This is a genomic window from Virgibacillus sp. JSM 102003 (genome assembly GCF_041949995.1).
Taxonomy (GTDB): domain Bacteria; phylum Bacillota; class Bacilli; order Bacillales; family Amphibacillaceae; genus Lentibacillus.
Genome location: NZ_JBHFQH010000003.1, coordinates 57,672 through 115,342, shown reverse-complemented (window position 1 = coordinate 115,342; position 57,671 = coordinate 57,672). Strand labels below are relative to the sequence as shown.

Genomic DNA, 57,671 nt, shown 5'->3' with positions numbered 1-57,671 from the left:
CTCACCACGAGCCTCCTCGATCGCAAAGAACGCTCACTGCGGGGTCTCTTAGGCTCGCTGTCCCACAGGAGTCTCGCATATTCCATCTGCTGGTTTAAATGGCTTAAAACAAATAAGCACAATCCAGCGTAGGAAATACACGGAGACTCCAGCGGGAGGAAAGGCATCGGCGAGACCCCGCAGTGCGTAGCACGAGGAGGCTCACCAGCCGCCCGCGGAAAGCGCAGTGTATTTCCGAAGCGGTAGTCTATGACGCAATTAGTAGGTTTTTTTCAACAACAAACTCACAAAAACAGCCAACACATTTAAATGGTAAATTCAGAGGAACAGTTTAGTTAAATAGTGCAAAGAATTTCCAGATAATCCAGTTCACCAGGTTACCACCTTGGTCGATACTTGAGATTTTGGCAGATCCTTCTGGCATTTCAAATTGAGCATTGTGAGCCATTTCCGTAAATACTGGTGCAATATCTGTGGCCATATAAAGTGATAATGCAATCATAATTGTACCAACAATAACCGAGTGCACAATATTACCTCTGGCTGCACCAACGATGAATGCGACAACAAATGGAATTGTAGCCAAGTCACCGAATGGTAATAGTGCGTTACCAGGAAGGATAACTGCAAGCAATACTGTGATTGGAACAAGAATTAATGCTGTTGCAATAACAGATGGGTGTCCAAGTAATACCGCTGCGTCAAGTCCAATAAGGATTTCTTTATCACCAAAGTGTTTATTCAACCACTCACGTGCAGATTCTGATACAGGCATTAACCCTTCCATCAGGATCTTAACCATCTTAGGCATTAACACCATAACGGCTGCCATTGACATACCAATATCAATAATGTCACCGACACTATACCCTGCTAACGCACCAATTGCTGCCCCTAGGAATAGTCCGATAAAGATAGACTCACCAAAGATACCAAATCGTTTTTGGATTGTATCCGGATCAGCATTCATTTTATTCACACCAGGAATTTTTTGAAGCAGTTTTACTAACCAGATACCTGGTGCGTAGGAGATTGTACTTCCTGTAGCAATCGATACACCTGGAAGTTCATAGAAATCACTAACCATAGGTGCTGTCCAGTCAGCAACTTTCAGAGCTACGATTTGGAAAATCACCGCAGCGATTAGTCCTTGGATGATACTGCCTGAAATTGTGTAAACAACTGCTGCCATAAACGTGTAATGCCAGAAGTTCCAGATATCCACGTTCATCGTTTTTGTTGTTTTCGTCAGCAGCATGGCAACGTTTACAACCAAGCCAAGTGGAATGATAAATGCTGCTACTGTGGATGCCCATGCGATGGATGATGTAGCAGGCCACCCAACATCAATGACGTTTAGTTCAACGCCGAGCCGATCAACCATTCCTTGTGCAGCTGGTCCAAGATTATTAACCAGCAAATCAACAACTAGGAAAATACCAACAAACGCTACCCCGATTGTTAGACCGGAACGAAATGCTTTACCTGGCTTCTGCCCGAATAATAGACCTAGTAAGAATATAACGACAGGTAAAATTACGGTTGCTCCAAGATCTAAAAAGGCTTGAATAAAATCAACAAAACCTTGCATTTTTCTTCCCCCTCATACTGTGATGTAAATCCCGATTTCTTTTGATAAAAGAAACCGAGATTGTTAGTTTATTTTTGCAGTTCTTCTAGGATTTGTTTTTTCGTTTCATCTGTCCCAATGCCTGTCAGGAATGAGCGAGCATTAATGACTGGGAATGGGTATTCTTTTTTCGTCATTGCTGTTGTTACGAGTAAGTCAGCTGTATCCACATAGCTACTTACTTCGGCAATTTTGATTTGTCTGATGTCTAAATTTAGACCATGTTCTTTTTCCATATCCTCGATTGCGCCATTAACAACTGTTGATGTTGCAATACCGGCACCACATGCTACTAATACTTGTTTCTTTTTCATTTCGACTCACCTCCTTTAAGGGCTGCCAAGTCTAACTTAGCCTCCAGCATTTGTTTTATTTCAGTTTTATCTGTTGCATTTACCAGCTGCTGCAATGTATCCTGATCCTGGAAAACTTGCATTAACTTCTGCAGTAATGATAGCTGTGAATGGGCCTCATCCATTGCCAGCATGAAGACAACCTTGACTGGTGTTGTTTCACTGTCATCGCCGCCCATCACACCGAAATTAACCGGATCTTTTAAAATACCGACACTGATTGTTTTTTGATTAACATGTTCCACATCTGTATGCGGAATGGCGACTGACACCTCACCAGTTGGCAGGCCTGTGGCAAATTCACCTTCTCTGGCAATGATTGCATCTATGAAACTTGCTTTTACGAGTTTTTTATCTGCCAGATTTTGACCCATTTTTGCTAATATAGCTTCTTTTGAAACGCCTTCTACATTTAATAGAATGACAGATTCATCAAAATATAATTCGCCCAATTTCGACACTCCTTTTCTCTGCTGTACGGACAACTTTGCTCAATCAGTTGAATACGATTGTATAACGGAATGAATAGCTTCTTTCGTTTGTGCATTAATCAGCTGATTGCGGTCCTGTTGTGATCCAGAAAGTTCCATTAACTGCATAAGTGCATGCAAGTGCTGTTGTTTATCAACTGCGGCAATAACAATTATTAAATGAATGCGGTAATCTGATGAAAATTCAACGCCTTCTTCTAGTCTCAATAAGCTCATTCCAACCTGGTTAACACCTTCTTCAGGTGAAGCATGCGGAATCGCTATATTCGGTCCGATCACAATATACGGATCCTCATCTGAATAGCGAAGCATCGCCTCCACATAGTCCGGTGTGATTGCACCACTTTCAACCAGTGGCTGTGCACTCAGGCGGACTGCTTCTTCCCAGGAATCAGCGCTTTTTTTCAATGTAATGGTGTCAGGCTTAATCAGTTCGTCTAAATTCAATGTCTTACTGACAGTATTCTGCGAAACTGATGAATCATCATCCCTTTTTACATAACGCTGCAAGTCCTCAGCTAATGCATGTTCATTTTCAATCGATGCATGATTGCGGATAATCGCCAGCAGTTCCTCGACATTCAAGTCATGCGGCAGATAGCCATGCAGCTCAAGCATTACCTGCTTCCTGAGGCGTTTCTTTTCCTCGCGTCCAAGGAATGCTTTTGCAATAAATAGTTTTTTATCCGTTTCCAAAAATGTCGGTGCAAACACGATGTCATAATCCAATTTATAGTTCAGAAACTCACGAACAGACAGTGAATCGAGAAAGACAAACTCAGGAAAAAGTTCACTTAACTCATTAAACATAAGCCTTGATACCGATACACCTTGCGGACAAACGACAATTGCTTTTGTCTTTTTCTCAATGCTTGCGCCCTGCCGCTTCATCCAGCCGCCGATCAGCATCGTGATATAGGAAACTTCACTGTCCGGAATACGGCTGCCAACCAAATCTGCCAATGGACCTGTTGACCGTTTAACCAGATGATGCAGCTCTTTGAATTCTTTGCTCAATGTACCCTGAAGCGAAATCGTTTCCGACAGTTGATACTTAATTCGGTAATAGGCTGGCTTGATATGCTGCAACAATTTATCCAGCAAAAGATCACGATCCTGCAAATAAATACAGGCACTTTTTTCAAACAGGCGCAGCATATTATCAATCACCGGAATCAGATTTGGAATGACATCTTCATCTGTAGGGAAGTCTGTCCTGTAAACATTGGTTGTCAGTAAATGCAATGTGATGAACAAACGCTCTTCCATTGGAATCTTATCAGCTTCCTGGAAAATTTCTTCTGTCGCCTGATACTCTTTCGTATTGGAGAGTTCTTCATATTCAATGGAAAAAATATTGATAGCTTGCCCCTGCTCAATTCTTCTCAAGATCAAAATAAGTACATAAGGCATCGTCCCAAGCTTCTCATCTGTGAACCTTAGATCGAGCTTATTTTCAACGTTTTCAATACGCTTGAGGTATTCAGTTACTTCCTGTTCATCAATCGAAGCCAATTTCTTCAACCGTCGCTCTCCATCAGACATGGACAGCATTTGGTACGTTGAATAGATGAGTAAATTGCGAATCTTGAACTCCTTGCCCTCAATCAAATACCCGAATTTTCGCGAATAACGGAGAGTCAAATCATAATTATCCAGGAAACCCTGTGCATCCTTTAAATCACTAAGAACCGTATTCTTGCTCACATCCAATTCAATGGAAAAGTGATTAAGCGACAATTCCTCTTCCGTGCTCAACAGCATCATAATTATAATTTGAACCCGCTGTTCCCCAGTCAAAATCGCTGTATCCATTGGAACGCTTTCATTTTCGACACTATACATGGTAAAAACGGATTGATCGATAACAAAATATCCTTGTCTTGTTCTTTCAATACTCGGAAGGTCCTTACGCATTAGCCAATCATTAATTTTATTAATGCTGTAACCAAGCTGTCGACGCGTCAAATTATATTTCTTCTCAATCGCCAAACTCGTAACACCAGGATTACTAATTAGCTCATTCAGGACTTTATTATCCCGCTCACTAAGTGGCACAATGTCTCGCCTCCCTCCGTTAACTAAATTATATCACCGCACCAACGCATAAAGAATACGTTTTCAGCACAAGTAATTGAACAGTTAATGTACAACATTGTGATTTACATTTTCAAAACCAAGGTATTACATAGTTTGGGTTGTGGTGGTGGGAATTATGTATGGAGGATGTGGCGGTCGCTCGAGTTTGGAGGCTGTTCGCTCGAGTTTGAGGGCTGCTCGCTCGAGTTTAGGGCGCGCTCGCTCGAGTTTGAGGCGGCTCGCTCGAGTTTGAGGGCTGCTCGCTCGAGTTTGAGGCGCGCTCGCTCGAGTTTGAGGCGCGCTCGCTCGAGTTTGAGGCGTGCTCGCTCGAGTTTGGAGGCTGTTCGCTCGAGTTTGCAGGGCGCTCGCTCGAGTTTGGAGGCTGCTCGCTCGAGTTTACGGCACGCTCGCTCGAGTTAGAACAATTTAATCAATTAATTAAAGAGACATCCAGCCTCAGCTGGATGTTTACATTATTATCATTGAAGGAAGATTTTCGGCTCGCGCCGAAAATCAACAATATTGAAGAGGTTGCTCTTATCTTTAATGCTTTACCCAATACCTACCTTTCTCGACGTAAATAAGTCCACTTTTAGACAGTATCCTTGTAGCAGCATTCCGTGAGCTTAATTTTAGAAAACGCATGCATTCTCTGTTTGTTATGTATGGCTTTACTAATAACAAGTAATCAGAAATGGCATTTAGGTGAGCGTTCTTTGAGAACATTTTACATTTCCTGCACTTCCACCCGCCATATACCCTCTCCATTCCCAGCAATCCACATTCTGGACAGATAACCCCAGGTGACAGATCCATTTTCTTGATGGAGAATTTCTTGTTTATATCCATATCAAATACATTGCAGACGTTCAAAATTATTTTTCCAATTTTTCTATCTTGAATTTTATAAGCACTTTGCCCGGTGAGTTGCTGTTCTTTTTCCATGATCATGGAGGGAATTCGTGCTGCATGAGCGACTATTTTTCCAACTGCTTCTGTGTCACCATTCACTTTAATTATGGTAGATGGCTCACTGATTGCAACAAAATAATAGATTGGAATGCTAGGGAAATTATGTTGGGAGAGCCAGTTCTGAAGATGAAATTGTTGATTTTGGACTTGGGTGATAGGATATTCGAATCCTTTCTCTACCTTTCCATCGCTCCGGGTCATTTGTTTGAGGGTTGTATCGAAGGTTATCGTATCATTATAGTTTTTCGAATCAACAATATAGATCGCCTGCTGTGAAAGAACCAGTGAATCAATTTGCACATTTTTGCCGTTCACCCGCAAATAAACATCTTGAAGAATGGTATAGTTTGTTGCTAAATAATCCAGGTAGTAATCAACCTTCAATTCCCCACTAAACCCCTTCTGCTGGATTGCTGCATCTTCCTTCATCGCTGGCAACTGTTGAAAATGTGGTGACAGTCGGGGAATCGCTGCATCAAGCTTTTGGAGTGGTCGTGGTTTAGTCCTTAGTTTCATATTCATTTCCATTGCTCCTTAATTCGTTTTTAGCAATAATATAACGTTTTGCTTCATAAGGGAAATTAGCAACAATCACTGAAGTTGCAATAAAAAAGAAATTTAATTCTACTAAAAATAAGGGAATTGAATTTTCCTTTACCCAAGTCAAAATTTCACCTATTTTAGTGATAGGAAAATATAATTTTATTAAATCCAGAAGAAATTGTCGGTATCCGACAATTTCTACCAAAATATTTCCCCGGAAATAATTTTGTCAGTATTTGTTTGATAGATACTAATACACTTAAGGACCAGCGCACCCCCGCACTGGTCCTCATTATTATACTAATTCAACTTCCTGCACATTGCGTTCAACTACGCGTGCGCTTTTGATAGTTACTAGATTTCCGCCCGATGATGTGAAAGCATCTTGTGCGATGACCTCGTCCATTGCAGCCTTAACTGCAACTGGGTCAACTGGCTCAATTGGTTTTTCTAGTGAATAGGTTACTGTTTTGCCTTCAGCGTTTAAAAATTTAAGTTCAAGTTTCTTCATTGTATTCCCTCCCTTCCCTATTTTTTAGAATGTGATCGATTATGCTCCTCTTAGTTCGGAACTGTCTTTTCGCTCGATGCTTAAAAGCGGGCGTTGTTGTAAAACTACGACTGCGTTAGCGATTGAATATAACTGATCAGCTGTTGCAGTGATCTTTACGTTGTTGAAGCTCTTCGTTTTGAAAAGCTGCTTACCTGATAATTCGTCAATGCCGTCATCCAAAACAAGGCTCATTCGTGACTTCATCATTTGTGCTACTGCCATGTCGAACACCTCCTTTCACACATACTATCGAAGCTCACGTCTAAAAAGTGGCATCATAAATAAAAAAAGTTATTTTCATTGAAAATGCCACTTTCTTGGTTTGAGAAACGATAGTACTTAAAAGAAAGGGATTTTCTGCTTTAGCAGAAAATGACCTATTGAATAGTTCTCTAAAAAGTAGAAGATTTTTGGCGGATGCCGAAAATCAACATAATTGGAGTAGGTGGTGGCGCGAGTTGCGTACGTTATTGCATGAGTTAGTCGTGCTGCCTGCTCGACTTTAAGTGCTGCTCGCTCGAGTTTAAGCGCTACTCGCTCGAGTTTGAGGGTCGCTCGCTCGAGTTTGAGGGTCGCTCGCTCGAGTTTGAGGGCTACTCGCTCGAGTTTGGGGATTGCTCGCTCGAGTTTGAGGGCTGCTCGCTCGAGTTAAAGGGCCGCTCGCTCGAGTTGAATAAATTACCGCATGAGCTCTCCGCACACAACAAAAAAACAGACCCGCCTAAACGAGCCTGCCTTGATCAAACGTTTGATCAACTTTTAATTAATCCTACCATCTTAAGTCCATGCAGGATGCCATCATCTTGTACATCCTTTGTTACGAATTTAGCTGATTCTTTTACTTCATCTGATGCGTTGCCCATTGCGACGCTATTTTGGACTGATTGCAGCATCTTAATATCATTCAGCCCATCACCAAATGCATACACATCATCTGCGGAAAATCTCAAGTGGTTGATCAATTTCTCGATGCCTGCTGCCTTTGAGCCGCCGTGGGGTAGGACATCCATGGAGTGCTCATGCCAACGGATGAATTCAAGCTGCTGCCTGAAAGCTTCCCAATAGTCAGGTTCACTCTCCTCTGGGGTGAACAACAGGGCTTGGTATACTTCTCCACTTTGGTGAAATTCGGGATTATAGGTTAGCTCCTGGTCAACTTTTAATGAGTTGATTGCAGCAATAACCTGTGGATGATCCTCCGTATTGGAATACCAATCTTCATGATTCACATAGATAATCGGATGATTTTTGGCTGCTGCAAATTTATTTAATTCTCCCAGAACATCTGCCGATAAGGGATTTTTGTATATTGCTTCATTTTCAAAAACAACGTATTGCCCATTCATACTGACATGTGTATCGATATCCAATTCTTCCAATATGGGTTGGAATGTAAACGGAGCACGACCTGTCGCAGCTGCTACAACATGTCCATCTCGCTTCAACTCAGCTATTGCTTTTTTGGCTGAAGTTTGTAATTGCTTATCGTGATCAAGAAGAGTTCCGTCAATATCAAAGAAGATTAATTTCTTATTCATTATTTTCTCCATTTCATAGAAAATTGGTCACCATTTAAAATGATGACCACTATTAGATTAATTAAAATGTATTCCTTTTTCAAGCCATGCGCTTCCAGCTTCAAACAACGATTCAGATATCGTTGGATGCGGGAATACCATGCTTTCGATCTCATCTACGGTTCCTTCCAGGTGCATGTAAGACGTTGCTTGGCTGATCATTTCCGTGACATGAGCGCCAACCATGACAACACCTAGAATTTCGCCGTATTTTTCCTCGGCAATGATTTTCATTAAGCCGCTTGTTTCACCTGCTGCAATCGCTTTTCCGTTTGCAGCGATGTCGACTTTTTTCGCCTTCACGCGGTAACCTGCTTCTTTTGCCTGAGCTTCCGTTAATCCGACACTGGCAATCTCAGGAAAAGTATAGACACATCGCGGTATAATCGATTCCTTTTTAGCAGATTTACCTAAAATATGATTAACCGCTTTAATCCCTTCATCAGTCGCCGCATGGGCAAGCTGGAATCCGCCAATTAGGTCGCCGACAGCATAAATGCCGTCAATGGAGGTTTTCATATTTCGGTCAGCTTTGACAAATTTACCGTCAAAATCAACAGACAAGTCCTCTATTCCAGTAAGATTCGGTGATCTTCCTACCGAAACAAGTACACTGTCCGTTTGAAGAGATTTGGTCTCGCCATTCTTCTCCATTGTAACGGTTGTTTTGCCATCATCAGATGCAAAACTGGTAATCTTGGATCCTGTATGAATAGTAATCCCGTTATTAGCGACTTCTTTCGCTAAATAACCAGCGGCATCTGGGTCCTCGTTCGGCAAAATACGATCAGCCATTTCGACGATTTCTACCTTCGTATCGAGGCTGTTAAAAATACAGGCAATTTCCAGACCGATAACGCCACCCCCGACAATTACCATATGGGATGGAACTTCACTTATATCGAAAATGGTATCACTAGTAAAATAGTCAACAGTATCTAGGCCAGGCAGCGGTGGGACAAATGGCTTCGAACCATTTGCTAAAATAACATTCTCAGCCTGAAGTTTCTCGCTGTCATCACCAGTCTTAACAGTAACCGTTTTGCTGTCATCGACATACCCATATCCTTCAAATACTGTGATTTTATTTTGCTTCATCAATCCTTTGATTCCATTTTTCAGCTGGTTAACGACTTTATTTTTCCGGTTGATCATTTCTTCTATTGAATAGGAAAAATCATTGACCGTGATTCCATATGTCCTGGAATCTTTTATCTCTTCAATTACTTCAGCATGTTTTAGTAATGTTTTGGACGGAATGCAGCCGCGATTCAAGCATGTGCCACCAAGGTCACGTCCTTCAACGAGCGCAACAGACAGACCTTCTTTTGCAGCGCGGATTGCTGCTACATAGCCACCGGGGCCACCGCCAATTATTGCTAGATCAAATGTCTTCATGGATTCCACCTCCTATACTAACAGACCATATGGATTTTCTAAGCGATCTTTTAATTCTGTTAGGAATGCAGCTGCTGGTGCGCCGTCGATTGCCCGATGATCAAATGACAGGCTGAGCACCATCATTGGTCGAACTTCAACCGATCCATCGACAACAACTGGTTTTTCAACGATTCGTCCGACGCCAAGGATTGCTGTTTCAGGTGGATTAATAATAGGTGTAAATCCATCGACAGCATACATGCCTAAGTTACTGATACTGAACGTGCTGCCGGACATTTCAGCTGGTGATAATTTGCCATCACGTGCCTTCAAGCCTAAGGTTTTACTTGCTTCAGTTAATGCAGCCAGACCTTTTTTGTCAGCGTCAGGGACCGTTGGAACGATCAACCCGTTCTCGACCGCTACAGCCAATCCGATATTGACATCTTTATTCATTACGATTTCATCACCAACAAGTGAAGCATTCACTTTCGGATGATTTCCTAATACGTGTGCTGTCGCTTTGATAATAATTTCAGTATAGGAAAGTCGATAGCCTGTCTGTTTTTCGATTACTGGCAGTAATGATTTACGAACGTCAATTACCTGTGACATGTCAATTTCACTTGTTAGTGTGACATGCGGAATACTCTGCGTGCTTTCCAGCATCTTGTCTGCAACAGCTTTACGCAATCCTTTTAGCTTAACCCGCTCAGGCTCTTCAGCTGGTTCCGTTTGAGCAGCAGTAAATCCAGTGACATCTGCTTTTTCTACCTTTCCGCGAGCTCCAGATCCTTGTACCTGACTAAGATCCATGCCTTTATCAGCAGCAATTTTTTCAGCAAGCGGGGTTGCACGGTTCGTATCGACAGCTTCAACAACATCTTGTTCGTGTATACGGCTTTTAGGACCTGAACCCGATACACTGGACAATTCTATATTATTTTCCCGGGCAACGCGCCTTGCTGCTGGTGTAGCACGAACTTTATCAGTTGCAGATTCTTCAGGTTGTTCAGCTGCTAGCTGCTCAGCTTCCTTAGCAGATTCACCAGCATCAGAAGACTCTTCACCATCCGCTAATTTTGGCGGTTCGTCTGGTACCTCTTCGTTTTCCTCGCCAACATAGCCAATAACCGCATTTACAGGTATCTCATCATCCACTTGATAATATTTTTTTAAAAAGACGCCTTCCTCATATGACTCAACTTCAATATTGATTTTATCAGTCATGATCTCAAATAAAGGCTCGCCGATTTCAACGGGATCGCCTTCTTCTTTCAACCATTGAAGTAACGTACCAACTTCCATTGTACTGCTTAGCTTTGGCATGAAAACTTCTTTAGCCATTACGATCCCCCCTTACGCCTTATTTAACGTTTTCTTAACGGATTTAACAATGTCAGGAACCTGTGGAACCGATGCTTTTTCCAGATCCGGGTTATATGGAACTGGAACAGGCAGTGCTCCCAGGCGCTGAATTGGTGCATCAAGGTAATCGAATGCATCACTTTCCGCAATCATACTGGCAATCTCGCCACCGACTCCACCGCGTTTAACTGCCTCATGGGCAACGACAACGCGTCCTGTTTTTGAAACGGATTTTACAATTGTTTCTTCATCTAATGGCACGATTGTTCGCGGATCAACCACTTCTACACTTATTCCTTCTTTTTCAAGTTCTTCAGCTGCCTCCAAAGCACGATGCACCATAACCGCTGTCGCAACAATTGTTACATCCGTACCTTCACGTTTTATATCTGCTTTACCGAGTGGAATGCTGTATTGATCCTCAGGAACATCAGATTTTGTTTTGTACAATACTTTATGCTCGTAAAATACAACCGGGTTATCGTCATCCATCGCCGCTTTTAACAAGCCTTTTGCATCATAAGCTGTTGATGGCTGTACAACCTTAAGACCCGGAACGTGCGCTACCCAAGCTTCCAAACTTTGTGAGTGCTGTGCGGCTGCACCAGTTCCAGAACCACTCGGCGTACGCAATACCATTGGCACTGTAGCTTTACCACCATACATATAGCGTAGTTTTGCGGCCTGATTAACCATCTGATCCATTGCGATGGTAATAAAATCTGAGAACTGTAATTCCACAATCGGGCGCATTCCGGTTAATGCTGAACCAACAGCAGCTCCGGAGATACCTGACTCACTGATTGGTGTGTTTCTGACACGCTCAGGACCGAATTCCTCAATCATGCCGCGTGTGACACCAAAGGCACCGCCATATACGCCAATGTCTTCACCAAGTATAAATACATCATCATTCTTTCTCATTTCCTGTTCCATTGCTTCACGAACTGCTTCTGAATAGGTTATCTCTCTCATGATTATTCCCTCCTATGCGTAAACGTCATTTAATAGGTCTTCGTGTGCTGGCATTGGCCCTTCTTTTGCGAAATCGACTGAATCCTCAACAGCCTGCTTTGCTTCACTTCGTAGCGATTTTGATTCTTCTTCGGTGAAAATTCCTGCTTCAATCAACACACCGGCAAAGCGTTTGATTGGATCTTTATCTTTCCATTCTTTTTCTTCTTCACGTGTACGATATTTCTTTGCATCACTCTTAGAATGACCTTTCCAGCGGTATGTCTTCGCTTCGATCAACGTTGGGCCATTTCCGCTTCTGGCATTTTCAACCGCTTCGTGTGTTGTATTCATCATTTCAACGATATCGTTCCCGTCTACCGTCACACCAGGGAAACCGTAAGACTGTGCACGCTCAGAAATATCCTTCACATTGACCATATCCTTAACGGGACCTGACATGCCGTATTGGTTATTTTCACAAATAAATACAATAGGTAAGTTCCAAATCGAAGCAAGGTTCAACGCTTCATGGAAGCTTCCTTCGTTTGTCGCACCGTCACCAAAGAAACAAAGTGTCACATAATCTTGTTTTTTCATATGTGCAGTTAGTGCGGAACCAACTGCCAATGGGATGCCACCACCGACAATTCCGTTTGCACCTAAATTTCCTTGTTCAACATCAGCGATATGCATTGATCCGCCTTTTCCTTTACAGTAACCGTTTTCACGACCAAACAGTTCTGCCATCATTTTGTTCACATCGGCACCTTTTGCAATACAATGCCCATGGCCACGGTGGGTACTTGTAATTTTATCCTGGTCCTGAAGAACCGCACATGCGCCGGATGCACTAGCTTCTTGCCCTACGCATAGATGTGTCGTTCCATGAATTTCACCTTTCGCGAAAAATTCATCAACCTTTTCTTCAAAAAACCGTATTGTCCACATCTGTTTATATAAATCTACCAATTTATCCTTGCCAACATCAGGTACTAATTTCAAGTTATTTAATTCCATTTATTTCACTCCTTTTACATTTGTTCATTATAATTACGTTTGTAACAATAATAAAATTTTCTGGCTCTTTCGTCAAGTGATTTTGTTCGAAAACCTGGCTTTTATTAAGCTTTTAAGTGAAAGAATTAGTTGCACGTATGCAGGTATTTATACTTGCTTAATTGTTTTAAAAAAACCTCCCCACATGAAGAGTGAAGAGGTATTTATTTAGTTAGGCTGTTTTATAACCGACTCGTAGTATCTCTCTGACCACGCTGGAATACACTCGCTTTCACAGCCGGGAGTCTCGCATTTTCCAACTGCTGGTCTAGGTACAAAATCTTGTTTTATCATATCTACAGAAGTGAACAATATCCAGCGTAGGAAATACACGGAGACTCCTGCGGGAGAACAGGCCTAGGCGAGACCCCGCAGTGCGCAGCACGAGGAGGCTCGCCAGCCGCCCGCGGAAAGCGCAGTGTATTTCCGGAGCGGTATCATAGCACTATTTATCTACATTATGTCGCAGTTTACATCACCTAAGAACAACCTTTGTTATCCCTTATCCTGCATTGAGCGCAGTTTCCAAATAGTAGATTCATTCGTTTGTTCAATGTCGTCGTACGTAATGATATCGCCCTTTTTAATCGCACTCTTCAGCTTCACGTTTTTATCAACCAATCCAATTGGCAGAGCACCTTGTTCTTTTGCCTCATCCGCTTTCAGAAGTGTCCCGTAAACGGTAAATCCGCCAATACTATCGAGGAACTCACCTGCACCCAAGTCTTTTTTAGCTACTGCAACCGTTTCTCCTTGCACTCCGAAATATGGAGTGATCGTAGGCTCATTGTCAAAATAAGCTTTAGCAATCGATAATGGTGTCTCAAGACTTGTTAAGTGGTATGGACGATACAAGACATAGTTTGGCCCGTCTCCCATTTTCAAGTATTTCATTTCCGCATTTACCTCTTCTTTATCAGAAGTAATAATTGCAAATACTCCTGGGGCAACACCGTTAACAAAGTCTACTATTCTACTTCCATTAAGCTTTCCGCCTTGTGATTTTTCTTTAAAAATATTCGGAAGCTCTGCTACTGAGCCTTCAAATCCATGCATGCCTGGCTGATCCGGTGCAAAGCCAATTGCATTAGCAACAGCATTCATTTCGACCATCGTTTTTGTTCCATCCTGGAATGAGGCAAGCATTTTTGGACTTGATCCTTTTGCTTTTGCTTCGTCTGCTGCTGTGTCAGGGTTTGCTTCGAGATTTAGTGGGTTGTTCTTTCCTTTTCCGACTGCAACAATTTCAAAGCCCATTGCATCTGCAAAATCATATAACTCCATAATTGCACCTGGTTCGTCACCAGCTGTACCTGTATAAACAACACCAGCAGAATCCGCCATCTTCTTCAGCAGTGGGCCAACAGTAACGTCCGCTTCCACGTTAAGCATAACAATGTGTTTGTTATTCAGAATGGTATCCCAGGCAATTTCAGCTCCAAGATTTGGAATGCCTGTAGCATCAACCACTACATCAACATCAGGTAATGATGTAACAAGTTTTACATTTGTGGTAGCAACAACCTGATTCTGATTCACCGCTGATTCAGCTTTTGATAAATCATCCGTTACAGCAATAGTAGAAGCGCTGATTCCAGCATTTGTATAAGCATTTTTCACATTTTCTATTGCAAGGTCTGCTGTTGCGACCACTCGCATTCCTTTCATACCTTCAATCTGAGAGATCATACCTCTTCCCATTTGTCCTGCACCTACAAGACCTACCTTGATATAAGAACCATTATTTTCTAATTTCTGCAGTTTTCGATTAATATTTAGCATTTGCTTCACTCCATTTCTGCGTTGTAATTATCTTCTGAATGATATAATCATTTTTTCATTTACATCAGGTATTTGTTTCTGTTCCAAGCAGACAGTCCCTGGTAATTCTGAATGTGAATCGCCATTAAAATTAAATGTAGCGTGACCAAGCTCTTTCATTGTTTCGTTAGCCTTTTCACCGACAAACAAAATTTTAAAAGGTTCATCGTTAATAACCATTTCGTCCCCTGCTTTTATATCTTCAGTCAACTTGTCGCCATCATGAATAACTGAAATACTTTTTAAGTCTGCTGGAACTGTATCATTAAAAAGAATCATCATTTTTTCTTCAAACATTAGTGGAGCATCTTCTCCAATTTCAACAACATTTACTTCATAAAAAGAATTAGCCATGTCAATACATCTCCTCACCTGTGTTAAGATTATTTCTAAGATGAATGTTACACGAAACAAATATGATATTCAATAACTTTTTTACAATAGTAACATTGTATTACATTTGTAAATACATAATCATTTTTATACCCTCCTTCATTTCTAAAAGAGGGTATAAATTTGTTTTCTTAGCTGTAGAGGCCAAAGCTTGCAAAGTATGCAATTACAACTGCAGCTGGTCCTGTGATTAATCTGGAGAAGAGCACGGCTGGGACACCGACTTCGATCGTTTCAGGCTCAGCCTCACCAAGTGTTAACCCAACAGGAACAAAGTCTGTTCCTACTTGTGGATTAATAGCGAATAATGCCGGTAATGTCATTTGTGGCGGGATATTTCCCTTTCCAACTTCAACCCCGATTAGAACACCTACAACCTGGGCTATTACAGCACCTGGTGCAAGTAATGGGGAAATGACTGGTATCGAACAAATAAGGGAAAGGATTAACATACCCAGTAGTGACGTTGCTAATGGTGTTACGGTATTAGCGATAAAATCACCAATTCCTGTATAGTTGATAATCCCCATTAACACACTGACAAAGGCCATGAACGGCAGAATGTTCTTAATAACTGTATCAATTGTATCTCTACCAGCTTGGAAGAATGTGCTGACAACGTTCCCAACCTTATCACCGAGTACTTCAATAACCCGATTAATTAAATTCTTCTTCTTGCCTTTACTTTCCTCTTGTGCCGCAACTTTTCCTTTTGCTTCCTCTTTCTTTTGTTTCGCAACATTTTTATCCAATAATGATTCATCATTTTCTGATTGCTGGTTTTCATTTCCTTCTTGGTGACTACCTTCAGTTGAACCGTCAGCCTGGTCAATATTTTCTGTGGTAACACCTGACACGAAATTTTCTTCGTTGATGAATTTGGCTAGCGGCCCTGAAGGGGAATTACTGAATACATTTATTGTCTTTATTCCCATCTTCGGGTACACACCACTTCTGGCTGTCCCTCCACAGTTGATAACGGCACAGACCATTTCTTCTTTAGCAACTGACTTTTGGAAGCCGTCAATCGCAATACCGCCTGTCCGGTCCGCTATTTCCTGTGCAACTGGGTGAATCCCGCCACCAGTTACAGATATAATATACTTTTTATCATCAGTCGGATGGATAACAAGTGGACCTCCCCATCCGGAAGAACCTTTCGAAACTTTTACAGCTTTATATTCACTCATAGATTATCCTCCTCACCATTATTGCTATGCGGCAATATTTTCAGATTCCTGTTGTCTGTTTTTAATCATTCGATTCGTAATAAGCTCGGTAACAAAGCCTCTCAATAGCATTACTACAATTCCAACTAGTAAAAACCGAAGTGCTAGTGGACCGGTAGATAGCCCTAGTTCTGTGATACCAGCTGCTACCCCTGTATAAACAAACAATTCTGCCGGATTCGCATGTGGAAATAGTCCGGTAATTGGATGAACAAATGAAACCGCAGAGTCATAAAATGCTGGCTTTTGTTTTTCAGGCAAGAAACGACCGAACGTATAGCACATTGGATTTGTCAGGAAAAATACTGCTAAAAACGGAAAGATCGTATACCGTAAAATAAAATATTTCGTACAATATTGAGCGAAATTAAATACCCTTTCTTCTCCGATAAATTTAATTAAAGCGTTTACAGCTGTAATCAAAACAATTAACAATGGAATAATGTCCGTTACCAGGCCCATAAATGTATCTCCGCCAGCCTGGAACATTCCAATAAAGCCTTCTGCAAGCTTGATTAAGAAATCCATGCTTCATTCCCCTTTCCTTTGTTTAATTCTTTTTTTATCATGTCAACGGCATTGCTAAGAGCGTTATATTCCTTTTTTGATAAGAAATCTACAAATCTGGTTTCGTCCAGCCTCATGCCTATTAATTGTTTAATATCCTTGAATCTAGCAAAGACGGTTATTCCTTTCATAACTTTTGCATCAATGATATGTGATCTTTCATCACAGACAAGTACAATGATTGCACCATTTCCTAATCTTTTTTTATAATAACCTGTCCCTAAATATCCAGAATCTCTTCTGCTGAGTTTTTTAATTTCTGACTTATAATGTTTCACCTGATAATGGGTCATCAAAAACTGCAATCCCCAAATAAAGGCAAATATGAAAATAAAAGTTCCCCACATGATATCGCCCCCTTTTTTACATTTGTATTCATATGAAACTTTTGTAAATACAATGGTAAAACGCTTTCATCTTCATGTCAATATATTTTTTAAGTTTTTTGTTTTTTCATAACACTATGCGTATTCCAACAGTGTTTCCGCGGTTTTGTCATCTGTTACCAGTACATCCAGGTATTTACTTTTAAGGGCAACATGAAGTCCTTCAGCCTTATAAGCTCCCTCTGCAATAGCTAAAACTTCAGGTATTTCTTTTATTTCTTCCAAATTTAATCCTATTACTCTATCATTTATTGGATGCCGAACAAGTTGACCATCCCTGTTATAAAAGCATGAATTAATATCGCCAACTGCTCCTGAGTCTTTTAATGTCCCAATATCTTGTTCATTTAAATAGCCCATTCCAACCATTGTTGATTCACTTGATGGGCTGCTTACACCAACGACTGCTATATCAACCTTTCTTCCCTCTTCCAGCACCGCAGCTACATCCTTAGAATTTTTAATAGCGTGTTTTAAATCAGCAGATTCAGCCACTGCGGGAGCATACAAGTAGGAAGAACTAGTATTTAACTGTTGCGCAAGCTGAAACGATAAATGATTGGAATGATAATGCACAAACCCCTGCCCCATCCCTCCGATCAATGGAACTAAATGAATATGACTCTGTGGCTGACTTTGAAATTCCTCTACAAAAGTAGAGATAGACTTACCCCAGGAGACTCCTATTGTGTTAATTTGATTTATTTTTTTAGATAGGTAGGCAGTTGCCGCTTGCCCCATACGACGTCTCACCATCTCCGGGCCCTTATTGGAGACGGAAACTACTACTGCTTCATGCAGTCCATACTTTTTTTCCAGATTTCGCTCCAATTCTACGGTATGAACGGTTTCGTCCTTCATATATACTTCTACAATATTTTTTTCTCTGGCTTGCTGAAGCATTTTAGAAATAATAGGTCTTGATAAACTTACTTTCTTGCAAATTTCGTTTTGTGTCCAACCTTCCAGATAGTAGAGTTTTGAAACTTTCGCAATTAAATTCCGCTCTTTTGCATCCAATCTATGATCCCCCTTGTTACATTCGTAAAAATTCGATGTCTTTAATAGTAACAACAAATTAAGAAATCGGAAAGCGATTTCATCACTTTATTGACTGATAATAATAAAAAAGATATACTGAATTCAACTAAATTTACAATTGAAATTATATAGAACATATGTAAAAACAAGCTAGATTGGAGGCCCTATCATGAACAATAAAACTTTTTCTGCATTGGACCGGAATTCCACGATTAAACAAATGGAGAACCAGCATTTTGACCTGTTAGTTATTGGTGGAGGCATAACGGGAAGTGGCATCGCATTAGATGCAGTAAACCGAGGTTTAAAAGTTGGATTGATTGAACGAAATGATTTTGCATCTGGAACAAGCAGCCGCTCAGGCAAATTGATACACGGAGGACTAAAATATTTACAGAAATTGGACTTTAACGTTATCAAAGAAATCGGAAGCGAACGCGACATCGTCTACAACAACGCCCGTCATTTAGTTTATCCGATTAAAATGAATTTCCCATTGATCAAAAAGGAATCTTATAATCTATTAACATTAAAAGCCGGACTTTCCTTATACGATCGCCTGGCTGGCGTAAAGAAAGACGAACGTCATACTATTTACGGCAAGAAGAAAACGTTGCAGCATGAGCCATTATTTAATCAAAAAACCGTTAATGGCAGCGGGGCATATGTCGAATATCGTACAGATGACAGCCGACTAACATTGGAAGTTGCTAAAACAGCAGCTGAAAAAGGGGCAACTGTCCTAAATTATGCCGAGATGACAGACTTTCTTCAGGATGAGAATAATTATGTCAAAGGCGCAATCGCTAAGGACCTTATCCAGGATCAGAATATTCGAATCACGGCAACGCATATTGTTAATGCGGCAGGTCCATGGGTCGATGAGGTTCGAAAAAAAGATCGCCCGATAACGGGAAAATACATGGTGCTTGCTAAAGGTATTCACATTGTTTTTGACCATCAATCACTGCCAGTCAAGTCTTCAATCTATTTCCAGCACAAAGGGCGCATGATTGCAGTAATACCACGAGGTAACCGCACCTATGTTGGATCAACTGAATCTATCTACAAACAGGATATGGATGATATTTACGTTAAATCCAAAGAAGTAGACTATTTAATTGACTGTCTGCATGCTATGTTCCCATCGCTGGACTTAGGAAAAAATGATGTCGTCTCAAGCTGGGCAGGGATTCGCCCGCTTATCGGAGAAGATGGCAATTCACCAGCTGAGTTATCAAGACACGATGAAATTTTTGAATCGGATACTGGACTGATTACGATTGCAGGCGGAAAACTAACAGGATACCGAAAAATGGCAGAGCGGGTATTACAGCATATTGAGAATAAAGACAGACGTGTGAAATCCAAAAATACAACAGACCAGGTTAAATTATCTGGCGGCCAATTTAATTCTCAGGAAGAAATCACTTCCTATGTGCCGCATCTACACGCTAAATTTAAACATTTGAATCTATCATTTGATGAGGTTAACGACTATGTTTTCCGATATGGCTCAAACACGGAAAATCTGCTTAAACTGATTGACCGGTATGACGACCGTTTTGAGGATAAAGAATTAAGAAATATCGCAGCAGAAGTAAGATATACAGTCGAACATGAAATGGCAGCATCATTAGCTGATTTCTATGATCGCCGTACAAGTTATCTTTTATTTGACCTAGATAAAGTAAAACGCACTTTAACAGTTGCCGCTGAGGAAATGGCGCAATTATTGGAATGGACTGAGTCGAGAATGAACGATGAAATTGGAAAAATGAATTACCAGGTTGAAAAAGCATTAACATTTGTTGAATAAAAAGGAGGAACAAGTTATGTATTCAGTTGCTCTTACTGATAAACAAACATTGGAATTGCAGGAACGGAAATATCCTGAGATTACTAGTGATGAAATATTACTCAAGGTTCATGCGATTGGCGTATGCGGATCAGACCTTCGAGTTTACCAGCATGGTGATGCCAGGGTTGATTTTCCAAGAGTTACCGGCCATGAAATTGCCGGTGAAGTGGTCGAATCAGGCAGCAATGTTTCCAGGTTTCAAACCGGCGACAGAGTAACCCTCGGCGCGCATATCCCATGTGGCGAATGTGTTTTTTGCCAAAAAAATGAGGGACATCAATGCGTAGAAGGAAAATCGATGGGATACCACGTTGATGGCGGATTTGCTGAATATGTTGTTTTGCCTAAGAAATTTGTTGAAAATGGCTCCATTCAAAAAATAGCTGATACAACCTCATATGAATTAGCCAGTTTGTCTGAACCTTTTTCATGTGTATTAAGCGGTTTATATGAAGTCGATGTAAAACCAGGAGAAAATGTGGTCGTCTACGGGGCTGGAGCGATTGGATGCATGTATATCGCAGCATTAAAAAAAATGGGTGCTGCCAAGGTAATTGCTGTACAAAGATCCGCTCCAAGACGACAAAATGCATTAGAAAGCGGCGCCGACATTGTCATTGATCCTACGTCAGCAAACACCGCGCGTGAAATTAGTGAAGCAACACAAGGACTGGGCGCTGACACTGTCATTGTCACAGCCCCTTCAACCGGAGTGCAAAAGGAAGCATTGGAAGTTGTGATGAAAACAGGAAAAGTGCTGTTCTTTGCCGGTATTAAAAATGTTACAGAAGTTCCGATTAATACAAACCACTTCATCTACAAACAGTTGAAGGTCGTTGGAACACATGGTGCACCACGTCATCTGCATATCGAGGCAGTAAAATGGATTGATGAAGGACTCCTTGATTTCTCATCCTTTATAACCCATACCTTTCCGTTAAAAGAGACGGACAAGGCCTTTGAAACGGCGGTAAGTAAAGAAGGACTCAAATGTGTTGTGAAGCCAACTGAATAATAATTTAAAAAAGGAATGGAGTCGGTTTGGTGCCAACTTCATTCCTATGATTATTCTTCCAGTAGAGCCTGAGCAGTTCGGTCATCGGTAATTAATACGTTTAAATACCCGCCTTTTAGCGCAGCTTCAATACTCTCCAGTTTGTATGAACCTTCAACAATTCCAATTACTTCAGGAATATTTCTAATCTCATCTAAATTCAGCCCGATTACTCGATTATTTAATGGGTGATCAACTTCTTTACCAACCGCATCAAAAAAACGTGAACTGATGTCGCCAACAGCACCGGCCTTGCGTAGAGATGCTAAATCACTTTCCTCTAAATAACCTATCGTCTCCATCGTTGAACTTTTAAACGGATTCCCAAGCCCAACTAAAGCCATGTCCACGTTACGGCCACGTTCTAATACATGTGCAATATCCTTTGAGTTAACAAGACGATTCTTCAGCTCATCATTCTCAACCATTGCTGGCGCATAAAGATATGAACAGGATGTATTCATTTTCTGAGCAAGGTTAAACGCAAGCTGATTGGAATGAAGGTGAACATAATCGCTCCCCATCCCTCCTACAATCGGCACAATATTAATATCATCCCTTCGTTCATAAGGATATTCTTCAATCAACGAAAGAAGCGTAGTGCCCCATGATATCCCAAGACTTTCAACACCTTTTAAATTCTTAGCAATATACGAAGCTGCCGTCTTCCCAAGCTGCCGCTTAGCCATATCCGGCGCAAATCCAGCAGTCGAAACAACAATAACCTCGTTTAATCCATATTTCTTTTCAAGCGTTTGCTCCAGTTCAACCGTTTGAACTGTCTCATCTTTAATATATATCTCAACAATTCCTTCTTTTTTGGCATTGTTTAACAGCTTAGAGATAACCGGCCGGGAGACATTATTTCGTGCCGCAATCTGGGCCTGTGTCCAACCCTCAAAATAATACAACTTGGCCACCTTTACCATCAAACGGCGTTCTTCCCAATTCAACATAATATCGCTCTTTTCTTCTAAATTTCTATTCTTAGTATAGCATTATATTCGAGTATGCGCTCGCATTGTTACATCCGTTCCACATAATTACCCTTGTAACGAGTTTACTGGGGATGATGCAATGTGTCAAGCTTATTGGGTGGAAGATTTTCGGCGGATGCCGAAAATGACCATTAATAGGGGGTCTGGATTTTGGTGAGGCTTGCTCGAGATTGGGTGGTCTCTCCCGTTTTGGTGGTACTGTCTCCCGGTAATTTGATGGTCTCTCCCGCTTTGGTGATGCTGTCTCCCGATAAATTGATGGTCTCTCCCGCTTTGGTGATGCTCTCTCCCGATAAATTGATGGTCTCTCCCGCTTTGAAGGTGCTGTCTCCCGATAATTCTATGCTCTCTCCCGCTTTGATGGTGCTGTCTCCTGGTAATTTGATTCTCTTTCCCGCTTTGAAGGTGCTGTCTCCCGACAATTCTATGTTCTCTCCGATTGAGTTCATATAATTGTGTAAAAAGAAAATAAATTAAAAAAGGGCCAAATTAATTTCCTATGATACAATGTTTAACAACCACGAAAAACAAGGAGGAATTAATTATGACCCAATTACAGTTTAACCTAGATATGGACTTTTTAAAAGACTCGTTAATGAATTCAAATATCGATAATGTTGTTAAATCTACTATTATTTTAGTATTAAATGGCTGACACCGAAAATCAAACATTAATTGTTAGCTATCCTCGTATGATCAGCATACCTCTTTATTTTACGGCTTCTTACCTATTGGAAGCATTTCGCCCCCATTTTTTCATATGCCAGTTTCTATTGCCAAGGTTGTACTGAAGCGGATAATCCTTTAACAACTTCGTCGCGATATTCTTCGAGTTGAAGCATAACCAACGCATGCACTCCGAGTTAGATATGCAGTTTTTTATAAGCAAAAAGTAGTCTTCGAGTGCCTGCTCATGCGCACTCTTTGAAAATAGATTACATCTGTTACATTTCCAACCGCTATGAACTCGCTCCATACCTAACCTTCCACATTCTGGACAGAACACTCCTGGTAACAGGTCCTTTAGTTTGATTGAGAATTTCTTCATAATATCCATATCAAACTCGTTGCATTCTTTTAAAATCATATTTCCTATTTTTCTGTCTTGAATTTTGTTAACACTTTGCTCGCTAAGCTGTTGTTCATTTTCCATTATCATGGAAGGAATACGTGCGGCATGAGCGACTACTTTTCCTAATGCTTCTGTGTCACCATTTACTTTAATTATGGTAGATGGTTCACTGATAACAACGAAGTAATAGATCGGGATGTTTGGAAGATTGTGCTGGGAGAGCCAGTTCAGAAGATGAAATCGTTGGTTTTGGACTTGGGTAATAGGATATTCAAATCCTTTCTCAACTTTTCCATCGCTCCTGGTCATTTGTTTAAGAGTTGTATCAAAGGTTATTGTGTCATTATAGTTTTTCGAATCAACAATATAGATCGCCTGCTGCGAGAGAATCAGTGAATCAATTTGCACATTTTTTCCGTTCACCCTCAAATAAACATCCTGCAAAATAGTACAGTTTGTTGCAAGGTAATCCAAATAGTAATCAACTTTCAATTCTCCACTAAACCCTTTCTGTTGTATTGCTGCTGCTTCCTTCATTGCTTTCAATTGTGGAAAATCGGTCGGCAGCCGGGGAATTGCTGCATCTAATTTCCTAAGTGGAAGTGGTTTGGTCCGTTTTCTAATATTCATTTCCATTACTCCTTGATATCTTTTAGGTTATCATATACCGCTTTTTCTCATATGGAAAATCCCTAAAATTCACTTCTATCTCGAATAAATCAGATTTTGCTTACATTCAAATACCAGAAAATATGATTACCCTCTACTTAAGTTAGATTTCAGCTATTTTTATGCTAGTAAAATATTAATTTTATAGTTTTCAAAGAGAAGAGAATTATTCGGAAAGCTTTCAAAAATCACCCATATAATTGCTAGAAATATGACAATATCTAACAAAATATTTCCCCGGAAATAATTTTGTCGGTATTTGTTTGATAGATACTAACACACTAAAGGACCAGCGCACCCCCGCACTGGTCCTCATTATTATACTAATTCAACTTCCTGCACATTGCGTTCTACTACGCGTGCGCTTTTAATAGTTACTAGATTTCCGCCCGTTGATGTGAAAGCATCTTGTGCGATGACCTCGTCCATTGCAGCCTTGACTGCAACTGGGTCAACAGGCTCAATTGGCTTCTCCAGTGAATATGTTACTGTTTTGCCTTCAGCGTTTAAAAATTTAAGTTCAAGCTTCTTCATTGTATTCCCTCCCTTCCCTATTTTTTAGGAATGTGATCGATTATGCTCCTCTTAGTTCGGAACTGTCTTTTCGCTCGATGCTTAAAAGCGGGCGCTGCTGCAAAACGACAACTGCGTTTGCGATTGAGTATAACTGATCAGCTGTTGCAGCAATCTTTACGTTGTTGAAGCTTTTTGTTTTGAAAAGCTGCTTCCCTGATATTTCGTCAATGCCGTCATCCAAAACAAGGCTCATTCGTGACTTCATCATTTGTGCTACTGCCATGTCGGACACCTCCTTTCACACATACTATCGAATCCCACAACTAAAAAGTGGCATCAGTAAATAAAAAAGTTTTTTTCGACATATATGCCACTTTCTTGTCTTAAGAATCGATAGTACTTAAAAGAAAGGGATTTTCTGCTTTAGCAGAAAATGACCTGTTGAATTCCAATAGAGAGTAAGGAATCATCTATTTTCCAGGACCTGTAAAAATATGATAACGGAGGATTACTGCTATCAAAGCGGCTCCTCTATTTTATGGGAGTGCCCGACTGGATAGGAACTGGAAGTCGAAAAACAGTCTTCAAGGTGTATTGCGGAATACAAAGGGAGAAGTTGTGTTAGATTTATCCGGGACTTACAGAATGGTGGCTGTCACTTGAAAACTGATCAAAAAATCAACCGCTAAATTTGAACTTTTTGTGTCTTTTTTCTAAAAGAATTGTTACAATAAAAATAAGAAAACGGTTCCATTATCAAGTTTAAAGGAGATGATTTTCATGGGCATTATAGTGATGTTCATGCTTTTAGCAACAATAACACCGTTTTTATTCATTCGTTTAAATAAAATAATACCCGCAATACTGCAGGGGATTTTAGTCATCGGCATGTGGTTTTATTATATTGAAGCAGCATTTAATGTTGCACCTGGAGCATTTTCATTTCTATGGATTGTGTTCTATGGCAGCCTACTCCTTGCTGAAGTTGCATGGGTGATGTTCATTATTAAATCCATTAACTTCGCGATGGTCCAAGCGAAGACGTACCGCGAGCAAAAGTTAAGAGATCCAGTTAGCGAATTGTAAAACAAAAAGCGCATAAACAAAACCCCGTTTCTTCCATTTGAAGAAACGGGGTTTTGTTGGCTCTAAAATCTCATTCCTGCATTTCCTGCTCCACTTGCGGTTCATCCTGCTGCTGGTTATCCATGTCCATTTCATGACTGAATCCAAATGACATGGTGAACAGGGAACCAGCGACAACTATGCCAACCATGATTGCTCCGTGAAACATCATATTCCATGGTGCATGGCCGACACCTTCTGTTTCTGTCAGGTGCATAAACAAAAACAGCTGAATGGCTGCCTGAATGACGGCCATCACCAGGATTCCGGCAATAATCCATCCAACAGGCAAATTCGACTCAAGTGCAACCCAGGCCGCTGCCACTGTTAAAATGAGTGACAAAAGAAAGCCGATAATGTGTTTAATTGGTATTTTTCCGGCGTGTTTTTTTTCCATCTTACATCACCATCCCAAATAAATAGACACACGTAAAAATGAAAATCCAGATAACGTCCAAAAAGTGCCAGTACAATCCGACAACAAACACTTTTTGACTAGTAACCTTTGTTAAACCACGTCTAGCAATCTGTAGGATCAAAAGAAGCAGCCAGCCCGCGCCAAAGGTCACGTGTACGCCGTGTGTACCCGCGAGAATAAAGAAGGAAGACCAATACGCACTTGTTTGCAGCGTGACACCCTCATGCGTATAGGTAATAAACTCATCTATTTCCAGACCAAGAAATGATAGTCCCAGCACCAGGGTGATAATCAGCCAGGTGATCAGTCCTTTTTTAGAACCTCTGCGCATTTCATGAATACCAACGCCGCACGTGAAACTGCTTGTCAGAAGAACAAACGTCATCAGCAGGGCACTTTTGGCTTCATATATTTCGCTTGGTGTTGGTCCGTCAGCGGTTCGCCCAATCAGAACGGCATACGTTGCAAACAAGGTTGAAAATAAAACCACTTCAGCTGCAAGGAATATCCAGAAACCGGTAATATTTAATCTTCCCTGTTCGGTACGATATTCCATCGGGCCGGTCTTGAGATCATGTTTACTCATTATTTAACCCCCTTGCTGAACGTTCGATGCGTTTGATTTCCTCGACTCCAATGTAATAACCTTCATCATATTCAAACGACCGCAAAATCATAACAATAATGCCGCCTGCCAAAAAGATCGCTGCAGGTATAATCCATTCAAAGACCACTGCAAAGCTTGCACAGAACAGTAACGCCATCAGAATAAATGGTTTTCCTGAACTGCTTGGCATATGAATCGGTTCCAGCTTGCTTTCATCAAAGGTTGTTTCTCCTTTACGTTTCATTTCCAGAAATGCGTCATACCCTACACGATCCGGAAACGTTGCAAAATTGTACGGCGGAACCGGTGTTGGCGTGGCCCATTCAAGAGTTCTGCCATCCCAGGCATCTCCGGTTTCCTCCCGTTTGCTGTGCCGGAAGCTGTAATAAATGGCAAACACAAAGATAGCAAATCCTGCACCCATCCCAAATGCGCCAATCGTTGAGATAAAGTTAAGCGTGAACCAGTCCGGCGCTGAATGGAATACTCTGCGCGGCATACCGTCCAGTCCTGTGAAAAACTGTGGCAAAAAGCAAACATGGAAACCAATCAAGAAGAACCAAAAAGCCCATTTACTTAATGTTTCATTCAGCTTATGCCCAAACATTTTCGGATACCAGAAAACCAGTCCCGAGAAGCAGGCAAACACTGTACCCGGGATCAATACATAGTGAAAATGCGCCACCAAAAAGTACGAATTATGGTACTGATAATCCGTTGCCGCCATACCAAGCATAACCCCGGTAATACCACCGATAACAAAGCTTGGAATAAACGCCAGTGACCATAGCATGGACGATGTAAACTCTATTCTCGACTTATACAACGTTGCCAGCCAGTTGAATATTTTAACCCCGGTTGGGACAGCAATCAACATCGTTGAAATTGAAAAGACTGAATTGACAAATGCCCCTGCACCCATTGTAAAGAAATGGTGTACCCAGGTTGTAAAACTCAAGCCAGCAATAACGATAATCGACCAGACCATCACGTTATAGCCAAACAACCGTTTTCGTGCAAACGTAGTAATAACTTCCGAAAAAATTCCGAATGCGGGCAGCACAACAATGTAGACTTCAGGGTGTCCCCACATCCAGAACAGATTTGCCCACATCATCGGCAAACCCTCACCCATCAGTGTAAAGAAATGCGCACCAAATATACGATCAATCGTCATAAGCGCAAGTGCTACCGTCAAAATCGGGAACGCAAAAATAATGATGAATGTCGTGATCAAGGTGGACCAGGTGAAAATCGGCATCTGAAACAATTTCATCCCAGGTGCACGCATTTTCAATATGGTAACCATCAAGTTAATCCCAGTTGCTAGTGTACCAATACCGGCAAGCTGCAGACCCATCAAATAGAAGTTCTGTCCCGGCCCCGGACTCATTGCCGCTCCTGCCAGCGGTGCATAACCGGTCCAGCCGGCATCAGGGGAACCACCGATAACAAATGACAAGTTAAACAGCATGGCCCCGAAGAAAAACGACCAGAAACTAACGGCGTTCAAAAACGGAAACGCAAAGTCCCTTGCCCCAATTTGCAGGGGAACAATAATATTCATTAAACCGATTAGAAACGGCATTGCCATAAAAATAATCATGATGGTACCGTGTGTGGTAAATACTTCGTCATAATGCTGTGCGCCCAAGAAATTCATATTTGGAAATGCCAGCTGTACGCGGATCATCATCGCGTCCATTCCACCACGAAACAACATGGCCAACGCACTTAAAATATACATAATACCAATTTTTTTATGGTCAACTGTGGTCAGCCATTCGCGCCACAGCCATTTCCATTTTTTGAAATAGGTAAGGATGAAAATAATAGCCGAAGTTACCATGAAAATAGCAACCATACCAGCGTATATAAGCGGTTCACCCGTTACCAGCAATTGATCAAGACCCATTGTTTCACCTACTTTCGTCGTATATTACTCCCAGTCATCGTGATACTTGGTACGATGTTCGGCATCATTTTCCAGATGCCTTTTTTCTTCATAGGTATCTTTGCCATACCGTTTAATGGCATAATCCATATCCGTCAGACTTCCATGATCCACCCATTCCAGATGTGTGGACGAAAAAGTGGAACGGCCAACAACACTCGGTGCCAACAGCTTATCGTACTTTTTCTGTGTCAGTTTTGGTGCGTTCTGCTGCTTGGACTCCACCCAATCGCTGAATGCCTTGCTGTCTTGGGCGTACACGTTAAAAGTCTGCTCCGTGAAACCGACACCGGTAAAATTGGAGTTTTTCCCTTCAAAGACACCCTTCTCGTCTGCCTGCAAATAAAGAATATTCTCCATCCCGGCCATATTGTACATTTGACCGCCTAATGCAGGAATCCACAACGCCGCCATCGAACCAGTAGATGACAAGCGGAATTCAACCGCACGATTTGTTGGAATGTGCAAATAATTGACCGTTTCAATATTCTGTTCCGGATAACTGAAAAACCATTTCCAATCAGAAGAGGTTGCATAAATTACCAAAGGCTCTTTACCGCTAGAAGATTCCGGCGGGTCCTCCAGATCATACAATGTTGTGACAGTCGGAAAGGCCAATGCTCCAACGATGATGATAGGAATAACGGTCCAAATCGTCTCAATAAGCTTGTTCCCATGCATTTCCGGTTTATAACTGTCCTCACTTCGATTTTTTTTATTCTTGCGGTATTTAAACATAATGATCGTGAATGGTATCCAAACCATCAGGCAAACGGCTCCCATAAAATAAAGCGAGTAAATAATCAAATCCTTCTGCTGCCCTGCAACAGGACCCTTTGGATCAAAAACAACCATTTGCTCACATCCGCTAAGCAAAAAAACCATTCCCAAAAACAATAAACTGTACCATTTTTTAGCGTGCCTTTTCCATAAATTCATGAAATACCCCCCTGCTGTCATCATTGTTTAGAAAAATTGGCCTATTCGTTAAAGATATTCTTATGAAAGCGTATTTTGCTTTCTTAGAACCCCATATACTCTGAAGTGCAAGTCTTAATAGCGGAAGCCCTAGTTGCACTTATGCAGTAAGAAAGGATTTATACATACTTAACTGCTAAAAACATATAATCATTTCTTTGAATAAGATAACAAATTTCATACATTTTTGCGCCAGGTTAACTCCCGATTTTAAGCATCTTCAAAAATTTGTTAAAAACTTGTTACAAAATTTTCGTTCTTTTAACCGCTTTCCTTAAGTTTAATCACTTTACAAAAAAAGATATGTGTTATAGGAGGATCTATGGTATGTGCTAAATAAAACTATCAGCAGTTTAGGCTTCGCTCTAGTTTGTGCGTTGCTCGCTCGTGTTTGCGCGCTGCTCGCTCGAGTTTGCGCGCTCCTCGCTCGAGTTTGGGCGTTGCTCGCTCGTGTTTGGGCGCTGCTCGCTCGAGTTTGAGCGCTGCTCGCTCGAGTTTGGGCGTTGCTCGCTCGAGTTTGGGGGCTGCTCGCTCGAGTTTGAGCGCTGCTCGCTCGAGTTTGGGCGTTGCTCGCTCGATCCCAAACAAAAAAAGAGTAAGCAACATAAAAGTGCTTACTTTTTGATAAAACTTTATTCCTGTATGAATGGGTCTTTTCACACCGCTCATTTACCTGTTTATCAAGATGAATAGCCCTAATATCCTGTTTACCAGAGTAAACCGTAGTGTTTTTTGAGATTGGAGTTAGACCGGTTCGTGAAGAAGAAACAGTTGCGATAATGAGGTTTATTGAGGAAGCGAATGGGAGGCGAAAGTAGAAGATTTTTAGCGGTTGTCGAAAATCTACATCCTTTGAATAGGGCTGTCGCGCGAGTTGCGGTGCTTGTCGCGCGAGCTAGCCGCACAAATCAAACAATCTATGCGAGCCTTCTTTGACTAAACGTTTGATCAAGTAATTAATCCGATCCATCCTGAGTCCATGGAGGCAGATTATAAACGTCGAATGTAAGTCTATCGCACAAAACATCCTTCCTCCTCCAATATTGACATTAATCAATCATTTTTAAAATTTTATTGACAATTAATTATCACGATGATATGATTCTTTTAAGTTAGATGTAAGCGCTTATTATTTAAGAATTATAAAATCTGAAAGGGGTTTATCGAGTATGAAGAAGCGTATAGTGTATTTAGGGATTTTGGTATTAGCAATTATTGGACTTACTGCATGTGGAGATGATGCAAGCGGCTCAGGTTCAGAAGAAACATATGAGTTGAAATTTGGTATGGTCGCTGGAAATCAGCAGGTTGAGTATAAAGCTGCTGAAATATTAAAAAAGTATGTGGAAAAAGAAAGTGACGGACAAATGAAAGTTAAGATTTATCCTAGCTCACAGCTTGGAGATGACCGTGCTATGCTTGAGCAAACAAAAGAAGGATCACTTGATATTACTTTAGCTGAAGCAGGACGTTTTGGAATTTGGGTTCCACGTGCATCACTACTGGGGCTTCCATATGTGGTAGATAACTTTGAGCAACTAAAGTCTGCAATTCATAATACTGAGTATGGAAAAAACTTATTAAGTGAACTTGAAAAGGATTATAATTGGAAAGTTGTTGCAACAGCTTACAATGGAACGCGCCAAACCACTTCTAATCGCGCCATCAAGTCTATTGATGATATGGAAGGTTTGAAATTGCGTGTCCCTGAAGCAGATACCTTACTTGACTATGCAAAATACACGGGTGCTTCTCCAACACCGATGGCATTTACAGAAGTGTACACTGCCCTACAGACAAATGCTGTTGATGGACAGGAAAATCCACTGACTACTATCGACGCACAGAAGTTTTATGAAGTACAAGACTATCTTGCAATGACTAACCACGTTATCAATGATAATAATTATGTCGTTAGTACGCATACATTGGAAAAACTGCCGGAAGATTTGCAGCAGATTCTTATAGATGGTGTTAATAAGGCTGCTGAAGAACATACAAAAATGGTAAAAACACAAGAAGAAGAGCTAATTTCAAAGTTTGAAGAAGAAGGAGTTACCGTAACAAAACCAGATCTTGCACCTTTTAAAGATGCTGTTTCAGAAGCATATCCAAAGTATCTGAAAGAAATTGGAGATGGAGCAGAAGACTATTTGAAACAAATTAGGGAAGCAAAATAAAACAAATCAGGTGAATATCATGAAAAGATTTTTTGCTAACCTGGAAGAAATTATCGGAGGGTCATTATTCATTGTAATGTTAATTGTTTTGACCCTCCAGATCTTTTCAAGGCAGGTTTTAGATGCACCGTTAACATGGTCAGAAGCATTAGCTAAATTTATATTTGTTTACGTCGGTTATTTATCAGTATCATTTGGAATCAAAGAGCACAATCATGTGCTCATTGATTATTTTGTTAACAAATTTCCCAAAATTATCCGGGATACAATTTACTATGTGTTTCAGGTTCTTATTTTTATTGTGATTTCTGCTATGGGGTATTTGGGGTACGTAATGGCAGTTCGTAAGGTACCAGTAGAAATAGTTTCATTAAATATATCTTATATGTACATGTACGTTGCCTTACCGTTAATTTCTATTCTAATGCTTTATCGTTTGGTTGAAGTAAATGTTAAAAAATTTAAGAACAAAAGTGAGGTGAAATAAATGAGTGCATTAACTATACTAATCGGGTGGCTAGCGCTGTTACTATTAGGGATGCCGGTCGGGTTTACTTTAATACTTGCTGCACTCGTTTATTTTGCTACAAATGATTGGGCTTTAGCGTATTTTTCCGCTGCTAAACTGATAGACAGCATTGATACCTTCTCCCTTTTGGCGGTTCCTTTTTTTATTTTAACAGGATCATTAATGAATTCATCAGGAATTACCGAGCGTATTTTCAATTTTGCTAAATCAATTGTTGGACATTTCACAGGAGGGTTAGGCCATGTGAATATCATGGCAAGTCTTCTTTTTTCCGGAATGTCTGGGTCTGCCCTGGCAGACGCTGGCGGAATTGGTCAACTGGAGATTAAATCAATGCGTGATGAGAAATATGATGATGATTATGCAGGAGGATTAACAGCTGCTTCAGCTATTATCGGCCCAATTATCCCCCCAAGCATTCCATTAATTATCTATGGCGTTGTTTCAGATCAGTCTATCGCGTCACTGTTTTTAGCGGGTATTATCCCTGGACTTATCATGACTATTTCTTTGATGGTAGTAGCTTATGCTTTAGCGAAAAAACGAGGCTATCCCAAAGCGGAAAAGGCGCCAATGAAGATGAAATTTGTTCATTTCAGAAAGTCATTCTGGGCATTGCTGACACCCATAATTATTATTGGCGGTATTTTTTCTGGTTACTTCACACCAACTGAAGCTGCGGTAATTGCTACATTGTACGCAATGTTTTTAGGTTTTTTTGTTTATAAGGAGCTGACACCTAAAAAGTTCTTTATTAATGTTGTTGATTCGATGCGCCTGACAGGAATTGCAGTTTTAATGATTATCGGTGTTGAATTTTTCGGGCAAATGATTGCACATGAACAAATTCCTATTAAGATTGCTGATTTCTTTTTGACAATATCCGATAACCCTATCATATTGTTATTGCTGATCAACTTACTGCTAATCTTTTTGGGAACATTTATTGAGTCTCTGGCATTATTAATTCTTTTAATTCCTATATTAGTGCCGGTAATTATAAGTGCAGGTGTTGACCCTGTTCATTTTGGAATTATTGTTATTCTTAATTTGATGATCGGTATTTTAACACCTCCAATGGGGATGGCTTTGTTTGTAGTTTCAAAAGTAGGAAATATTCCAGTTCATACAATAACACGAGGAGTTATCCCGTTTTGGATTCCATTATTTGTTACACTGATAATAATCACTTTATTTCCGCAGCTTGTATTATTCTTACCTAACTTATTGAATCCTTAAAGCTGCAAATTAGGAGGAAAACGACTATTAAAGTGTTTTTCTCCTTTTTATCAGCTTTACACAACAAAACGAAGGGGTGTTTAAAATTGCCTGATAATCTATCCAACGGAAATCAAAAAAAACCTTCCATTATAATGGAACAAAATAAGCAAAGTTTTACTAAATCAGAACAAAAGATTTATACCTACATTAGTGAAAACAGGGATAAAGTAATTTATGATTCACTTACTGAATTATCCGAGGCATGCGGGGCGGCAGAGGCTACAGTATTGCGCTTTTTCCGTAAGCTTGGATTCAAAGGGTTTCAGGATTTCAAATTCTTATTGGCACAGGAGCAGGCTTTTTCATCTAATCACGACAATGATGGTACATTTATCGAAAAAATTCGTAATCACATTATACAGGCAATAAACGATTCATCCGAAATTGTTAGCATGGAAAAATTGCAGCAATGTGTAGATCTTATCGAAGAATCCCGTGATGTTGTTATATTTGGTGTCGGTTCATCTGGAATTGCTTGCCATGATATGCACAATCGATTAATGCGTATCGGCAAACATTCAGAAGTTATTACCGATCCCCACTTTCAGGTAATGCGTGCTTCGACAATGACGGATGAAACTGTTGTTATCGCAATTAGTCTATCTGGTAGTACCAAAGATATTTTTGACGCTGTAGAAATCGCTAAATCCAATGAAGCTACTGTTATTGCACTGACAAACTATGTAAAATCACCGTTGACTCGTTTATCTGACTACGAGCTTTTATCCTCTGCAAAAGAGAGTCCATTAGACAGTGGTTCTCTCGTATCAAAAATATCACAGTTATACTTAATTGATCTTATTTGTACGGGACTTACGATGAAAAATGTAGATAAAGCAAAAGGCATCAAAATGGAAATCAACAAGAATACTGCAAACAAACTATATTAAACAACTTTTTTACCAAATGACAATTAACAATCATAAATATAAACTAATTGACACTTAATTTTCATAATGCTATACTACCCGTTGAATTAAGACGAAAAGAGGCAATAGTCAACTGAGGAGATTTCAAATGAACTTTCTGGAAAAAGTAAAAAAACAACTAATCGTATCATGTCAGGCACTTGAAGATGAGCCACTACACAGCTCGTTTATTATGAGCAAAATGGCGCTTGCCGCAAAACTTGGTGGCGCGGCTGGACTTCGGGCAAATACGGTCGAGGATATCCGGGCAATTAAACAGGAAGTCGAACTTCCTATTATAGGAATTATTAAACAGAATTACGGCAATAACGGGGTATTCATTACACCAACAATTCAGGAAATAGATGCCCTCTATTATGAAGGTGTTGAAGTCATTGCATTTGATGGAACACAACGGGAAAGGCCCGATGGCAAAAGTTTTATCCAATTCTATAATGAGGTCCGATCTAAGTATCCAGATCAACTTTTCATGGCAGATGTTTCTACTATTGATGAGGGTGTTAAAGCAGCGGAAGCGGGTGTTGATATCGTTGCAGTAACTCTTGCAGGATATACTCCTTACTCACAGAAAATAAAACCACTTGATTTGGTACAGGGGCTTATAGCAAAGGTTGATATACCGGTTATTGCAGAAGGAAATTTTGACACACCTGAAAAGGCAAAAAAAGCACTTGAACTAGGTGCACATGCAGTTGTTGTGGGGAGTGCAATTACCAGACCGAAATATATTACTGAAAAATTTTCTCACGCCATTAAGAATTAATAAAAAGATACCAGGGAAGGAAGATATATATGAAAGGTATTTACACAGCTTTACTATGTTCTTTTGATGAACAGGGAAATGTTAATGAAAAGGGTCTAAGGGAAATCGTTCGTTTTAATATTGATGAACAAAAAGTTGATGGCCTTTACGTAAATGGAAGCACAGGGGAAAACTTCCTTATCACAACAGAAGCTAAAAAGCGTATTTTTGAAATTGTAAAAGATGAAGCTGGCAATCAGGTAAAATTAATTGCTCAAATTGGATCACTGAATATCGATGAGGCAGTTGATCTTGCAAAGTTTGCTACCGACCTTAAGTATGATGCTATCTCCGCAGTAACGCCATTTTATTATAAGTTTGATTTTGAAGAAATTAAAGATTACTATGAAACACTTGTTGATAGTGTTGAAAATAATTTAATTATTTATTCAATCCCAGCTTTGACTGGAGTTAACATGAGTCTTGGCCAAATTGGCGAGTTATTGAATCATGACAAAATTATCGGTGTTAAATTCACTGCACCAGACTTCTTCCTGCTGGAACGGTTACGACACGCATTTCCAAATAAATTAATTTACTCAGGATTTGATGAAATGCTGTTGCCAGCAAGTGTCCTAAATATTGATGGTGCGATTGGCAGTACGTTCAACGTAAATGGTAAACGGGCACGTGAGATTTTTGAACTGGCACAAAGTGGTTCCCTCACAGAAGCGTTAGCGGTTCAAAAAACAACAAATGACCTTATAACAGCTATTCTTGATAATGGCTTATACCAGACAATTAAAGAAATGCTTAAAGTTAAAGGTGTTGATGCTGGTTATTGTCGTAGACCGATGAAGCAGCTTTCCCCTGAAAAGATCGCTCGTGCTCAGGAAATATCCGCAAAATATATATAAATGTATAGCATAAGGGAGTTTTTGTCATGCAGTTAACTGTTATCGATATCGGTGGAACAGCAATAAAATATGGCGTGCTTAATGATGACGGTAAACTTATGTTCCATGAAAGCATGCCAACTGAAGCATTCCAAGGTGGAGATGCTCTGATGCAGAAAATATTGGACATTTGTGATCAAGTAAATGACAAATCGGATGTTTCAGGTATTGCCATAAGTTCAGCTGGACAAATCGATAACATTAATGGTGTTGTAGTACATGCAACAGATACTATTCCCGGTTATTCAGGAATGCCTGTTACGGAAATGGTTACTAAACATACAGGATTACCTGCAACAATTGAAAATGATGTTAACTGCACTGCGCTTGGTGAACATTGGAAAGGCGCAGCGGTTGGCATTGACAATTTTTTGTGCATGACAATAGGAACAGGAATCGGTGGTGCACTATTTATGAATGGTCAGTTATACACTGGTGCAAATTTTTCATCTGGGGAATTCGGCCATATCAACTTATATCAGGACGGTAAAACATGCACCTGTGGCAGTAAAGGCTGCTTTGAACGTTACGCATCAAGCGCAGCATTAACGGATCTAATTAGAAGTAAATTTGAACGATCCATTGACTTGCCAGAGTTCTTCCAGATGGTGAAACAAGAAGATTCATTGAGTGTGGAAACTTTTAAAGAATGGGTTAATGATGTTGCTACAGGGATTCAATCACTAATACACATTTTCAATCCAAAGCTGGTCGTTATTGGCGGTGGAATCACCGCTCAAGGAGACTTCCTGCTCAATGCTATCCAATCTGCAGTCAATAAAAAAGTTATGCCTAATCATCGTAATCAGCTGGAAATGAAGCTTGCCATAAATGATAATAAAGCAAATTTGTTAGGAGCAGCGAAGCATTTTTGGAATATGAATGGATACAATTACAGTTAACCTAAACATCTACAAGCGTCTTCCCTTGTGGATGTTTTTTGTATTTACTCCTCTATTAGAGCAATTTAGAATTTTCGGCGGTGCTCGGAAACAATATCAGTGGAGAGACTTCTCGCTCGAGATTGAGTGTTACTCGCTCGAGTTTGGGTGCTCCTCGCTCGAGTTTGCGCGCTGTTCGCTCGACTTTGCGTGCTCCTCGCTCGAGTTTGCGCGTTGCTCGCTCGACTTTGCGTGCTCCTCGCTCGAGTTTGCGCGTTGCTCGCTCGAGTTTCCGTGCTCCCCGCTCGAGTTTGCGCGCTACTCGCTTGAGTTTGCCCTCTTATCGTGCGACCCCCCTCGATTCCATTTAAAGACACATTCAAGACGTTTTCTTTAAATCACTACTTCGATATAATTAATTTAGTAAATATTCTAAATTTATAAACAGGAGGGATTTTCATGGAATCGCAAACGGCTAAGGATTATTCACCTAATATTGAAAGCGGTAACAAAGGTGGTGGCAAGAAGAATATATTTAAATTTTTGGGGCCGGCTCTCATCACCTCTGCATTGGTATTAGGGCCTGGTAGTTTAACGTTATCATCCACGATCGGTTCTTTATTTGGTAATCAGTTAGTATGGATTTTGATTGTGACGGTAATCTTTATGATGATTTACACAGAGATGAGTACGAGAATCGGGATTGCTTCCAAAATAAGCTTCATTCAGGTAATAAATCAAAAATGGGGTAAGTGGGGTGCCCTTCTCATCGGTATTGGTGCTTTTCTGGTTACAGCATCATTCCAAGCGGGTAATTCCATTGGAATTGGTGTAGCGGCGTCAGCAATTGTTGGCGGAGCTCCTGCATTTTGGGTTGCTGCATTTACAGTAGCTGGAGCATTACTATTATTTTCTAAAGACTTTTATAACATCCTGGAAAAGTTGATGATTGGTCTTGTTGCACTTATGTTAGTTTCTTTTCTGGTAACTGTCTTCCTGGCCAAACCATCTATTGGTTCGATAGCAGGTGGGCTTGTTCCATCGATACCTTCAGGGTCATTAGGTCTAATTATCGGTCTTACTGCAACATGTTTCTCGATAGTTGGAGCCAGTTATCAATCTTATCTTGTTCAGGAAAAAGGCTGGACTAGAGAAATTGTCAAGGATGGAATGAAGGAATCCTATTTGGGAATCTTCTTACTTGGATTCATTTCACTATTAGTTATGATTGCAGCCGCGGCTGTTTTAAAGCCAGCTGGTATACAGATTAATTCTGTTGCTGATATGGGATTAGCGTTAGAACCATTATATGGAACTTGGGCGACAACAATATTCATGTTTGGTCTTTTTGGAGCAGCATTTTCATCCTTAATGGGTAACGCGACTATTGGTGGTGCCATGATATCCGATAGTATTGGTATTGGCAGCAAGTTAAAAGACAAAAAGGTTAAGCTCGCTATTATAGCTGTTATGTTGTTCGGATCGATTATTGCAATTATTTTTGGAGGCGCTCCGCTTAATCTGATCATTTTTGCGCAAGCCATTACGATTGTGGCAGTTCCATTCATCGCAATTGCCTTGTTAGTCGTAGCAAATGATGAAGAAATCATGGGCGATTTAAAAAATACACTCTTTAAAAATATTATTGCGATTGCTGGATTAATTGTACTGCTCCTTTTAGCGTTTAATAATGTGAAAAATATCTTTCTATAAATCTAATGAGGTGATCATATGCAAACAATAGAAGAACTTGATGAAATAATGACAAAACCTTCACCCCGTTTAATTAATGATATTAAGCAAATTTCAGGTGACATTATGATCTTAGGTGTAGGCGGAAAAATGGGGCCCTCTTTAGCTAAACAGGCTAAACGAGCAATTGGTGAAGCAGGGTTAGATAAGAAGGTTATTGGTGTTTCCCGCTTCTCCTCTGGTTCATTACAAACAGAACTGGAATCACATGGCATTGAAACCATTGCAGCTGATCTCTTAAACGATAAAGATCTGGAAGCATTACCAGAAGTAAAAAATGTCATTTACATGGCCGGAAAAAAATTCGGAACGATGGGTAACGAACATCTGACATGGGCGATGAATGCCTATCTCCCAGGAAGGGTCGCCGAGAAATTCTCAGATGCTAATATGGTTATTTTTTCATCCGGGAATATCTATCCATTTGTCGATATAACAAAGGGTGGCTGCACGGAGGAAACCCCAACGAGCCCAATTGGCGAGTACGCTCAATCCTGTTTGGGCAGAGAACGTGTTTTCACTCATTTTTCTAAAAAAAATAATACGCCCATCCTCTTATACAGGCTAAATTACGCGATTGATATGCGATATGGTGTTTTACTGGAAATTGCCAAACAAGTATACCAGGATAACCCTGTAGATCTGACAACTGGTCATGTAAATGTGATCTGGCAAGGTGATGCAAACGAATTTGCCATCCGGTCATTACTTCACTGCAGCACTGACCCTGCTATTTTAAACATTACTGGGCCGGAAACGGCTTCTGTCAGGGTTATTGCGGAGGAATTTGGCAGGCATTTTGATCAGTCCGTTACATTTAAAAACGAAGAAGCGCCAAATGCTCTCCTAAATAATGCTGGAAAAGCACATAAATTATTCGGATATCCAAGTGTTCCATTACAGCAAATGATTGAATGGACGGCAACATGGCTGGAGAATGACGGTGAAGTTATTGAAAAACCAACACACTTCCAGGAAAGACAAGGAGCGTTTTAAATGGTACAACAAGCTATTAAAGATTTGCTTTTTCAAGGAACTGTTATACCAGCACATCCCCTTGCATTAAAAGAAGATAAACAGCTGGACGAACAGCGACAACGTGCATTAACCAATTATTATATCGATGCAGGCGCTGGCGGGATTGCTGTTGGAGTTCATACCACACAATTTGAAATCCGGGATCCGCAGTTTAACCTTTTTGAAAAGGTGTTAAAACTTGCAGCAGACGAAGTGGACAAACGAGATTCAAATCGACCTTTTATTAAAATTGCTGGAATCTGCGGCGCGACTGAGCAGGCAATTGGCGAAGCGCAGATTGCAACGAATTTAGGATACGACTTCGGGCTGCTCAGTTTCGGTGGACTTAATCATTTATCAGAAGAAGAACTGCTGGAGCATTCGAAACAAGTTGCTGAAGTAATACCTATTTTCGGATTTTACCTGCAGCCAGCGGTAGGCGGAAGAACATTGAGCTTTGAGTTCTGGAAAGAGTTTGCTGAAATACCAAATGTTCATGCGATTAAGATGGCACCATTTGATCGCTATAAAACGCTTGATGTTGTCAGAGCAGTTTGCCATTCCAGTAGAAGTGACGAGATTGCGCTTTATACCGGGAATGACGACAATATAGTTATTGATTTACTAACGGCTTATGAGGTTGAAGCTAATGGTGAAAAAATTAAAAAAGAAATTGTAGGTGGTCTGTTAGGGCACTGGGCTGTTTGGACGGAAAAGGCCGTAGAACAATTCAATCAGATTAAGCAATCACTTCGGGAAAATGGTGATGTTGCGAAGTTTTTCCCATTGTCCAATCAGGTTACCGATGCAAATGCTGCCTTTTTTGATGCAGCAAATGGTTTTAAAGGATGTATTGCGGGCATCAACGAAGTATTAGCACGACAAGGCTTATTACAGGGTAACTGGTGCTTACTTGATAAAGAAAAACTTAGTCCAGGCCAGTCGGAAGCAATTGATCGCATCTATCAAGAGTACCCTCACCTGCACGATGATGAATTTGTAAAAGAAAACCTCGACAAATGGCTTTGACTTCCTATAAAACTTAGATAAAATTAAGATAGATTATGGAAACACTTCATTAGATGTCGTGTTTCCTCCTTTTTCCTATTTAGGAGGTGCTTATGAATGATTAAAATTGGAATAATTGGACCTACATGGATTAATGAACGGATTAAACAATCAATTAAACGGTTCCCAAATTTTACCCCAATCTATAAAACTTCCGATAACATTTATGATGCACCGATTTTTACTGAGGAGCTTCAAGCAAAATGTGATGTGCTGCTATATTCAGGATTTATACCTTACTCCATTTCCAAGGAACAAATTCCTGTAAATGTTCCTGCTCATTTTATTCCCATTAAGGGTGCTTCTTTGTATCGCGCTTTTTATAAACTTCAAAAGAACCTTAAAAACTTTTCTACCATTTCCATTGATACATTATCCCAACATGAAATCAGCCATCTCAACTATGAATTGGATGAGTCAATAACAAGTACCCATTATGATTCTAGATTATCATTGGCAAAAACAGATGAAATCATCGCCTTCCATGAATTAGAACATAAACAAAACAGAGCAGAATGCGCTTTAACAGGGTTAAAAATTGTTTCAGAGGCTTTAACCGAAAAAGGTATCCCCAATGAGTGGCTTGTACCGACAGAAGAAGATATCATCGTAACACTGGAGCGAGCACTTCTGGCAACGGAACAACGAAAAAAGCTGGAATCACAAATTGTATTTGGCATCGTACATATTGAAAATTTTGATCAGCTAAAACGCCAGGTCTCTTCAGAACAGCACATCCAACGGCTTTATTTAGATGCCCAAACTACAATTCTGGACTTTGTGGAAACTCTGGAAGGTTACTTAACTGCTCTAAATGGAAATGAATTTATGTTTGTAACGACAAGAGGAACGTTTGAACGAGTAACACAAGGATACAAATACTTCCCACTGATAGCAGACATGAAAAAACAGCAGCACTTGCGGATTTCAGTAGGTATTGGATTTGGACTCTCTGCAAATGGAGCGGGTAATCACGCACGTATGGCACTCACCCAAGCAATCGATTTTGGAGGAGAAAAGTGCTTTATCGTAAAAGAAGATCGTAGTGTGATCGGTCCAATTGAAAACGAGGCACATCTCACCTATCCACTTAATATTACAGATGAAAAACTACTCGAAAAGACACAGGATACATCCATATCACCCTACTATTTGAGAAAAGTTATTTCTATCCTATCCAGGCAGAAAGTTGATACCTTTACTGCTCAGGAATTAGCTTCATCCTTAGGTGTCACAACAAGAAGTGCACACCGCATTTTGCTCTCCTGGCTGGATTCCAACATCGTGAAAATTGTCGGGATAGAAAAACTGCAATCAAAAGGTCGACCAAGACAAGTATATAAAATGCTTTTGAAAGGAGATTAAAGATGAAACTAAACATAGGTATGGTCGGATTGGATACGTCTCATGTCGAGATATTTACGACGCTGCTGCATGAACAAACGTATCATTTTGGAAGTGCAAAAGTCACGATTGGATGCCCATGCCCCTCTCCGGATTTAGACTTAAGTACAAACCGTGTACAAGATTACACCGCTAAATTACAAGATAACTATAATGTCTCGATTACCGACTCTGTTGAAGAGGTAGCAGAGAAAGCTGATGCCATCATGATTACAGCAGTAGATGGGAGAAAACATTTAGACCTATTTAAACGAATAGCACCCTACGGTAAGCCTGTATTTATTGATAAGCCACTGGCAATGTCAGAAAAAGATGCCAGGACAATTTTTACACTAAGCGAACAGCACAACGCTCCAGTCATGAGCTCGTCTTCCTTACGCTATGCACACTCACTTCAAAATCAACTAGCCCAAACATCCGAACAACCTGAAGGCGTTTATCTGTCAGGACCGCTTCCTTTCATCGAAAAAATGCCTTTCTATTACTGGTATGGCATCCATATGATTGAAATGCTGTTCACCATTATGGGTGTAGATTATCAGCAGCTAAATGTACAAGGAAATAAAAGTTACGATGTAATAACTGCAGAATACGAAGACGGGCGCTTTGGCGTAATTCGAGGTAATCATAACTGGCATAGCAACTTTGAAGCCATACTTCATTATAAGGATCACACCGTTCATTTACCTGTTTATCAGGATGAAAAGCCCTACTATGCTTGTTTGCTAGAGCAGGTCGTAGCGTTTTTTGAGACTGGAGTTAGCCCGGTTCCTGAAGAGGAAGCAGTTGCGATAATGAGGTTTATTGAGGAAGCGAATGGGAGAAGGGGGTAGAGATTTTAGGCAGTTGGTAAAAACTATTATTCTTGGAATAGGTCTGTTGCGCGAGTTTCGGTGCGTTTCGCTCGAGTTTGAAGGTGGCTCGCTCGAGTTTGGGGCTTGATCGCTCGAGTTTGCAAGTTCCTCGCTCGAGTTTGTGGGTTGCTCGCTCGAGTTTGAGGCGCGCTCGCTCGAGTTTGCACGCTCCTCGCTCGAGTTTTGGTGCTACTCGCCCGAGTTGAGAGCCGGTACGCTCTATACCAACACCTGCTTAACAAAAAACAGACTCACCTAAGCGAGCCTGTCTTGATCAAACGTTTAATCAACTAACTATAAACCTACTCCACCACGGTTATTTCTCAAATCCCTCTTCATTATTCTGGTGCCATTCCCATGCGTGGGACACCATTGCTTCTAATTCCTGATATTGTGGCGTCCAGCCCAGTTCGCGCTTTGCCTTGTCAGATGAAGCAATTAATACTGCCGGGTCACCTTTACGACGGGGAGCTAACCTGGCATCGATGGTTTTTCCAGTTACTTGTTTACATGTTTCAACAACTTGGTTCACCGAAAATCCTTTACCATTCCCAAGATTATACACATCGCTAGCTGCACCTTCCTGAAGTTTCGTTACTGCAAGATAATGTGCCTGCGCTAAGTCCATGACGTGTATGTAATCACGGACACAAGTGCCATCTTCTGTATCGTAATCATCGCCGAATATTTTTATCGATTCTCTTTTCCCTAGAGCAGCCTGCAGAACGATTGGAATCAAATGTGTTTCCGGATCGTGATCCTCACCAATTCTGCCTGATGGATCTGCACCTGCCGCGTTAAAGTAACGCAGACATACCGACTTCAGCCCGTATGCCCAGAGACAGCGAACTAAATTAACTAAGCAAACCAACTATCCAGTCTGTTATACTTATGAAAATCTTTGCAAGAGAGCTAAAAAACTTCACAAATATATTTACTTCTTCACTATCTTTATTGGGTGTCTCCTTTTCTTGTGTATCTTCCTTTTCTGAAGTAGTTTCGATATTTTTACTAATATCTTTATTATTCTCATCCGTTTGGGTAGCCTCAGTAGTCTTATCTTTTACGTCCTTTTCATCTAGTCCTTTGTTAGGGACATCTACTGAGTCATATTGGTTTTCAGTTGCTGTTCCACCTGTCCCTCTTTCTTCATTAGATTGATTTGTCGAGCCAGGCCTGGAAACAACTAGTTCCTTTTTCGCAGGCTGTTTATTCACTTTCTTTGTGGAAGGGTTTTTTCCCCCATGTTCTATTTGTTTGACTGGTTGTTCTTCAGAAGTTTCATCTTTATCTTGTGTATCCGACACAGCAACTTCTTCACTTCTATCAGTCTCTTCTTTTATTCTCACAATTGCTTCAGTTTTTACAGTTTGTGTAACACCTTTCGATAGATTACCAAAACGGTCTTCAGTATGAACCGTAACAGTATATGCTGTATCTGGGTCTAGCCCTTTGAAAGTGTATGTAGCTTTTTCTCCCAAATTAATAGATTTTATGAACTTATTATTTAAATATACAGTTGTCATCTGGAAGTCCTCTTCAGAAGGATTCGACCAACTAACAGTGGCCGCATCAGTTGATATTTCTCGTGCTTGAAGATTTGTTACTTCTCCCGGGGCTTTCACATCTGGATTAAAATTAACAAAACCGTGACCATAAAATGGATCACGTCCCGGTTCCCCCAAATCTTGGACATAATTAATTAACTCATTCCTGAGTTCAGTTGAATTCAACTCAGGTTTCTTTTTCTTTAATAGTGCAAGTATACCAGTTACATGCGGAGAAGCTTGGGATGTACCGTGAGCTTTGCCATAAGATTCATTTAAATAAGTGCTAACTATATTCACGCCTGGGGCAGAAAATTCTACCTCAGGCCCTGTTGAAGAAAAAGAGGTGATATTAAATTGTTCATTTACCGCGGATACACCGATAACATTTTCATATTTAGCAGGATAATTCACAGAATTATTTGTTCCGCCATTACCACTAGCGGCAACGATCAAAATACCTGCTTTATATGCTTTATTTATAACATCTTGTAATGCTGAACTATTATCGTCGGTACCTAAAGATAGATTGATAATGTCCATATTATTTTGAATAGACCATTCGATTCCTTCGATCAGGTCTGCTAAAGTTCCTTCGCCATTCTTATCCAACGCCTTAACGGCAAATAGATTAGCATCTGGTGCAATTCCAACTGTTCCAGTATCATTACGTTCTGAACCTATGATTCCCGCCACGTGCGTACCATGTCCATTATCATCCGTCCACTCCTGTATAGAATCGACAGTTGAAAATCCTCCTGAAACCTTTAAGTCTGGATGAGGAGAAATACCAGTATCAATGACAGCTATATTTACTTCTTTACCAGTGAATCCCTCTTCCCATGCAGAAAGCCCACTGGTTGACTCGATATTCCATCGTTCTGTTTCAGCTAAATTTATTTGAGTAACTTCCTCAATATTTTGGCTATCTTTAGACAATTTAATTGGAACATTTTTTTCTATGTAGGATATATTTGAGTTTTTCTTCAGGATATCTAGATCACTTTGATCAATTGATACCGCAACCGCAGATATATGGTGAAACTCATAATCTACATGACTACTCTTTTCGAAAATCAACTGTTTCCCTATAGTGTTCTCATAGCCAATTATAACGTCCTTTTCAGTGCTTTCCATCCCATAGGAATGCACTGGATTATATGAAACAATTAATAATATAGAAAATACGAGTAGTAGTACTTTATATTGATTTGGCAATATTTGAATCTCCCTTAATTTCTTTTATTCCAATTAATAAATTTTACCAGTTAGGGCGAGGTTTGTCTCTAGGTCTTTTGTCGAAATATCAGACTCACGGCTTCATTTTGAGTATTGTTTTATCTTTAATAATCCAACTCAAAAGTAGTTTCATATGTATATAGATAATCTGTGCTTCCCCCATGTTATACTGAAATAATTCCTCAATCTCATCCTGATCCCTTCAAAAGTTTTATTTAGAACCTGAATATACTTCCCCTTTAATTACTAGAGTTTCTGAAGCCAAAAAGTGCCGTACTCTTCTCCGTGTAACGGATTACGTTGAGGTTGCACAATATGGCACCCATAAAGATTACACAGTGGTTCCCATAGTCCACTGCGCAATTTTATTGTTTATAAGGTTAACATCTTTTCTTAATTATGGTACAAGTTTGTTTATAAACGGAATTTTGTTCATGACCCTAACAGCAGTATAACTTATAATTAAAACTATTATAATTGATACTGGAACACCTATAATTGGATGAAAAAATTCAGTGTATCTTATTTTAAACCCTATTAATTTTTTCATTTCATCAGAGCCTATTATTATCATTACAAGTGGATGTATTAGGTAAACTCCGAAGCTGGAAATGGACAAAGCGGTCATAGACTTCATAAATATACCCTTTTTTTTGAAAATACTATCCCAATCGATGTTTTTTACAGAAACAAAGATCGCAATACTAGCTAAAACATTGTTAGGAGATAAATATTCATAAAAGTAAGGGGCAAAATTACCACTATATTCTGTTTCTAAATAAGTTCCTATAATAGTTACAATAACTCCAAATAAACCTCCAGCATATATAATTTTCCTTAAACGTTTTGTTAGTTCAATATTATGTAAATAGTAGCCTAATAGAAAATAACCCAGATACCCACTGAAATATTGTAGTTGAATTCCAACATTAACTGATAAAAAATGATTGCTTAGGGTAAATAAAGAACTTGTTATGAACCATACAATCAAGTAATATTCTATCAATTTCCAATCACTATGAGCAGTTAGAACTCTAATTAACGGAGTAATTAAATATAATCCTACAATCATATATAAAAACCATAAATGAAAAGATACATTTCCACCTATCATATCTCTTATTATATCTGGAAGGTAGATACCACCCAAGGTACTTTTGTATTCCCAAAATGTATAGATTAAAACCCATCCAATAAAGGGAATGATAATTTTTGAAGCCCTTTTTCTCATGAAAATCTTTAGGGGCTCCTTCTTGTTGTTATTTAACAGAAGCATGCCACTAACCATTACAAAAACGGGAACAGACCATCGAACTGCTCCTTCCAAAATATTCCCTACCAACCAATATGGTAAATTGTCGGTCTGTGCTAAAAGTGGAGCTGCAGTGTGGATGGTAATAACACCGATAATAGCAATACTTCTTAATATATTGACATAACTAATCATGATAGTAACTCCTTTTACTATTTATAATATACTAAAGCAATATACCAAATATTATCTCTATTTACAATATCAATTTTAGTTAACATCTATATGTAGTAAGATTATTAAAAAAATAACATCAGACATTCTAATTTATGATTAAGTCATTACTGCATAGTTTCCGTAGTTCATTTATCTTATGAATTTGCTTTTATTCAGATCCAAAACCATAAATAGATTTTTAATTCTCTCATGGTCTTTTAAGTGTAATAGTCGATGAACAAATTCGTGTAGCACAGTTAAATTTAAGTACGTGTAATATCTTGAGAGATGATACGGGTTTTTATGTCGACAGTGCCAATCATGTTTTCCAAGCTCAATACTGATATGGAATATTTACCAGATTGGGCTACTTATGCGGTAATCGTTATTCTCAATCGTTCTATTGAAAATAAAGTTTTTAATGACATGAGCTAAAACATTTTTATCAATTGCTTTAAGATTATGGTGTATTATGCCTCTTCCTTTTACCGTATAATTATAAAACCTTGAGAGAAACATAGATTTGTTATGTGCTTTTGGGCAATGAATAGATAAAAATACCATATTCTTTATTCTATAAAGTCTTGATTTACAGTCTCTATAACGTATTTGTAATGAGATAGTCACATCAGAGAATGTTGCTTCTTTTCTAAAGTACCTTAATCGATTATATAACGTCTTGTCTAAATGCATGGTTAACTCTCTTAAATGTTTCATAATTTCAGTCGCTACTGCGTAATAATTCTGAATCCCGTTACAATAGTATTATAATGCCAGACTGTTTCAATACATGGTTTCATCTAGAATGCTTTTATAGATTGCTTAATCTTTATAAGTGCATTGGGCATTGCTTTCTTCGTCATATTGGATTTGTCTACATAACCAAGCCGAGTTTCTACTACGTTTATTTTCTACATAATTGATGAAACCTTCATCCTCGATCAGTTGCGGCAACACTTCCTAATACCTGGGATTGAGTTAAATCTGTATAATCTAAAAAATGTTCTAAAATTTTCCGGGGCTGAAACGACAGCCTAAATTTCAATTCCTCGGCGTTGGGGTATTTTGGTTTGATTTTCATTACATCATATATCCGTTTTTTCCAAATTTGTGTAGGTTAATTTATGTGAAAATGTAATGCAATTTACAGACTAACACTGGCTATTGTTGTCTACATTATTATGTGCAAATTGTACTACATAGTATACCGCTTATTAAAGATAAAAGTCCTATATTCCAACAAAAAATGACCAACAAATTTGATCATTTTAGTTTACATTTTAATGTTTATGATAGGGAGACGGAACCCGTTAGTATTAAGATACCCCGTTTTTAAAGTAGACTTGAGTGATCAACGAAGGTATCAAGAGTTTCTTATCAAACCTACTTGAACTCAGCAAATTCTCTAGAAACCAACACATTTCACAGGGTTTGAATAAGATTCCTAATTTTTGTTAAAAAATTATTCTGTGTTAATATAAAATAATACTTTTGGTTTTATATGGAGGGTCTAAAATGAAAAAAATAATTACCTATGGAACATTTGACTTAATTCATGCAGGCCACATTAGCTTATTAAGACGCGCAAAAGAATTAGGCGACCATCTTATAGTTGGTATATCAACAGATGACTTTAATAATATAAAGAATAAAAAGGCTTACCATACCTTTGAAGACCGCAAGATAATACTAGAAGCAATCCGTTATGTAGATATGGTTATACCCGAATATACGTGGAAGCAAAAATTCGAAGATATTAAAAAATATGAAGTTGATGTTTTCGTTATGGGTGATGACTGGAAAAGTAAGTTTGATTCTTTAAAGAATCTTTGTGAAGTTGTTTACCTTCCACGGACAGAAGGAATTTCTACTTCAGAAATAAAAAAAGGGATATCTCGAGTAGATAAGTAATTTATCACATCCAGATATCCCTCTTTCGATAAAACTAGTAAAGAATCGTTAGTTCCCTTTCACCAAAAACCAATCATTTTTTAAATTCTCACGATTATAGTAAAAGCGTTGTTTATCTTCATGCCTAATTACTTTTCCACCAGATGCTTCAATAATAGCTTGTCCAGCTCCTGTATCCCATTCCATTGTTGGTGCATAACGCGGGTAGTAATCCGCTCTACCTTCTGCCACTAAACAGAATTTAAGCGAACTCCCTGCTGAGACTACATCTACTTCATGATCGCCACGTAAACCCTCAATAAATTCTTCAGTTTCTGCTGACATATGAGAGCGGCTTGCAACGACTTTAATTACATCAGTATCATTAACTTCTGGCAAACGAATACTTTCAGAAACTAACGCTTCATCATCAGTGATCTCCTTTTTAGATGCATTTTCCAATTTAAAAGCACCTACGCCTTCACGGCCAAAATAAAATGTATCCAGGACAGGTGCATAGATTACTCCCAATGTTGGATACTTTCCATCAATCAGTGCAATATTCACCGTAAATTCACCATTTTTCTTAATGAATTCCTTAGTTCCATCCAGTGGATCCACTAGGAAAAATTGAGTCCAATCTTTACGTTCCTCATAAGGGATATCCGTACCTTCTTCACTTAGAACGGGAATATTTGTGTACTCAGTTTGCAAGCCTTTCATAATAGCCTGATGTGAACGTTGGTCAGCCTGCGTTAGTGGTGAATCGTCTTCCTTCGTTTCAACTTCAATATCTTTTTCATATACATCTAATATTTCGTGCCCTGCTTCCAATGAAATTTCAAGCAACTTTGTTAGACTTACATCAGCCATTATTCAAGGTATCCTTTCTCTTTTAGGTAATCTACAATTTCTTGCACAGATTCCTCAAGAGTTAATTTATCGGTATCAATGGTTACTTCAGGATTCTTTGGCTCTTCATATGGCGCATCAATTCCAGTAAATCCTTTGATCTCTCCAGCGCGTGCTTTTTTGTACAAGCCTTTTGGATCACGTGCTTCACACGTTTCGACACTAGCGTCAACAAATACTTCAATAAATTCGCCATCTTCTACAAGTTCACGCACTTCATCGCGATCCTCACGATATGGTGAAATAAATGCAGACAATGTAAACAAACCTGCATCAACCATTAATTTCGAAACTTCCCCAATACGGCGAATGTTTTCTTTACGATCTTCTGGGCTAAATCCTAAGTTTTTATTTAGGCCATGACGAACGTTATCTCCATCTAAGCGATAGGTACGCACCCCTTGAGAATAAAGTTCTCTTTCCAATTCAACAGATACCGTTGATTTTCCAGAACCAGATAGACCCGTAAACCATATTACTGCGCTTTTATGATTGTTCAATTCCCGTCTAGCTGATTTAGTTACCTTTGAATCGTGCCATACAATGTTTTCTGATTTTGCCATGTTATTTTTCCTCCTAAAACCATACATTATAAATTATTGAAACAGATGTGACCATTACTAAAATACTAAGCGGTGTACCGACTTTTATATAATCTTTAAACGTATAACCACCGGGACCAAACACAATAAGATTGGTCTGATAGCCAATGGGTGTAATGAAGCTTGCTGAAGCAGCGATCGCAACTGTTACCGCAAATCCAACTGGGTCTACATCAAGCTGGGATGCAAGTTCCAAGACAATCGGAATCATCAAAACCGCTGCTGCGGTGTTCGTAATTAATTCTGTAAACAGATTTGTCAAAAAGTAAACCATAAATAAGATAACTAGTAAACCTAATGGCTCACCAAAGCTGACCAGCCCATTCGCAAGCCATTTAGCCAGTCCTGTTTCTGTCATTGCGGCTCCTATTCCGAGTGCACTTGCTATTAATAACAATACGTCAAACTGAACATATTGTTTCGCCTCCCCTGGGGTAAGAATTTTAGTACCCAGTAGTATAAGAACAGCTAATGCCATCGCCTTAAACATCGTAAACACACCAGCTGTGACCAATGCAATCATTACGACTAATAGAGCAATGGAAAACCAGCCTTTTGCCGGATTCTGTTTAAGTGATTTTGGTGTATCTAATGAAGATACCACATAAAAATCATTAGATTGAAAATGTTTTTCCAAAAAGTCTGCACCAGCTAGCAACAGTAAGGTATCCCCTGGCCGTAAGACAATTTCCCCGACCTTACTTTTAATCCGTTCATTGTTACGGTGAACCGCGATAACGCCAGCATCATATTTTGAACGAAACTGGGCTTCTTTAATAGACCTTGATGTTAAAGAGGACTGGTGGGACACAACAACCTCGATCAAACTGGAAGTACCATTTTTCAGATCATCTAATCCAATGTTTGTTCCTGTCTCAAGTGTCAGACCTTTAATTTTTTCAAGATCGGCAATCGTGGATATCAGTCCAGTAAATATTAGTCGGTCGTATTTTTTAATTATAGTGGTCGATTTAACTGGTGAAATATGTTCTTTTTGACGGATTATTTCAACCAGGTACAGACCTTTCAGGTCCCGGAGTCCCGCATCCTTTACGCTCTTGCCAACATATTGAAAGGCTTCCGTTACATGCATTTCAGCAATATATTCTTTTGAATCTTCTTTTACTCGCTGACTGAATCCTTTATTGTCTGGAAGTAATCTATGACCAATTGTAAATAAATAAATAAGACCAACAACCGTAATTGGGATACCAACAACTGCTAGACTAAACAGCGAAAATCCATTAAGGTCTTCATCAACCAGCATCCCATGAACTACTAGATTAGTAGAGGTGCCGATTAATGTAATCGTTCCGCCTAAAATAGTGACATATGATAATGGAATCAGAAACTTGGATGGGGCAATTTCACGATCCTCACACCACTTTTTAATGATTGGCGTAAATGTTACCACAATCGGTGTGTTGTTCAGAAAAGCTGAAAATAATGAAGTAGGAAGAAAGAATCGTAACATGGATCCGGTTTGGGTCTTGCTGTTCTTCAGCCAATTTTCCATCATCTGATCTATCAGTCCGCTTTTTTGAACAGCACCAGCAACAATAAATAGAAGTGCTATCGTAAGCATCCCTTCATTGGAAAAACCACTTAATGCCTCGTTTGGAGTTAAGATGCCACATATTAATAATATAACCAATACTGAAAAAACAACCATGTCAGGCCGAGCTACTTCAAGAAGTAACCCTGCCAGCATGGCTATTATCATAATCAAAACAAAAATCATATTAAATGACATGGGAGCAAGTCCCCTTTTTAGTTTTGTTGCATCCCTTTAATAAGAATGTCAGCAACTTCTGGACGTGAAAATTCTTTTGGAGGGCGTTCCCCATTGCGTAACTTTTCGCGTACTTTTGTTCCACTTAAGTGTACATGGTATTCCTTACCATGTGGACAAGTTTTTGCTGTACCCATATTCCCACATTCGGTACAGAAGAAAGCATGCTCGAATTTAAATATTTGGATACCCAACTCATCTTCAAACTGAGAAATAAATTCCTGCGCTTCGTACGTTCCATAATAGTCGCCCACACCAGCATGGTCACGGCCGACAATAAAGTGTGTACACCCAAAGTTTTTACGCACAATCGCATGCAATACAGATTCTTTTGGCCCAGCATAGCGCATTGCAGCTGGATAAATCGCAAGACGTGTACGTTCAGCTGGGTAATAATGCTTTAGAATCGCCTGATAGCTTTCCATACGGATGTCTGCTGGAATGTCATCTGACTTTGTTTCCCCTACTAATGGATTTAACAGTAATCCATCAACAGCTTCCAATGCACACTTTTGAATGTACTCATGTGCACGGTGAACTGGGTTACGCGTTTGGAATCCAACAACAGTTTTCCAGCCTAAGTCCTCAAACATTTGACGTGTTTCGTTTGGATCCATATAAAATTCGTTAAACACGCCATGATCAGGACGGTTCAATAACGTAATTGGTCCAGCTAAGTATACATCTCCACGTTCATAAAGTTTTTTAACACCTGGATGTGCTTCCTCCGTAGTTCCATAGACATTTTGCGCCTCAAGCTCTTGATCATAGGTATATTTTTCTTCTAGTTTAATTGTTCCATAAATAATTCCATCTTCACCTTTAAGTGCAATTTCCTCACCAATTTTATACTGTTCAGCTTCATTCTCTGTAACAGACAGTGTGATGGGTACTGTCCACACTGTGCCATCAGCTAGATGATTATTGTTTACCACACTCTCATAATCAGCTTGTCCCATGAAGCCAGTAAGTGGACTGAAACCACCGATACCGATTAGTTCTATATCAGATATTACCCAAGGATTTGCTTGGATATTTTTTAGTGATTCAGCTTTAGACAGTGCTAGTGCTTTTTCTTGAGCATCTAATTCACGGTTCACAAGTGTACCGCCATGTGGTTGATTCGACATTTAATTACCTCCAAAAATCTGTTTTCATACACTTTTGTATTATATCATTGTTATTAGACATTTTCTATCGAAAAAAAATTAGGTGAAATAAATTATGTAGTAAGAGCAGAAATTCCCAAAACATTAAAATCAGTTAAGGAAAGTTCCTTTTCAATTTTAGAACTGCCTGAAATTAAACGACAGTAAATAATACCGATATATCCTATTTTGTCTTTACGAGTCTTCTTTTCAATATTCGTTTTTAAAAATTTATTTGTACCAACAGATATACCATATTTTGAAACCTTTTCCGCATTCAATCGTCTAATATACATGGACTTATTTTCCACTTGAGATATTATTATAATAACAATGTAATATAAAAGAAATTTACTATTAAGCTTATTCATAGTAAAATAAAGAATAGTTTTTCGTTAAGCGATTATAAACTTTTTAGACCTTGATTAAGAATATCATTGAATGCTATGTTTTGCTTTCCTAATAACCATATATTATATGTAAATCACGAACAAGAAGGGAATTTTTTCATGTCTGAAAAGTCAAGAATAATAAGGAGAAAAAAGAAGCGTAAACTCCGTAAAAGAGCTTATTTTATACTTATACCTGCCATAGTCGCGTTTATTGGTTTATCTTATTCAGCATATTTATACGTAAAAGCTGAATCGGTTTTATCTGGTTCCTACCAGGAGGGTGACAAAGAAAAATCGGATTTGCGTGAAGAAAAAGTGGATCCGAGCAAAGATAATGTGTCAATCTTAATTGCTGGTGTTGATGCTAGCGATGTGCGCAGTAATTCAGGTAGCGCCAGAACCGACACACTAATGCTGGCGACATTAAACAAGGAAGAAAAAAGTGTGAAGATGCTTAGTATCCCTCGTGATTCATACGTGTATATACCTGAAGTTGGTTACAAAACAAAAATCAATCATGCACATGCATATGGCGGTATGCCTGCAACAATTGAAACGGTTGAAAATCTAATAGATATTCCAGTCGATTATTATGCAAAGCTCAACTTTGAAGCGTTTATTGATGTTGTAAATGCAGTGAATGGTATAACCGTTGATGTACCGTATGAATTATATGAACAGAACTCTGATGATGTTGATGGTGCAATCCATCTTCTGCCGGGGGAACAGCAACTGAATGGTGAAGAGGCACTGGCGCTTGCCAGAACCAGGAAGTATGATAATGACATTGAACGCGGTAAACGTCAACAGGAAATAATAAAATCCGTTGTTAGTAAAGCATTATCTATGGGATCTATTTTAAAATATGACGATATCATCGATGCTGTGGGTAAAAATATGACTACAAACATGACTTTCGATGAGATGAAAAGTTTTATCTCATACGGAACAGGTAGTGGTAGTCTAGACTTTGAAACGTACACTTTGAAAGGACACAATTACCAGCCAAATGGTACGTACTACTGGCAGCTGGATGAAGTTGCTCTTAATGAAACAAAGCAAATGTTAAAACAGCATTTGGAGCTCGAAGGTACAGCGACTGCATCCGATTCAAATAAGACAGTGACAACAACTACTAGTGGGAAATCTAATTCATAATAATGCCAGTAATGTGCATAATTTAGGTAAAGAAATTATCGAACTCCTATTTTATCAAAACTAGACAACAACTAACCCTAAATTTAGGGTTAGTTGTCATTTTTTATAGTTTACAACAATTGAATAACCCATTTCGATGTAGATGTTATCCAATCTTATACATAAAGGAATCCTTCCATTTTCCATTTGAATTTTTATTTTGAAACTTCTCATAACGAATACGACTGATCAGAACAATTGTCAACTAAACTCTCCCAAAATACCACAAACCAATCAAATCTAAATAAGACATGACAAATATAAAACACACATAAATTGTTAAACAATTCATAGTGTGTTTTATGATACCTTATTTATAGACAGGTATTTCCAAATATAGTTTACTTATCCCAAGTGATTGATACAAATCATACATTGTCTCCACCTGCTTGGAAGCCCATCCGATGTCAGTGGCATATTGGTGTGTTGCATATCCAAACTTGTCCATTGCTTTAGGGTTCCAACGCATTTCATATAATGTGTTTTGAACTGTACCTGCATCATTTTCACCCTTTATATAATTGTTTCCAATAAATGCTGCGCCTTCTATAATTGCTGTCTCAGGTGTAAACCAACCTTCCTCATAAGCTTTTTTGGCACCACATGATATTGCACAACCATCATATGCCCCTATTCCATACATGTTATAAACGGTTCTTCCATTATAACTGACTCCCTGTGCAAGTGGTGATCCCCCATTTCCTGTCTCATGTACTGCATGAGACATCAAATATACTTCATTGACACCATACTTCTCACCAGCATCAATAAATGCTGCACCTTCACCTTCCAATGTTCCTTTTCCACTCAAATAAGAATTTAAAAGGCTGACAGATGTATCAGTTGTTCTGGAAAGATTAAGAAACTGGAACTTCAGTTTCGTGTCATTAATAAAGTTGGACGGGTCCATTTGTTCAATGGTGTCATTTTTTGTTGCATTCCGCCATGCACCATAACTTATTTTATGCCACGTACTACCTTTTTCAGTAATATTTAATGAACTTCCCTCTGCAACAGTATCATAAATGTGTGTGTTAGTTCCTTTGTCGGCACGTATATTGACATCATCGGTCGTCCTTGCTATCTCACCATTCGGATTTGCTAAAGATGAATGGACATATAATGTATTACCATCATATTCAATTTTATACCAATTTGTACTTCCCGCGTGTTCGTCACCTTTTACATTACCCAGAATAATAATAGGGGTACCACTGTTAACTTGGGTAGAAATATTATCACCAAAATGTGGTGCGTTTCGCAAATTAACCTCATCCCCAGTTATATAAGCAGTATCTACAAATTCTATTAAGTTACTACGGACATACGCAGGTTCGTTCCGATATTTGTCTGTCTGCGGAGGTGTTAATAACTTACGCTGCATATTCCATGCATCTTCTAAAGATATATCATATTCGGTATAAGATTTTCCATCCTCTACTGCTGGGGCATAAACATGTCCTTCTCTTCCGCCTATCTCAACAAGCATCCATTTACCATTTTGTTCTACATAATTAAAAGTTTGCCCTTTAAAGATTTTAGCAAAAGAATCTAATGACCCACTGCTGTTGTCATATACTGTCAAATTAGAAAGGGCTTCACCATATTTAGTATGATTTAACTCACCATCTGTCCAATTTGATTCGTTTGCAGAATTTGCTGGCTTAGTTGCGTCTTTCCAGATGTAAACGTATTTACCAACATATTTTATTTCATGCCAATTTCCCGTACTTCCTACGCGTTTAAAAACCTCACCTTTTTGTAGTTTTCCTACATTTACTTTACTTCCTGAACTACTATCAACTATTGATACATTATCCTGTATTACCTCAAAGTATTGATCGCCTGCACTAAATGATCGCTCTACTGCTGGGGCATATACATATCCTTCTCTTCCTCCTACCTCAACTATCATCCAATTACCTTTTTGTTTTACATATTTAAATGTTTGCCCCTCATCAATCATCGCAAAAGAATCTAATGAACCACTACTGTTGTCATATACTGTAAGATCGGTAAGTGCTTTGGCATCCATTGTATGATTTGAACCGTTCGTCCAGTTAGCTTCTTGACCACGTCTTGCTGGTTTGGTTGCGTCTTTCCAGATGTAAACGTATTTATCAGCATATTTTATTTCATGCCAATTTCCCGTACTTCCTACGCGTTTAAAGACCTCACCTTTTTGTAGTTTTCCTACATTTAATTTACTACCTGAACTACTATCAACTATTGATACATTACCC

General features: G+C 39.4%; 53 protein-coding genes and 1 pseudogene (1 of these 54 only partly in view). 17 read left to right on the top strand and 37 right to left on the bottom strand.

Annotated elements, in window-relative coordinates; genetic code table 11:
- Nucleotides 1-331: 331 nt before the first annotated feature.
- The 19 genes from ACE1TG_RS04640 to ACE1TG_RS04550 form a co-directional block, all read right to left on the bottom strand.
- A complete protein-coding gene (locus ACE1TG_RS04640) occupies nt 332-1,591 on the bottom strand; it encodes a galactitol-specific PTS transporter subunit IIC (RefSeq protein WP_375051195.1) in 1,260 nt (419 codons plus the stop codon).
- A gap of 68 nt (nt 1,592-1,659) precedes the next feature.
- Nucleotides 1,660-1,944: a PTS sugar transporter subunit IIB gene (locus ACE1TG_RS04635; RefSeq protein ID WP_375051194.1), complete on the bottom strand. Its 285-nt coding sequence runs from the start codon at nt 1,942-1,944 to the stop codon at nt 1,660-1,662.
- Complete coding sequence (locus ACE1TG_RS04630; protein WP_375051193.1) at nt 1,941-2,435, bottom strand: PTS sugar transporter subunit IIA; 495 nt, start codon at nt 2,433-2,435, stop codon at nt 1,941-1,943. Before ACE1TG_RS04630 ends, ACE1TG_RS04635 begins: the two co-directional genes overlap by 4 nt.
- A gap of 39 nt (nt 2,436-2,474) precedes the next feature.
- A complete protein-coding gene (locus tag ACE1TG_RS04625) occupies nt 2,475-4,532 on the bottom strand; it encodes a BglG family transcription antiterminator (protein ID WP_375051192.1) in 2,058 nt (685 codons plus the stop codon).
- A 564-nt stretch (nt 4,533-5,096) separates the two neighbouring features.
- Nucleotides 5,097-6,047, bottom strand: coding sequence for an NERD domain-containing protein (locus ACE1TG_RS04620; RefSeq protein ID WP_375051191.1), 951 nt, complete (start codon nt 6,045-6,047; stop codon nt 5,097-5,099).
- Nucleotides 6,025-6,273, bottom strand: a complete 249-nt coding sequence (locus ACE1TG_RS04615) for a hypothetical protein (protein WP_375051190.1) — start codon at nt 6,271-6,273, stop codon at nt 6,025-6,027. Before ACE1TG_RS04615 ends, ACE1TG_RS04620 begins: the two co-directional genes overlap by 23 nt.
- A 90-nt stretch (nt 6,274-6,363) precedes the next feature.
- Nucleotides 6,364-6,579 carry a DUF2922 domain-containing protein gene (locus ACE1TG_RS04610; RefSeq protein WP_092491592.1) on the bottom strand — a complete coding sequence of 72 codons (216 nt, stop codon included), beginning with the start codon at nt 6,577-6,579 and terminating at the stop codon, nt 6,364-6,366.
- 39 nt (nt 6,580-6,618) lie between these two features.
- Nucleotides 6,619-6,843, bottom strand: a complete 225-nt coding sequence (locus tag ACE1TG_RS04605) for a DUF1659 domain-containing protein (protein ID WP_375051189.1) — start codon at nt 6,841-6,843, stop codon at nt 6,619-6,621.
- A gap of 530 nt (nt 6,844-7,373) precedes the next feature.
- Nucleotides 7,374-8,159, bottom strand: coding sequence for a Cof-type HAD-IIB family hydrolase (locus tag ACE1TG_RS04600; RefSeq protein WP_375051188.1), 786 nt, complete (start codon nt 8,157-8,159; stop codon nt 7,374-7,376).
- Between the two features lie 57 nt (nt 8,160-8,216).
- A complete protein-coding gene (lpdA, locus tag ACE1TG_RS04595) occupies nt 8,217-9,596 on the bottom strand; it encodes a dihydrolipoyl dehydrogenase (protein ID WP_375051187.1) in 1,380 nt (459 codons plus the stop codon).
- A 12-nt stretch (nt 9,597-9,608) separates the two neighbouring features.
- The gene (locus tag ACE1TG_RS04590) at nt 9,609-10,925 is read right to left on the bottom strand and encodes a dihydrolipoamide acetyltransferase family protein (protein WP_375051186.1); all 1,317 of its coding nucleotides are present in this window, start codon (nt 10,923-10,925) and stop codon (nt 9,609-9,611) included.
- Between the two features lie 12 nt (nt 10,926-10,937).
- Nucleotides 10,938-11,921 carry an alpha-ketoacid dehydrogenase subunit beta gene (locus ACE1TG_RS04585; RefSeq protein WP_375051185.1) on the bottom strand — a complete coding sequence of 328 codons (984 nt, stop codon included), beginning with the start codon at nt 11,919-11,921 and terminating at the stop codon, nt 10,938-10,940.
- A gap of 12 nt (nt 11,922-11,933) precedes the next feature.
- A complete protein-coding gene (gene pdhA / locus ACE1TG_RS04580; RefSeq protein WP_375051184.1) occupies nt 11,934-12,920 on the bottom strand; it encodes a pyruvate dehydrogenase (acetyl-transferring) E1 component subunit alpha in 987 nt (328 codons plus the stop codon).
- 534 nt (nt 12,921-13,454) lie between these two features.
- On the bottom strand, nt 13,455-14,741 hold the full coding sequence (locus tag ACE1TG_RS04575; RefSeq protein ID WP_375051183.1) for an NAD(P)H-dependent oxidoreductase: 1,287 nt from the start codon (nt 14,739-14,741) through the stop codon (nt 13,455-13,457).
- A gap of 27 nt (nt 14,742-14,768) precedes the next feature.
- Nucleotides 14,769-15,134: a PTS glucitol/sorbitol transporter subunit IIA gene (locus ACE1TG_RS04570; RefSeq protein WP_375051182.1), complete on the bottom strand. Its 366-nt coding sequence runs from the start codon at nt 15,132-15,134 to the stop codon at nt 14,769-14,771.
- Between the two features lie 170 nt (nt 15,135-15,304).
- Nucleotides 15,305-16,363 carry a PTS glucitol/sorbitol transporter subunit IIB gene (gene srlE / locus ACE1TG_RS04565; protein ID WP_375051181.1) on the bottom strand — a complete coding sequence of 353 codons (1,059 nt, stop codon included), beginning with the start codon at nt 16,361-16,363 and terminating at the stop codon, nt 15,305-15,307.
- A 24-nt stretch (nt 16,364-16,387) separates the two neighbouring features.
- Nucleotides 16,388-16,930, bottom strand: a complete 543-nt coding sequence (gene srlA, locus ACE1TG_RS04560) for a PTS glucitol/sorbitol transporter subunit IIC (protein ID WP_375051180.1) — start codon at nt 16,928-16,930, stop codon at nt 16,388-16,390.
- Entirely contained in the window at nt 16,918-17,316 is a 399-nt protein-coding gene (locus tag ACE1TG_RS04555; RefSeq protein ID WP_375051179.1) for a transcriptional regulator GutM, read from the bottom strand. The genes srlA and ACE1TG_RS04555 overlap by 13 nt, the downstream gene beginning before the upstream one ends.
- Before the next feature lie 114 nt (nt 17,317-17,430).
- Nucleotides 17,431-18,375, bottom strand: a complete 945-nt coding sequence (locus ACE1TG_RS04550; protein ID WP_375051178.1) for a sugar-binding transcriptional regulator — start codon at nt 18,373-18,375, stop codon at nt 17,431-17,433.
- 190 nt (nt 18,376-18,565) lie between these two features.
- Between ACE1TG_RS04550 and ACE1TG_RS04545 the strand changes: the two genes are divergently transcribed.
- The gene (locus ACE1TG_RS04545; protein ID WP_375051177.1) at nt 18,566-20,215 is read left to right on the top strand and encodes a glycerol-3-phosphate dehydrogenase/oxidase; all 1,650 of its coding nucleotides are present in this window, start codon (nt 18,566-18,568) and stop codon (nt 20,213-20,215) included.
- Between the two features lie 16 nt (nt 20,216-20,231).
- Nucleotides 20,232-21,272, top strand: coding sequence for a zinc-dependent alcohol dehydrogenase (locus ACE1TG_RS04540; protein WP_375051176.1), 1,041 nt, complete (start codon nt 20,232-20,234; stop codon nt 21,270-21,272).
- Nucleotides 21,273-21,322: 50 nt separating this feature from the next.
- Here the strand turns inward: ACE1TG_RS04540 and ACE1TG_RS04535 are convergent, their stop codons facing one another.
- The 5 genes from ACE1TG_RS04535 to ACE1TG_RS04515 all read right to left on the bottom strand — a co-directional run bounded on the left by ACE1TG_RS04535 (nt 21,323) and on the right by ACE1TG_RS04515 (nt 24,849).
- Nucleotides 21,323-22,267: a sugar-binding transcriptional regulator gene (locus ACE1TG_RS04535; RefSeq protein WP_375051175.1), complete on the bottom strand. Its 945-nt coding sequence runs from the start codon at nt 22,265-22,267 to the stop codon at nt 21,323-21,325.
- A 173-nt stretch (nt 22,268-22,440) separates the two neighbouring features.
- Nucleotides 22,441-22,758: a hypothetical protein gene (locus tag ACE1TG_RS04530; protein ID WP_375051174.1), complete on the bottom strand. Its 318-nt coding sequence runs from the start codon at nt 22,756-22,758 to the stop codon at nt 22,441-22,443.
- Nucleotides 22,759-23,033: 275 nt separating this feature from the next.
- The gene (locus ACE1TG_RS04525) at nt 23,034-24,011 is read right to left on the bottom strand and encodes an NERD domain-containing protein (protein ID WP_375051173.1); all 978 of its coding nucleotides are present in this window, start codon (nt 24,009-24,011) and stop codon (nt 23,034-23,036) included.
- A gap of 357 nt (nt 24,012-24,368) precedes the next feature.
- Entirely contained in the window at nt 24,369-24,584 is a 216-nt protein-coding gene (locus tag ACE1TG_RS04520; RefSeq protein ID WP_375051172.1) for a DUF2922 domain-containing protein, read from the bottom strand.
- Nucleotides 24,585-24,624: 40 nt separating this feature from the next.
- Nucleotides 24,625-24,849 (bottom strand): DUF1659 domain-containing protein, encoded by a 225-nt coding sequence (locus tag ACE1TG_RS04515; protein ID WP_375051171.1) that lies wholly within the window; start codon nt 24,847-24,849, stop codon nt 24,625-24,627.
- Nucleotides 24,850-25,346: 497 nt separating this feature from the next.
- Here ACE1TG_RS04515 and ACE1TG_RS04510 point away from each other — a divergent pair, with 497 nt between their 5' ends.
- Nucleotides 25,347-25,652, top strand: coding sequence for a hypothetical protein (locus ACE1TG_RS04510; protein ID WP_375051170.1), 306 nt, complete (start codon nt 25,347-25,349; stop codon nt 25,650-25,652).
- A 70-nt stretch (nt 25,653-25,722) separates the two neighbouring features.
- Here ACE1TG_RS04510 and qoxD read toward each other — a convergent pair whose 3' ends face one another.
- From qoxD to qoxA, 4 genes are read right to left on the bottom strand one after another with little or no spacing between them, the layout of a single operon-like run.
- Nucleotides 25,723-26,088 (bottom strand): cytochrome aa3 quinol oxidase subunit IV, encoded by a 366-nt coding sequence (gene qoxD / locus ACE1TG_RS04505; protein ID WP_375051169.1) that lies wholly within the window; start codon nt 26,086-26,088, stop codon nt 25,723-25,725.
- Between the two features lies 1 nt (nt 26,089).
- Nucleotides 26,090-26,695 carry a cytochrome aa3 quinol oxidase subunit III gene (gene qoxC, locus ACE1TG_RS04500; RefSeq protein ID WP_375051168.1) on the bottom strand — a complete coding sequence of 202 codons (606 nt, stop codon included), beginning with the start codon at nt 26,693-26,695 and terminating at the stop codon, nt 26,090-26,092.
- The gene (gene qoxB / locus ACE1TG_RS04495; protein ID WP_375051167.1) at nt 26,688-28,631 is read right to left on the bottom strand and encodes a cytochrome aa3 quinol oxidase subunit I; all 1,944 of its coding nucleotides are present in this window, start codon (nt 28,629-28,631) and stop codon (nt 26,688-26,690) included. The genes qoxC and qoxB overlap by 8 nt, the downstream gene beginning before the upstream one ends.
- A 24-nt stretch (nt 28,632-28,655) precedes the next feature.
- The gene (qoxA, locus tag ACE1TG_RS04490) at nt 28,656-29,609 is read right to left on the bottom strand and encodes a cytochrome aa3 quinol oxidase subunit II (RefSeq protein WP_375051166.1); all 954 of its coding nucleotides are present in this window, start codon (nt 29,607-29,609) and stop codon (nt 28,656-28,658) included.
- Between the two features lie 1,208 nt (nt 29,610-30,817).
- On the opposite strand from qoxA, the gene ACE1TG_RS04485 reads away from it, so the two are divergent.
- The 12 genes from ACE1TG_RS04485 to ACE1TG_RS04430 all read left to right on the top strand — a co-directional run bounded on the left by ACE1TG_RS04485 (nt 30,818) and on the right by ACE1TG_RS04430 (nt 43,220).
- Entirely contained in the window at nt 30,818-31,828 is a 1,011-nt protein-coding gene (locus ACE1TG_RS04485) for a sialic acid TRAP transporter substrate-binding protein SiaP (protein WP_375051165.1), read from the top strand.
- Between the two features lie 19 nt (nt 31,829-31,847).
- Nucleotides 31,848-32,315 carry a TRAP transporter small permease gene (locus ACE1TG_RS04480; protein WP_375051164.1) on the top strand — a complete coding sequence of 156 codons (468 nt, stop codon included), beginning with the start codon at nt 31,848-31,850 and terminating at the stop codon, nt 32,313-32,315.
- Entirely contained in the window at nt 32,316-33,596 is a 1,281-nt protein-coding gene (locus ACE1TG_RS04475) for a TRAP transporter large permease (RefSeq protein ID WP_375051163.1), read from the top strand.
- An 86-nt stretch (nt 33,597-33,682) separates the two neighbouring features.
- The gene (locus ACE1TG_RS04470; RefSeq protein ID WP_375051162.1) at nt 33,683-34,528 is read left to right on the top strand and encodes a MurR/RpiR family transcriptional regulator; all 846 of its coding nucleotides are present in this window, start codon (nt 33,683-33,685) and stop codon (nt 34,526-34,528) included.
- A gap of 127 nt (nt 34,529-34,655) precedes the next feature.
- Nucleotides 34,656-35,330, top strand: coding sequence for an N-acetylmannosamine-6-phosphate 2-epimerase (locus tag ACE1TG_RS04465; protein WP_375051161.1), 675 nt, complete (start codon nt 34,656-34,658; stop codon nt 35,328-35,330).
- 29 nt (nt 35,331-35,359) lie between these two features.
- Complete coding sequence (locus tag ACE1TG_RS04460; protein WP_375051160.1) at nt 35,360-36,226, top strand: N-acetylneuraminate lyase; 867 nt, start codon at nt 35,360-35,362, stop codon at nt 36,224-36,226.
- A 26-nt stretch (nt 36,227-36,252) separates the two neighbouring features.
- The gene (locus ACE1TG_RS04455; protein ID WP_375051159.1) at nt 36,253-37,167 is read left to right on the top strand and encodes an ROK family protein; all 915 of its coding nucleotides are present in this window, start codon (nt 36,253-36,255) and stop codon (nt 37,165-37,167) included.
- A 438-nt stretch (nt 37,168-37,605) separates the two neighbouring features.
- On the top strand, nt 37,606-38,859 hold the full coding sequence (locus ACE1TG_RS04450; RefSeq protein WP_375051158.1) for an Nramp family divalent metal transporter: 1,254 nt from the start codon (nt 37,606-37,608) through the stop codon (nt 38,857-38,859).
- Between the two features lie 18 nt (nt 38,860-38,877).
- Nucleotides 38,878-39,894 (top strand): NAD-dependent epimerase/dehydratase family protein, encoded by a 1,017-nt coding sequence (locus ACE1TG_RS04445; RefSeq protein WP_375051157.1) that lies wholly within the window; start codon nt 38,878-38,880, stop codon nt 39,892-39,894.
- A complete protein-coding gene (locus ACE1TG_RS04440) occupies nt 39,895-40,944 on the top strand; it encodes a dihydrodipicolinate synthase family protein (protein ID WP_375051156.1) in 1,050 nt (349 codons plus the stop codon).
- A 96-nt stretch (nt 40,945-41,040) separates the two neighbouring features.
- On the top strand, nt 41,041-42,348 hold the full coding sequence (locus tag ACE1TG_RS04435) for a GGDEF domain-containing protein (RefSeq protein WP_375051155.1): 1,308 nt from the start codon (nt 41,041-41,043) through the stop codon (nt 42,346-42,348).
- A 2-nt stretch (nt 42,349-42,350) separates the two neighbouring features.
- Entirely contained in the window at nt 42,351-43,220 is an 870-nt protein-coding gene (locus tag ACE1TG_RS04430) for a Gfo/Idh/MocA family protein (RefSeq protein ID WP_375051154.1), read from the top strand.
- Nucleotides 43,221-43,557: 337 nt separating this feature from the next.
- Here the strand turns inward: ACE1TG_RS04430 and ACE1TG_RS04425 are convergent.
- The 3 genes and pseudogenes from ACE1TG_RS04425 to ACE1TG_RS04415 form a co-directional block, all read right to left on the bottom strand.
- Nucleotides 43,558-44,076: pseudogene (locus ACE1TG_RS04425) on the bottom strand (NAD-dependent epimerase/dehydratase family protein); the annotation flags it as partial.
- Nucleotides 44,077-44,095: 19 nt separating this feature from the next.
- Nucleotides 44,096-46,006 (bottom strand): S8 family serine peptidase, encoded by a 1,911-nt coding sequence (locus ACE1TG_RS04420; RefSeq protein WP_375051153.1) that lies wholly within the window; start codon nt 46,004-46,006, stop codon nt 44,096-44,098.
- Nucleotides 46,007-46,424: 418 nt separating this feature from the next.
- A complete protein-coding gene (locus ACE1TG_RS04415) occupies nt 46,425-47,474 on the bottom strand; it encodes an acyltransferase (RefSeq protein ID WP_375051152.1) in 1,050 nt (349 codons plus the stop codon).
- Nucleotides 47,475-49,010: 1,536 nt separating this feature from the next.
- Between ACE1TG_RS04415 and tagD the strand changes: the two genes are divergently transcribed.
- Nucleotides 49,011-49,406: a glycerol-3-phosphate cytidylyltransferase gene (gene tagD / locus ACE1TG_RS04410; RefSeq protein WP_375051151.1), complete on the top strand. Its 396-nt coding sequence runs from the start codon at nt 49,011-49,013 to the stop codon at nt 49,404-49,406.
- Between the two features lie 48 nt (nt 49,407-49,454).
- On the opposite strand, the gene cysQ is transcribed toward tagD, so the two are convergent.
- From cysQ to ACE1TG_RS04385, 5 genes are all read right to left on the bottom strand, one after another.
- Complete coding sequence (cysQ, locus tag ACE1TG_RS04405; protein WP_375051150.1) at nt 49,455-50,258, bottom strand: 3'(2'),5'-bisphosphate nucleotidase CysQ; 804 nt, start codon at nt 50,256-50,258, stop codon at nt 49,455-49,457.
- Nucleotides 50,258-50,860, bottom strand: a complete 603-nt coding sequence (gene cysC / locus ACE1TG_RS04400) for an adenylyl-sulfate kinase (protein ID WP_375051149.1) — start codon at nt 50,858-50,860, stop codon at nt 50,258-50,260. The genes cysQ and cysC overlap by 1 nt, the downstream gene beginning before the upstream one ends.
- 13 nt (nt 50,861-50,873) lie before the next feature.
- Complete coding sequence (locus tag ACE1TG_RS04395) at nt 50,874-52,652, bottom strand: SLC13 family permease (protein ID WP_375051148.1); 1,779 nt, start codon at nt 52,650-52,652, stop codon at nt 50,874-50,876.
- Nucleotides 52,653-52,669: 17 nt separating this feature from the next.
- Entirely contained in the window at nt 52,670-53,821 is a 1,152-nt protein-coding gene (sat, locus tag ACE1TG_RS04390) for a sulfate adenylyltransferase (RefSeq protein WP_375051147.1), read from the bottom strand.
- A 92-nt stretch (nt 53,822-53,913) separates the two neighbouring features.
- On the bottom strand, nt 53,914-54,210 hold the full coding sequence (locus tag ACE1TG_RS04385) for a hypothetical protein (RefSeq protein WP_375051146.1): 297 nt from the start codon (nt 54,208-54,210) through the stop codon (nt 53,914-53,916).
- 138 nt (nt 54,211-54,348) lie between these two features.
- On the opposite strand from ACE1TG_RS04385, the gene ACE1TG_RS04380 reads away from it, so the two are divergent.
- Entirely contained in the window at nt 54,349-55,389 is a 1,041-nt protein-coding gene (locus tag ACE1TG_RS04380; RefSeq protein WP_375051145.1) for an LCP family protein, read from the top strand.
- Between the two features lie 349 nt (nt 55,390-55,738).
- Here ACE1TG_RS04380 and ACE1TG_RS04375 read toward each other — a convergent pair whose 3' ends face one another.
- A protein-coding gene (locus ACE1TG_RS04375; RefSeq protein ID WP_375051144.1) for an SH3 domain-containing protein crosses the window boundary here: on the bottom strand, nt 55,739-57,671 show its 3' portion. The gene runs 1,286 nt beyond the window's last position; the window shows 1,933 of its 3,219 coding nt (coding positions 1,287-3,219); its start codon lies beyond the right edge, outside the window — the gene reads right to left on this strand; its stop codon occupies nt 55,739-55,741.

Excerpts from the sequence above, each read along its gene's own strand:
- ACE1TG_RS04440 (WP_375051156.1), top strand. The coding sequence starts at position 39,895 with ATGGTACAACAAGCTATTAAAGATTTGCTTTTTCAAGGAACTGTTATA.
- ACE1TG_RS04395 (WP_375051148.1), bottom strand. The coding sequence starts at position 52,652 with ATGTCATTTAATATGATTTTTGTTTTGATTATGATAATAGCCATGCTG.
- ACE1TG_RS04445 (WP_375051157.1), top strand. The coding sequence starts at position 38,878 with ATGCAAACAATAGAAGAACTTGATGAAATAATGACAAAACCTTCACCC.
- ACE1TG_RS04460 (WP_375051160.1), top strand. The coding sequence starts at position 35,360 with ATGAAAGGTATTTACACAGCTTTACTATGTTCTTTTGATGAACAGGGA.
- srlA (WP_375051180.1), bottom strand. The coding sequence starts at position 16,930 with ATGGATTTCTTAATCAAGCTTGCAGAAGGCTTTATTGGAATGTTCCAG.
- ACE1TG_RS04435 (WP_375051155.1), top strand. The coding sequence starts at position 41,041 with ATGATTAAAATTGGAATAATTGGACCTACATGGATTAATGAACGGATT.
- cysC (WP_375051149.1), bottom strand. The coding sequence starts at position 50,860 with ATGGCAAAATCAGAAAACATTGTATGGCACGATTCAAAGGTAACTAAA.
- ACE1TG_RS04555 (WP_375051179.1), bottom strand. The coding sequence starts at position 17,316 with ATGTGGGGAACTTTTATTTTCATATTTGCCTTTATTTGGGGATTGCAG.
- ACE1TG_RS04585 (WP_375051185.1), bottom strand. The coding sequence starts at position 11,921 with ATGAGAGAGATAACCTATTCAGAAGCAGTTCGTGAAGCAATGGAACAG.
- cysQ (WP_375051150.1), bottom strand. The coding sequence starts at position 50,258 with ATGGCTGATGTAAGTCTAACAAAGTTGCTTGAAATTTCATTGGAAGCA.
- ACE1TG_RS04520 (WP_375051172.1), bottom strand. The coding sequence starts at position 24,584 with ATGAAGAAGCTTGAACTTAAATTTTTAAACGCTGAAGGCAAAACAGTA.
- qoxC (WP_375051168.1), bottom strand. The coding sequence starts at position 26,695 with ATGAGTAAACATGATCTCAAGACCGGCCCGATGGAATATCGTACCGAA.
- ACE1TG_RS04430 (WP_375051154.1), top strand. The coding sequence starts at position 42,351 with ATGAAACTAAACATAGGTATGGTCGGATTGGATACGTCTCATGTCGAG.
- ACE1TG_RS04535 (WP_375051175.1), bottom strand. The coding sequence starts at position 22,267 with ATGTTGAATTGGGAAGAACGCCGTTTGATGGTAAAGGTGGCCAAGTTG.
- lpdA (WP_375051187.1), bottom strand. The coding sequence starts at position 9,596 with ATGAAGACATTTGATCTAGCAATAATTGGCGGTGGCCCCGGTGGCTAT.
- ACE1TG_RS04600 (WP_375051188.1), bottom strand. The coding sequence starts at position 8,159 with ATGAATAAGAAATTAATCTTCTTTGATATTGACGGAACTCTTCTTGAT.
- ACE1TG_RS04385 (WP_375051146.1), bottom strand. The coding sequence starts at position 54,210 with ATGAATAAGCTTAATAGTAAATTTCTTTTATATTACATTGTTATTATA.
- ACE1TG_RS04450 (WP_375051158.1), top strand. The coding sequence starts at position 37,606 with ATGGAATCGCAAACGGCTAAGGATTATTCACCTAATATTGAAAGCGGT.
- ACE1TG_RS04485 (WP_375051165.1), top strand. The coding sequence starts at position 30,818 with ATGAAGAAGCGTATAGTGTATTTAGGGATTTTGGTATTAGCAATTATT.
- tagD (WP_375051151.1), top strand. The coding sequence starts at position 49,011 with ATGAAAAAAATAATTACCTATGGAACATTTGACTTAATTCATGCAGGC.
- qoxD (WP_375051169.1), bottom strand. The coding sequence starts at position 26,088 with ATGGAAAAAAAACACGCCGGAAAAATACCAATTAAACACATTATCGGC.
- sat (WP_375051147.1), bottom strand. The coding sequence starts at position 53,821 with ATGTCGAATCAACCACATGGCGGTACACTTGTGAACCGTGAATTAGAT.
- ACE1TG_RS04380 (WP_375051145.1), top strand. The coding sequence starts at position 54,349 with ATGTCTGAAAAGTCAAGAATAATAAGGAGAAAAAAGAAGCGTAAACTC.
- pdhA (WP_375051184.1), bottom strand. The coding sequence starts at position 12,920 with ATGGAATTAAATAACTTGAAATTAGTACCTGATGTTGGCAAGGATAAA.
- srlE (WP_375051181.1), bottom strand. The coding sequence starts at position 16,363 with ATGAGTGAATATAAAGCTGTAAAAGTTTCGAAAGGTTCTTCCGGATGG.
- ACE1TG_RS04605 (WP_375051189.1), bottom strand. The coding sequence starts at position 6,843 with ATGGCAGTAGCACAAATGATGAAGTCACGAATGAGCCTTGTTTTGGAT.
- ACE1TG_RS04570 (WP_375051182.1), bottom strand. The coding sequence starts at position 15,134 with ATGGCTAATTCTTTTTATGAAGTAAATGTTGTTGAAATTGGAGAAGAT.
- ACE1TG_RS04545 (WP_375051177.1), top strand. The coding sequence starts at position 18,566 with ATGAACAATAAAACTTTTTCTGCATTGGACCGGAATTCCACGATTAAA.
- ACE1TG_RS04455 (WP_375051159.1), top strand. The coding sequence starts at position 36,253 with ATGCAGTTAACTGTTATCGATATCGGTGGAACAGCAATAAAATATGGC.
- ACE1TG_RS04610 (WP_092491592.1), bottom strand. The coding sequence starts at position 6,579 with ATGAAGAAACTTGAACTTAAATTTTTAAACGCTGAAGGCAAAACAGTA.
- ACE1TG_RS04515 (WP_375051171.1), bottom strand. The coding sequence starts at position 24,849 with ATGGCAGTAGCACAAATGATGAAGTCACGAATGAGCCTTGTTTTGGAT.
- ACE1TG_RS04480 (WP_375051164.1), top strand. The coding sequence starts at position 31,848 with ATGAAAAGATTTTTTGCTAACCTGGAAGAAATTATCGGAGGGTCATTA.
- ACE1TG_RS04415 (WP_375051152.1), bottom strand. The coding sequence starts at position 47,474 with ATGATTAGTTATGTCAATATATTAAGAAGTATTGCTATTATCGGTGTT.
- ACE1TG_RS04525 (WP_375051173.1), bottom strand. The coding sequence starts at position 24,011 with ATGAATATTAGAAAACGGACCAAACCACTTCCACTTAGGAAATTAGAT.
- qoxB (WP_375051167.1), bottom strand. The coding sequence starts at position 28,631 with ATGGGTCTTGATCAATTGCTGGTAACGGGTGAACCGCTTATATACGCT.
- ACE1TG_RS04640 (WP_375051195.1), bottom strand. The coding sequence starts at position 1,591 with ATGCAAGGTTTTGTTGATTTTATTCAAGCCTTTTTAGATCTTGGAGCA.
- ACE1TG_RS04465 (WP_375051161.1), top strand. The coding sequence starts at position 34,656 with ATGAACTTTCTGGAAAAAGTAAAAAAACAACTAATCGTATCATGTCAG.
- ACE1TG_RS04590 (WP_375051186.1), bottom strand. The coding sequence starts at position 10,925 with ATGGCTAAAGAAGTTTTCATGCCAAAGCTAAGCAGTACAATGGAAGTT.
- ACE1TG_RS04575 (WP_375051183.1), bottom strand. The coding sequence starts at position 14,741 with ATGCTAAATATTAATCGAAAACTGCAGAAATTAGAAAATAATGGTTCT.
- ACE1TG_RS04635 (WP_375051194.1), bottom strand. The coding sequence starts at position 1,944 with ATGAAAAAGAAACAAGTATTAGTAGCATGTGGTGCCGGTATTGCAACA.
- ACE1TG_RS04620 (WP_375051191.1), bottom strand. The coding sequence starts at position 6,047 with ATGAATATGAAACTAAGGACTAAACCACGACCACTCCAAAAGCTTGAT.
- qoxA (WP_375051166.1), bottom strand. The coding sequence starts at position 29,609 with ATGAATTTATGGAAAAGGCACGCTAAAAAATGGTACAGTTTATTGTTT.
- ACE1TG_RS04510 (WP_375051170.1), top strand. The coding sequence starts at position 25,347 with ATGGGCATTATAGTGATGTTCATGCTTTTAGCAACAATAACACCGTTT.
- ACE1TG_RS04530 (WP_375051174.1), bottom strand. The coding sequence starts at position 22,758 with ATGAACTCAATCGGAGAGAACATAGAATTGTCGGGAGACAGCACCTTC.
- ACE1TG_RS04540 (WP_375051176.1), top strand. The coding sequence starts at position 20,232 with ATGTATTCAGTTGCTCTTACTGATAAACAAACATTGGAATTGCAGGAA.
- ACE1TG_RS04475 (WP_375051163.1), top strand. The coding sequence starts at position 32,316 with ATGAGTGCATTAACTATACTAATCGGGTGGCTAGCGCTGTTACTATTA.